The 49004-nt window shown below is 73.2% G+C and carries 55 protein-coding genes and 2 pseudogenes (1 of these 57 running past the window's edge); 9 read left to right on the top strand and 48 right to left on the bottom strand.

All coding sequences use genetic code 11. From position 1 onward, the window contains the following. Positions 1-65 precede the first annotated feature (65 nt). The 33 genes and pseudogenes from ACFVHB_RS10485 to ACFVHB_RS10325 all read right to left on the bottom strand — a co-directional run bounded on the left by ACFVHB_RS10485 (position 66) and on the right by ACFVHB_RS10325 (position 29665). Positions 66-1115 (bottom strand): LacI family DNA-binding transcriptional regulator, encoded by a 1050-nt coding sequence (locus ACFVHB_RS10485; protein ID WP_380318235.1) that lies wholly within the window; start codon positions 1113-1115, stop codon positions 66-68. Between the two features lie 352 nt (positions 1116-1467). Then, positions 1468-1836, bottom strand: a complete 369-nt coding sequence (locus tag ACFVHB_RS10480; RefSeq protein WP_380318232.1) for a hypothetical protein — start codon at positions 1834-1836, stop codon at positions 1468-1470. After that, positions 1833-2519 (bottom strand): hypothetical protein, encoded by a 687-nt coding sequence (locus ACFVHB_RS10475; protein WP_380318230.1) that lies wholly within the window; start codon positions 2517-2519, stop codon positions 1833-1835. The genes ACFVHB_RS10480 and ACFVHB_RS10475 overlap by 4 nt, the downstream gene beginning before the upstream one ends. Before the next feature lie 64 nt (positions 2520-2583). Continuing rightward, positions 2584-2952, bottom strand: a complete 369-nt coding sequence (locus ACFVHB_RS10470) for a DUF317 domain-containing protein (RefSeq protein ID WP_380318227.1) — start codon at positions 2950-2952, stop codon at positions 2584-2586. A 295-nt stretch (positions 2953-3247) separates the two neighbouring features. After that, on the bottom strand, positions 3248-5050 hold the full coding sequence (locus ACFVHB_RS10465; RefSeq protein WP_380318224.1) for a hypothetical protein: 1803 nt from the start codon (positions 5048-5050) through the stop codon (positions 3248-3250). Further along, positions 5047-6192, bottom strand: coding sequence for an AAA family ATPase (locus ACFVHB_RS10460; RefSeq protein ID WP_380318258.1), 1146 nt, complete (start codon positions 6190-6192; stop codon positions 5047-5049). The genes ACFVHB_RS10465 and ACFVHB_RS10460 overlap by 4 nt, the downstream gene beginning before the upstream one ends. 265 nt (positions 6193-6457) lie before the next feature. Further along, the gene (locus tag ACFVHB_RS10455) at positions 6458-8125 is read right to left on the bottom strand and encodes a DUF317 domain-containing protein (protein ID WP_380318222.1); all 1668 of its coding nucleotides are present in this window, start codon (positions 8123-8125) and stop codon (positions 6458-6460) included. A 543-nt stretch (positions 8126-8668) separates the two neighbouring features. Further along, on the bottom strand, positions 8669-9142 hold the full coding sequence (locus tag ACFVHB_RS10450; protein ID WP_380318220.1) for a hypothetical protein: 474 nt from the start codon (positions 9140-9142) through the stop codon (positions 8669-8671). A gap of 123 nt (positions 9143-9265) precedes the next feature. Further along, positions 9266-9886: a hypothetical protein gene (locus ACFVHB_RS10445; protein WP_380318217.1), complete on the bottom strand. Its 621-nt coding sequence runs from the start codon at positions 9884-9886 to the stop codon at positions 9266-9268. Positions 9887-10277: 391 nt separating this feature from the next. Beyond that, positions 10278-11189: a hypothetical protein gene (locus tag ACFVHB_RS10440; protein ID WP_380318214.1), complete on the bottom strand. Its 912-nt coding sequence runs from the start codon at positions 11187-11189 to the stop codon at positions 10278-10280. After that, entirely contained in the window at positions 11083-11529 is a 447-nt protein-coding gene (locus ACFVHB_RS10435; protein ID WP_380318211.1) for a hypothetical protein, read from the bottom strand. The genes ACFVHB_RS10440 and ACFVHB_RS10435 overlap by 107 nt, the downstream gene beginning before the upstream one ends. A gap of 74 nt (positions 11530-11603) precedes the next feature. Continuing rightward, positions 11604-12320 (bottom strand): HAD family hydrolase, encoded by a 717-nt coding sequence (locus tag ACFVHB_RS10430; RefSeq protein ID WP_380318208.1) that lies wholly within the window; start codon positions 12318-12320, stop codon positions 11604-11606. Positions 12321-12335: 15 nt separating this feature from the next. Continuing rightward, positions 12336-13439 (bottom strand): MFS transporter, encoded by a 1104-nt coding sequence (locus ACFVHB_RS10425; RefSeq protein WP_380318205.1) that lies wholly within the window; start codon positions 13437-13439, stop codon positions 12336-12338. Positions 13440-13649: 210 nt separating this feature from the next. After that, positions 13650-14531, bottom strand: coding sequence for a winged helix-turn-helix transcriptional regulator (locus tag ACFVHB_RS10420; protein ID WP_380318202.1), 882 nt, complete (start codon positions 14529-14531; stop codon positions 13650-13652). 45 nt (positions 14532-14576) lie between these two features. Next, complete coding sequence (locus ACFVHB_RS10415) at positions 14577-15077, bottom strand: hypothetical protein (protein WP_380318199.1); 501 nt, start codon at positions 15075-15077, stop codon at positions 14577-14579. Next, on the bottom strand, positions 15074-15811 hold the full coding sequence (locus ACFVHB_RS10410) for a hypothetical protein (protein WP_380318196.1): 738 nt from the start codon (positions 15809-15811) through the stop codon (positions 15074-15076). The genes ACFVHB_RS10415 and ACFVHB_RS10410 overlap by 4 nt, the downstream gene beginning before the upstream one ends. Before the next feature lie 18 nt (positions 15812-15829). After that, the gene (locus ACFVHB_RS10405; RefSeq protein WP_380318193.1) at positions 15830-16402 is read right to left on the bottom strand and encodes a DUF4913 domain-containing protein; all 573 of its coding nucleotides are present in this window, start codon (positions 16400-16402) and stop codon (positions 15830-15832) included. Between the two features lie 96 nt (positions 16403-16498). Next, entirely contained in the window at positions 16499-16657 is a 159-nt protein-coding gene (locus ACFVHB_RS10400) for a hypothetical protein (protein WP_380318190.1), read from the bottom strand. 567 nt (positions 16658-17224) lie between these two features. Further along, positions 17225-17548, bottom strand: a pseudogene (locus ACFVHB_RS10395) (DNA cytosine methyltransferase); the annotation flags it as partial. A gap of 207 nt (positions 17549-17755) precedes the next feature. After that, positions 17756-18250 (bottom strand): hypothetical protein, encoded by a 495-nt coding sequence (locus ACFVHB_RS10390; protein WP_380318187.1) that lies wholly within the window; start codon positions 18248-18250, stop codon positions 17756-17758. Between the two features lie 156 nt (positions 18251-18406). Next, positions 18407-18892, bottom strand: coding sequence for a hypothetical protein (locus ACFVHB_RS10385; protein WP_380318186.1), 486 nt, complete (start codon positions 18890-18892; stop codon positions 18407-18409). Positions 18893-19115: 223 nt separating this feature from the next. Beyond that, complete coding sequence (locus ACFVHB_RS10380) at positions 19116-19769, bottom strand: hypothetical protein (protein ID WP_380318184.1); 654 nt, start codon at positions 19767-19769, stop codon at positions 19116-19118. Continuing rightward, the gene (locus ACFVHB_RS10375) at positions 19766-20056 is read right to left on the bottom strand and encodes a hypothetical protein (protein ID WP_380318181.1); all 291 of its coding nucleotides are present in this window, start codon (positions 20054-20056) and stop codon (positions 19766-19768) included. Before ACFVHB_RS10375 ends, ACFVHB_RS10380 begins: the two co-directional genes overlap by 4 nt. A 912-nt stretch (positions 20057-20968) precedes the next feature. After that, positions 20969-22129 carry a DnaB-like helicase N-terminal domain-containing protein gene (locus ACFVHB_RS10370; protein ID WP_380318178.1) on the bottom strand — a complete coding sequence of 387 codons (1161 nt, stop codon included), beginning with the start codon at positions 22127-22129 and terminating at the stop codon, positions 20969-20971. 267 nt (positions 22130-22396) lie between these two features. After that, positions 22397-23299 (bottom strand): hypothetical protein, encoded by a 903-nt coding sequence (locus tag ACFVHB_RS10365; RefSeq protein ID WP_380318175.1) that lies wholly within the window; start codon positions 23297-23299, stop codon positions 22397-22399. Further along, the gene (locus tag ACFVHB_RS10360; protein WP_380318255.1) at positions 23296-25062 is read right to left on the bottom strand and encodes a type IV secretory system conjugative DNA transfer family protein; all 1767 of its coding nucleotides are present in this window, start codon (positions 25060-25062) and stop codon (positions 23296-23298) included. The genes ACFVHB_RS10365 and ACFVHB_RS10360 overlap by 4 nt, the downstream gene beginning before the upstream one ends. Before the next feature lie 142 nt (positions 25063-25204). Next, entirely contained in the window at positions 25205-25978 is a 774-nt protein-coding gene (locus ACFVHB_RS10355; protein WP_380318172.1) for a hypothetical protein, read from the bottom strand. Beyond that, positions 25956-26759 carry a DUF317 domain-containing protein gene (locus ACFVHB_RS10350; protein ID WP_380318169.1) on the bottom strand — a complete coding sequence of 268 codons (804 nt, stop codon included), beginning with the start codon at positions 26757-26759 and terminating at the stop codon, positions 25956-25958. The genes ACFVHB_RS10355 and ACFVHB_RS10350 overlap by 23 nt, the downstream gene beginning before the upstream one ends. Positions 26760-26778: 19 nt before the next feature. Next, positions 26779-27234 carry a hypothetical protein gene (locus ACFVHB_RS10345; protein WP_380318166.1) on the bottom strand — a complete coding sequence of 152 codons (456 nt, stop codon included), beginning with the start codon at positions 27232-27234 and terminating at the stop codon, positions 26779-26781. Between the two features lie 12 nt (positions 27235-27246). Further along, positions 27247-27837 carry a hypothetical protein gene (locus tag ACFVHB_RS10340; protein ID WP_380318163.1) on the bottom strand — a complete coding sequence of 197 codons (591 nt, stop codon included), beginning with the start codon at positions 27835-27837 and terminating at the stop codon, positions 27247-27249. Between the two features lie 153 nt (positions 27838-27990). Then, positions 27991-28248 (bottom strand): hypothetical protein, encoded by a 258-nt coding sequence (locus ACFVHB_RS10335; protein ID WP_380318160.1) that lies wholly within the window; start codon positions 28246-28248, stop codon positions 27991-27993. Positions 28249-28533: 285 nt separating this feature from the next. Next, complete coding sequence (locus ACFVHB_RS10330) at positions 28534-28953, bottom strand: hypothetical protein (protein ID WP_380318157.1); 420 nt, start codon at positions 28951-28953, stop codon at positions 28534-28536. Between the two features lie 4 nt (positions 28954-28957). Next, a complete protein-coding gene (locus ACFVHB_RS10325; RefSeq protein ID WP_380318154.1) occupies positions 28958-29665 on the bottom strand; it encodes a hypothetical protein in 708 nt (235 codons plus the stop codon). A 15-nt stretch (positions 29666-29680) separates the two neighbouring features. Here ACFVHB_RS10325 and ACFVHB_RS10320 point away from each other — a divergent pair, with 15 nt between their 5' ends. Next, on the top strand, positions 29681-30061 hold the full coding sequence (locus ACFVHB_RS10320; RefSeq protein WP_380318151.1) for a hypothetical protein: 381 nt from the start codon (positions 29681-29683) through the stop codon (positions 30059-30061). Between the two features lie 104 nt (positions 30062-30165). Here ACFVHB_RS10320 and ACFVHB_RS10315 read toward each other — a convergent pair whose 3' ends face one another. The 8 genes from ACFVHB_RS10315 to ACFVHB_RS10280 form a co-directional block, all read right to left on the bottom strand. Continuing rightward, positions 30166-30579 carry a hypothetical protein gene (locus ACFVHB_RS10315; RefSeq protein ID WP_380318148.1) on the bottom strand — a complete coding sequence of 138 codons (414 nt, stop codon included), beginning with the start codon at positions 30577-30579 and terminating at the stop codon, positions 30166-30168. Positions 30580-30604: 25 nt separating this feature from the next. Next, entirely contained in the window at positions 30605-31366 is a 762-nt protein-coding gene (locus tag ACFVHB_RS10310; RefSeq protein ID WP_380318145.1) for a hypothetical protein, read from the bottom strand. Positions 31367-31377: 11 nt separating this feature from the next. Further along, positions 31378-31791: a hypothetical protein gene (locus tag ACFVHB_RS10305; RefSeq protein WP_380318142.1), complete on the bottom strand. Its 414-nt coding sequence runs from the start codon at positions 31789-31791 to the stop codon at positions 31378-31380. Between the two features lie 48 nt (positions 31792-31839). Then, a complete protein-coding gene (locus ACFVHB_RS10300) occupies positions 31840-32484 on the bottom strand; it encodes a hypothetical protein (RefSeq protein WP_380318140.1) in 645 nt (214 codons plus the stop codon). Positions 32485-32869: 385 nt separating this feature from the next. Then, positions 32870-34378: an ATP-binding protein gene (locus ACFVHB_RS10295; RefSeq protein ID WP_380318252.1), complete on the bottom strand. Its 1509-nt coding sequence runs from the start codon at positions 34376-34378 to the stop codon at positions 32870-32872. Between the two features lie 16 nt (positions 34379-34394). Further along, positions 34395-34838, bottom strand: a complete 444-nt coding sequence (locus ACFVHB_RS10290; RefSeq protein WP_380318137.1) for a DUF6238 family protein — start codon at positions 34836-34838, stop codon at positions 34395-34397. Between the two features lie 12 nt (positions 34839-34850). Then, complete coding sequence (locus tag ACFVHB_RS10285) at positions 34851-36308, bottom strand: SCO6880 family protein (protein WP_380318250.1); 1458 nt, start codon at positions 36306-36308, stop codon at positions 34851-34853. Between the two features lie 65 nt (positions 36309-36373). Further along, on the bottom strand, positions 36374-37480 hold the full coding sequence (locus ACFVHB_RS10280; protein WP_380318134.1) for a type IV secretion system protein: 1107 nt from the start codon (positions 37478-37480) through the stop codon (positions 36374-36376). Here ACFVHB_RS10280 and ACFVHB_RS10275 point away from each other — a divergent pair. Further along, a complete protein-coding gene (locus ACFVHB_RS10275) occupies positions 37443-37619 on the top strand; it encodes a hypothetical protein (RefSeq protein WP_380318131.1) in 177 nt (58 codons plus the stop codon). The two genes, ACFVHB_RS10280 and ACFVHB_RS10275, sit on opposite strands and share 38 nt — an antisense overlap. Positions 37620-37857: 238 nt before the next feature. Here ACFVHB_RS10275 and ACFVHB_RS10270 read toward each other — a convergent pair whose 3' ends face one another. From ACFVHB_RS10270 to ACFVHB_RS10260, 3 genes are all read right to left on the bottom strand, one after another. Next, positions 37858-38556 carry a hypothetical protein gene (locus ACFVHB_RS10270; RefSeq protein WP_380318128.1) on the bottom strand — a complete coding sequence of 233 codons (699 nt, stop codon included), beginning with the start codon at positions 38554-38556 and terminating at the stop codon, positions 37858-37860. Next, on the bottom strand, positions 38556-38879 hold the full coding sequence (locus ACFVHB_RS10265; RefSeq protein WP_033820884.1) for a DUF6112 family protein: 324 nt from the start codon (positions 38877-38879) through the stop codon (positions 38556-38558). Before ACFVHB_RS10265 ends, ACFVHB_RS10270 begins: the two co-directional genes overlap by 1 nt. Positions 38880-38977: 98 nt before the next feature. Beyond that, on the bottom strand, positions 38978-39709 hold the full coding sequence (locus ACFVHB_RS10260) for a C40 family peptidase (protein WP_380318126.1): 732 nt from the start codon (positions 39707-39709) through the stop codon (positions 38978-38980). A gap of 18 nt (positions 39710-39727) precedes the next feature. On the opposite strand from ACFVHB_RS10260, the pseudogene ACFVHB_RS10255 reads away from it, so the two are divergent. From ACFVHB_RS10255 to ACFVHB_RS10245, 3 genes and pseudogenes are all read left to right on the top strand, one after another. Then, a pseudogene (locus tag ACFVHB_RS10255) lies at positions 39728-39831 on the top strand. Positions 39832-40855: 1024 nt separating this feature from the next. Continuing rightward, positions 40856-41629: a DNA-methyltransferase gene (locus tag ACFVHB_RS10250; protein ID WP_380318123.1), complete on the top strand. Its 774-nt coding sequence runs from the start codon at positions 40856-40858 to the stop codon at positions 41627-41629. A gap of 88 nt (positions 41630-41717) precedes the next feature. Further along, a complete protein-coding gene (locus tag ACFVHB_RS10245) occupies positions 41718-42680 on the top strand; it encodes a DUF317 domain-containing protein (RefSeq protein WP_380318120.1) in 963 nt (320 codons plus the stop codon). Here ACFVHB_RS10245 and ACFVHB_RS10240 read toward each other — a convergent pair. Next, on the bottom strand, positions 42605-42859 hold the full coding sequence (locus tag ACFVHB_RS10240; protein WP_380318118.1) for a DUF1918 domain-containing protein: 255 nt from the start codon (positions 42857-42859) through the stop codon (positions 42605-42607). The two genes, ACFVHB_RS10245 and ACFVHB_RS10240, sit on opposite strands and share 76 nt — an antisense overlap. Positions 42860-42916: 57 nt before the next feature. Further along, positions 42917-44341, bottom strand: coding sequence for an MBL fold metallo-hydrolase RNA specificity domain-containing protein (locus ACFVHB_RS10235; RefSeq protein WP_380318115.1), 1425 nt, complete (start codon positions 44339-44341; stop codon positions 42917-42919). A gap of 162 nt (positions 44342-44503) precedes the next feature. Between ACFVHB_RS10235 and ACFVHB_RS10230 the strand changes: the two genes are divergently transcribed. Next, positions 44504-45199 carry a CBS domain-containing protein gene (locus ACFVHB_RS10230; protein WP_380318113.1) on the top strand — a complete coding sequence of 232 codons (696 nt, stop codon included), beginning with the start codon at positions 44504-44506 and terminating at the stop codon, positions 45197-45199. A 195-nt stretch (positions 45200-45394) separates the two neighbouring features. Next, a complete protein-coding gene (locus tag ACFVHB_RS10225) occupies positions 45395-46000 on the top strand; it encodes a CBS domain-containing protein (protein ID WP_380318110.1) in 606 nt (201 codons plus the stop codon). A gap of 40 nt (positions 46001-46040) precedes the next feature. Here ACFVHB_RS10225 and ACFVHB_RS10220 read toward each other — a convergent pair whose 3' ends face one another. Beyond that, positions 46041-47381 carry a nicotinate phosphoribosyltransferase gene (locus ACFVHB_RS10220; protein ID WP_380318107.1) on the bottom strand — a complete coding sequence of 447 codons (1341 nt, stop codon included), beginning with the start codon at positions 47379-47381 and terminating at the stop codon, positions 46041-46043. Positions 47382-47599: 218 nt separating this feature from the next. Between ACFVHB_RS10220 and ACFVHB_RS10215 the strand changes: the two genes are divergently transcribed. Beyond that, complete coding sequence (locus ACFVHB_RS10215) at positions 47600-47740, top strand: hypothetical protein (protein ID WP_380318104.1); 141 nt, start codon at positions 47600-47602, stop codon at positions 47738-47740. Positions 47741-47781: 41 nt separating this feature from the next. Here the strand turns inward: ACFVHB_RS10215 and ACFVHB_RS10210 are convergent, their stop codons facing one another. Next, on the bottom strand, positions 47782-48234 hold the full coding sequence (locus ACFVHB_RS10210; protein WP_380318102.1) for a universal stress protein: 453 nt from the start codon (positions 48232-48234) through the stop codon (positions 47782-47784). A gap of 281 nt (positions 48235-48515) precedes the next feature. On the opposite strand from ACFVHB_RS10210, the gene ftsH reads away from it, so the two are divergent. Then, positions 48516-49004, top strand: partial view of an ATP-dependent zinc metalloprotease FtsH gene (gene ftsH / locus ACFVHB_RS10205; protein WP_380318099.1) — the start only. Its footprint extends 1437 nt past the window's final position; 489 of the gene's 1926 nt are visible here — the first part of the coding sequence; its start codon is at positions 48516-48518; its stop codon lies beyond the right edge, outside the window.

Genomic DNA, 49004 nt, shown 5'->3' with positions numbered 1-49004 from the left:
GCCGGCACCCAGCCGGCCGGCCACGGGAGCCCGCCCGGGCGGGAGCGGTCCGAGCACCCCCCGGCTCAGGACGACTCCCGGACCACCAGCTCCGTCGGCAGCACCAGGCGGGAGCGCTCCCCGCCCTCCCCGGCGATCTGCTGCAGCAGGACGCGGGCCATCGTGCGGCCCATCTCCTCGATCGGCTGGCGGACGCTGGTCAGCGGCGGGTCCAGGTGACGCGCCACCGGCGAGTCGTCCACGCCGACCAGGGCGATGACGCCGGGGACGTCGAGGCCGCGGGCGCGCAGGGCGGCGCGCGCACCGGCCGCCATGACGTCGGAGGCGGCGAAGACGGCATCGAGGTCCGGGCAGCGGTCCAGGAGTTCGACCATCGCCCGACGGCCGCCCTCCTCGGTGAAGTCGCCGACGGCGGTGAGCAGTTCGTCGTAGGGCAGGCCGGCGGCGGCGAGCCCCCGGCGGTAGCCGGCCAGCCGGCCGCGGGCGGCGTCCATGTCGAGCGGGCCGGTGATGGTCGCGATCCGGCGGCGGCCCCGCCCGGCCAGGTGCTCGACCGCCGAACGCCCCGCGCCGACGTTGTCGGAGTCGACGTAGGCCACCGGCTCGTGCTCCGACCGCCGGCCGTTGAGCACCGCGGGCAGGCCCAGGCCGCGCACCAGGTCGGGCAGCGGGTCGTCGCGGTGGACCGAGACCAGCAGCACGCCGTCCACCCGCTGGGCGGCCAGGTACTGCTCGAAGCGCTGCCGCTCCTGCTCGGTGCGGATCAGCGTGAGCAACAACTGCTTGTCCGCCTCGCCGAGTTCGACGCTGACACCACGGATGATGTCCAGGAAGTAGGGCTCGGCGAAGAGCCGGGCCTCGGCCTCGGGGACGACCAGGGCGACGGCGTCCGTCCGGCTGCCGGCCAGCGCCCGGGCCGCCCGGTTGGGGACGTACCCGAGCTCGGCGATGGCCCGGTCGACCGCCTCCTTCGCCCGCTCGCTGACCCGGGGCGAGCCGTTGATCACCCGGGACACCGTGCCGCGGCCGACTCCGGCCCGCGCCGCGACCTCCTCCAGCGTGGGTCTGCCGGTCTGTCGTCCGCTCACTGGCCCTGTTCCTCCCGTCGCCGCCATCGGTCTCCCGCCTGTCGCCGGGGCCTCCCGTATGTAACCGCGCGAGCGGGCCGTTCCGTCAAGCCGGTCGGTCCGGCCGAAGAACGTGGAAGCGCTCCACCCTAGATCGCGAGCGGAGATCCCGCCAGGTTCGCGTTCAGGAAATGGCGTCAACTTCCCACACATGAGCGGCTGCAAGGGAATTCCGCTTCATCTCTTGACACCGGCCCGGGAAACGCAGGACCCTTCCGGTCGTGGGGGGGGGGGGGGGGCCGCCCCGGGCCCCGGTCTGGGTTCCACCGCGTGACCCTCCGCGGGGGCCCCCCGCATACCCCCCCCGGCCCCGCCCCGTCGTCGTTGCCCCGCAGGGCTCTCACCTAGCGGTCGAGCAGGCGGAAGCCGCCGTGCTCGTGAGCACCTGGCCGGAGTTCAGCAGCCGGGTGAGGCTGAGCCGCACGACGGCGACTCGCCGCCCGAGGCTGGCCGCAAGCTCGTCGACGGGAGCCGGGCCGGAGGCGAGGCCGGTGAGCACCGAGCGGTCGGCGTCGGCGTCGAGCAGTCTGCTCACACGGTAGAGGGCGAGGGCGGATACGCCGCACGCGGTCAGTTCGACGGCGGCCCAGGCGCCGTCGTGCCGCAGGCCCGCCGCGACGGCGATGGCACCGGAGAGGGCGGTGAGCGTGATGAACACGACCGCCACGTGGCGCAGGCCGCGGCGGGAGATGTTCGGGTTGGTGGTCACGGAGCCTCCTGGGGAAGTGGAGCGTAGCGGGACTGGGAGAAGAAGGAGCAGTCGGTGCGGGGCGGGCGGATCCGGCAGGCCCGGCACGGGCGGTCCGGTGCACCGGGGACGATGTGGTGGTGGCAGACGGTCCGGCTTCCGCCGTCGGCGCGCACCAGGTGGGCGACGACGAGTTCGGCGAGCTGATCGGCGGTGCTCCACCCGCAGCGGCCGCCGGGATGCTGTCGGCCGGGGGCTCCGTCGATGCCGCCGACGGCCAGCAGGTAGCGGTCGGATGGGGCGAGGTAGGCGGGCACGTGGTAGCGGGTCCGCTCGCCCGCACTGTTGGTGGGGCCATAGGCGGTGCCGAACGCGCGGGCGATGCCGACGCGGTCGCCGCGCAGATCGAGGGTCTCGGGTTCCAACGGGCCTCCGTGGTCGCGGTGCTCGACGCGAGGATCGCGCCGATAACTGGGCCGCCGGGGCCGGGCCACGGCGGCATGCGAGGGAGGTGCCGGTCGGCGGTGCGGGGGGCGCTGCCGGGGAATCCGGCCGGACGGCTCGACAACGGCCGGGACACGTACGAGCAGGACCCGCGCGACGATCAGCTGGAGAGCCATCAGGAGCAGGCCGATGCGGGTGGCGGCCTGCTCTCGGACCAGCAGGGCGTGGAAGGTGAGGCCCACGGCGGCGGCGCTGATCAAGTATTCGGCGAAAGTGAGGCGGCGACGGGCGGACAAGCGGGGAGTGCGGGAATGGCGAGCCCTTTCAAGAGGCCGGCGAGGCGATGGTGGACGGGCGGGGGGTGGAGCGGTTGACCAGTGCGGTGAGGAGGTCGATGACCAGCTCGGCGGGGGTGTGCCGGTTGAACGTGGCCCGCCAGCCGGGCTGCCGGGATGTGCCGTGCAGCGCGATGATCCAGGTGTCGACGTGCCGGTTGTCCGGCTGGTAGCCGACGTAGACCTGGGTGCACGGCGACGCGGCGTGCAGGCCGCCCTCGGCGTCGATCACCCACGACCAGCCGTGCTCGTAGAGGAAGGCGCTGATGGCGTTCGGGTTGCCCTCGCCGAGCGGCCAGGTGCGGTGCGGGATGGCGTCGCCGGGCCAGGGACCACGGACGGCGGGGGCGGAGATCACGACGGACAGAGGGGGCCTCCTTCGGGCAGGCGCTGCGAGGTCGTCCATGTTGACTTGGACTGCCCCGATTTGCGTAGTCCGTTCGAGGGTTCGTCTGCCGCAGGCGAACGCGCCTGTGCCCGGACCGAGTTGGTCCGGGCACAGGCGCGTTCTGTCGGCAGGGGCGGCGTGGCGGAGGGTCGCCGGCCTGGTTGGGGAAGGGGATCGCGGGGTGGTTGCCCTCCGTCCGGAGCGGGAGACCGGCGAACCGGGTGGCGAGGTCTGCCGCACCAGGCCCAACGCCTCAATCGGCGTCTCAGCGTGTTTTGCGGATGGCGTCGGTGGCGGCCTTGGCGATGGCGGCGGGGGCGCTGGAGGGCCGGGGCAGGTGGAGCAGGGTGGTCCCCGGCAGGTGGAGGGATTCCTTGCTGAGGGTGAGCTGGAGTACGGCGCAGCCGGCGGCGGTGAGGCGCTTGATGCGGGTGACAGCGTTTGCGGTTTCGTAGCCGGTGTACTTGGCGTCGGTGACGATCACGAGGAGGCGGCCGGCGCCGGGGCGGCTGAGGTCGAGGCCGTGGTCGAGGGCATCGAGGGCGTCGCCGAGGTTGTGGCTGGTGCCGCGGGCGTCGAACGTCGTCACGCGCTCTGGTGCCCGGTGGGTGGGCCGGGTCAATGCGGTCAGATTCGTGTCGTAGGCGATGGTGGCGGTGCGGGAGTCGGGGCCTGTCATGGCCGCTGCGCGGGCCACGATCCATGCAGCGGACGCGACGGGCCCGCAGGCGGCCGACATGGAGCCGGAGACGTCGACGGCGATGCCCGCCCGCAGCGGTGGGGTGGGTGAGTGGCGGCGGCGGGTGTGGGTGAACGGCTCCGCGGTGGGTATCGAACCCGCGGCGCGTTGGGCGTCGCGGGCGAGGGCCTGGCGCATGTTGAGGCGGCCGGGCGGGGTGGGGCTGGTGGTCCGCTCCTCGGTGCGCTCGCGGTAGGCGGCGGCGCGGAGCGCGCGGCTCAGGCTCGCGGCAGCGGTCTGCTCGGCGGCGGTGGGCCGGCGGGTTCCGGTGACGGGGTTGCTGTAGGGCGCCGGTGTGCCATCGGGGTCGACGGTGGTGCCGCGGGGATTGAAGACGGACCGAGCGGTGGCGGCGGCCTTGCGGCCATGGTCGGCCTGCTGGGCGCGGTCCTTGGCCTGCGCCCTGGACCGGGCGGCCACGGCGTTGTTCGCGACGGCCTGTGCCGCGAGGTCGGCGGCGTCGTTGGCGGCCATGCGGTCCATGACGACCACCACGGCGCCGGACAGCAGATCGGTGAGGTCCTCCGGCGGGGCAGGCAGGGACGGTGCAGCGGCGTCCAGAGCCTCGCACCACTCCCGAGCGTGCGCGAGCATGGTCGCGGCGTCGTGGTCGGCGCACTGATGGGCCGCGGCCCAGATGCCGGTGAGGGTGGCCAGCAGGTCGGCGCCCAAGACGTGTTCGCACAGATCAGCAACGGCCCGGGTCTCGCCGGCGTCCAGGATGCCGACGTCACGGCGGCCGAGGATCAGGGCCGCCACGCCGGCGGCGTGCTCGATGCCCTGGACACTCGGGTTGGCGATGTCGGGCATGACCAGGGTCCGCGCGCTGGTGCGCAGGTACGTGCGGTCCATCGGCCGCCTGGTCAGGTGGGCGCCTTCGGCACGGCTCTCCTCCAGCAGGAGCGCGGCCTCGACGACGCGGGGGTCCGCGCCGGCCGGCTGCTCCCATACGGAGTGGGCGGCATGAGCGGCCTCGTGGACGAACACCCCCCAAGCGGCGGGATACCTCTCCTCGTCGCCCACGATCCGCGGATGGACTTCGTGGGCCTGGAGAGGGGCGAACAGCTCGGCGTCGAACTCGACCTCCCCCAGGCCGGGGAAATAAGCGGCCGGTGCGCCGCTGCGGGTGCCGGGGCGGCAGGTGACGAGCAGGTCCTGGCGGCCGGACAGGGCGACCAGCCGGTCGCCGAGCTCGGCTCCCACGCGCAGCCACGCGGCCGGGGAGGACCGGGGCTGTGCGGGCGGGGCGCCGTCGTCGTCCCAGCGCGCGAGGTCGGCGTCGTCATCGGGCGCGGTGGCGGAGGACTGGACGTGGTGGTGGGCGCTCATCGTGAGGGCCCCCGGTGCGCGGAGCCGGTGCTGCCCGGGTGCTGCCGGGCGGCCGTCGCGGCGGAGAGCTGCGCGCCCAGAGTGAGGGGAGCGACCTGCTTGACGCCAGTGGCCTTGGCGACGGCGGCGGCGACGGCGTCGCGGTCCTCGATGGGCGCGATGCCGACCAGGTTCGCGAGCGCCGCCTTGGTGCCGAGGACGGCCTCCGCCTTCTGGTAACTGAGCAGCTCCCGCAGCTGCGGTGCCCAGCCCAGCTCTCCGAGTTCGACCTGCTTGGCGAGGTTTCGGGCGACCCGGACCACCCGGGCATCGATCCGCAGCGCCAAGGCCAGGTCATAATCCGTGCCAACCTGGATCTGCACGCTGAACCGGGACGACAGCGCCTCCGTCAGAACGGCGCCGTGCACGCCCGGATTGTGGCCCGCCACCACGTAGAAGCCCGGCTCGGCCTTGATGGTCTCGCCCTTGTGGGCCTTGACCTGGACCTGGCGGCGCCCGTCCATCGCCGGGTAGAGCGCGGCCAGCACCTTCGGCGAGATCAGGGTGGCGTCGTCGATCAGCAGGGCGCGGCCCTCGGTCATGGCGGTGACCAGCGGACCGTACTGGAAGACATAGGCTCCCGCGTCGTCCTGCGTGTACTCGCCGATCAGGTCGCCGACCGTGGTGTCGCCGTCGCCGGCGACGGTGAGCAGCTCGGGGAACGCGGCCTCGACCAGACTCGTCTTGCCGGTGCCCGGGGGACCGTAGAGCAGCACCGGTACGTCGGCATCGCGTAGACGAGCCAGCGCCTCGACGTCGGGCAGGTCGGCCAGCTCCCGGGGGTGGTAGAGCTGGCCACCCGCGCGGCGGATCGGGCCGGTCTGCTTGGGCGTGTTCGCTGCGGGAGCGGTCGAGCGGGCCGTGGCCGCCTGGGCGCGGGGAGAGTGGGTGCCCGGTGGACTGATCACCGCGACTGCCGCGGCTGCGGCGGTCTTCCCGTTCGCGCGGACCTGCGGCTGTCCGGTGCCGAGCTGGTCGGCCTCGCCACGCCGCACCAGGGTGAGGGCGGCGTTGCGGACAGCACCGTGGGAGTGGCCCAGCCGCCGGGCCATGTCCCCGATGGTGAGCGTGTCCGCCGGCTGGTCGACCAGCAACTGGGCCACCTTGGCTCGTAGTTCGCCGCCCTTGGTGCGTGGTGAAGTGGTGGGCGGTCCTGGGATGGTCAAAGCGAAGATCCTCCAACGGGTTCGCGTGCGGAGTTGGCAATGTGTTGGACAGGCGGGCCGCTCTCGGAGCGGACCACGGCCCGTGCCGACGTCGGCGACCGGCCCGGCAAGGGGGTACACCGGGACCGTCCGCTCACGCAGGCAGGAAGCACCGGTGTTCGGGGGCACGCCCCCGAGCGCCTTGAGCGGGTGCGGTCGGTGATCAGCGGGCGAGCCTCTTCGTGGGAGTTGGGGCGGTGGTGGCCGGGGAGCTGGGTGCAGCCGACGCCGGCGCGCTGCCGGAGAGGGCGGCGGCCCGCCGCTCCGACGGGGTGGCCCGGCCTTCGGCGGTGATCTGGGTGACGATGGCGACCTTCCGGTCGGTCGCGTCGAGGTGGAGGCCGGTGGTGCTGCGCAGCAGGGGTTCCGGGGAGGCGAGGTCGCGGCAGAGGGCGGCGGCGAGGCGGGAGGGGGTGTTCGCGCTGATCTCCGCTATCCAGTGGCCGAGCACCCGGTGGCACGTGATGCGGGCAGCGGGTTGGCCGCGCAGGTCGTGGAGAGCCGTCGGGACGTCGCAGTGGGCGGCGACGTAGCCGTCGGGCGAGTGGAAGGTGACGGAGCCGCGGGGCTCGACAGCGCTCTTCCATCCGGCCTCGGCCAAGGGCAGGAAGCCGAGGCCGAGGACGCCGTCTTGGAAGGGATTCCGCGAGTCCGATCCGGCCTCGTCCAGCACGGCGAGTGCCTCGTCGACGACGCCTGCGATCAGCTCGGGCGGGACCAGATCGCCGCTGGTGATGCGCCAGGCGACGCTTGCCCCCCGGTGCTGGGCGCCCCAGATCCGCCAGGCGGCGCTCCGTCGTGTCCGGTCGTTGATGCCGTCGGGCCAGGCGACGCCGAGCCTGCCGCACGGGCTGGTCATCGACGTATTGCCCAACGTCCAGCCCAGGGAGGCGAGATGCGCCTGGATCTGCTCGGCACCGCCCCGGCCGGGGCCGGCGTAGTGGCGGGGGGTCACGGTGACCAGGGCCGGTTCGGGGCCGGTTCCGTGCGGCGGTTCGACGGTGGTCGGGGCAGGGGTGGTCGGCAGTGGGTTCTCCAGGTCGGTCGGGAGGGCCGGGGCCGCCAGCAGAGGGCGCCACCGCGGCAAGGTGGCGGAGGCAGCGGGTTCGATCGTGACCCGGGCCAGGTGGTGGGCGGGGATCTCGCTGCGGCGGCGCAGCGCCACATCGGAGGCCAGCATCGCCCCAGCCGTACGCAGGACCGCCTCGGGAGCCCACGGCGAGGTGATGACGTCCCATGCCAGCTCGGAGCTGGTGTTGCTCATGCGGAAGGCGAGGGCGCGCTCGGGGAGCTCCGGATGGTGCAGCAGGGCGGTGGCGCCGGCGGGCGATTGGATGCGCGTGCGCCAGGGCCCCTGCTTGACCGTCCATCCGGCGCCGGAGAGGATCCGCGCGATGTCATCACCGGCCCTCCGGTCGGCCAGGACGGACGCCGGGTCGCTGTCGAGCCGGCCGGCGGCGTCCAGGACGAGGCCGTGGGTGAGTTCGTAGGGCGTCCTGGGGCTGAACCACGCGCACCAGAGTTCCGTGGCGTCCGGCTCCCCGCGGTCGTAAGCGGCGAGCTTCCAGTAGTTCTGGAGGATGAGGCGGCCGAGGGGGAAGTCGCCGTGCTCCAGGGCCATGCGGCGGCAGGGGCTGACGAGCAGGGGTTCCTCGGGGGTGCTGTCCGGATCGTGCTGCCACCCGTACGCGGTGATGAGGTGGTCGCCCAGGTCGCAAGGTGGAGTCCCGGTGCCGGCGAGTTCCAATGGGCGGACGGCGACCAGATCGGCGTGGTTATGGTCGGTGGTGCTCAGGGGGGTCTCCAGCAGCGCAGGGGCACCAGCGATCACGGTGAGGCTGCTGGTGGGTTCGAAGACGGTCCGGGTGCCCCTGCCGGTGACGCGGGGGACAGCCGTCGGAGGGACAGGGACGGGAGGATCACCGGGACTGTGGCGGTGCGGTCGGTCCGCCCGCGGAACTTGCTTGGGCCGGTTCGCCCGTGCCCCGGGCCCCCGGCTGGGCCGGGGTGGCGCGGGCGGCCTCGGCGCGGGAGGTCTTGTCGCCGGTGGGAGTGGGCGTGCCAGACAGGGGCGTACCGTCGGTGCTCACCGGTTGGCCGGCGGTTCCGTCGCTGGGCAGGCGCAGTCAGGAGCCTCCTCGAAGCCGGCCCGGAGCAGGATCCGCCGGGCGGCGGCGTTGTATCCGGTGGTGGTGATCTCGCCGGTGTTGGTGTGCCGGATCGGCGCGAACGGTTGGGCGGTGCGCTCTGCTGGCGTCGCCGCCTCGTGGACGGGCGAGGGCCCATTGACGTTGGCGACGGAGTCGAGAGGATGCGAGGTCAGGATTTCTCCGTGTTGTTCGGTTCGGGGGTTGGAGGGCTTGGGCGGCCGGTGTCAGCCGTGTTCCGGGGCGTGGGACTCGGCGGCGCGGGGTCTGGGGGTCTCACCGCTGCGGGGGGCTTGGGGGTCGGGGAGCGGAGCCCGGGCGGCCCGCCGGCACCGTGGTGCCCGCAGCGGCGCGAACGACGCCCACCACACCCACTCGGTGTCCGGTGCCTCGCGCGCCGTGAGCATCCAGTTGTCGGCCAGCAGGTGGTTGCCGGACAGGAAGGTTCCGTGCTGCAGGCGCAGCCGTCGGCAGGGGCTCTCCAACTGCGGGTTCTCGCCGTCGGCAGCGATACGCCACTGGTACTCGGAGGTGAGGTGGTGCAGGAGGTCGAACGGTGCGGTGCCGGGGCCGGCGAGTTCCAGCGGGCTGACGGCGACCAGGGCGTCGGGGTCGGGGGCGGTGGTGCTCAGGGGTCTCCAGGAGCGCAGGGGCGAGGTTTCAGGACGGGCGGCGCCGCGAGGCCGGCGCGGATGCGGCACTGACGGTGCGTGGCCGACTGGCGGACTGCGGCGTGGCGGGCACCGGCCGGGCACCTGCGCTCCTGGCCCGGGCGGCGCCGGAGCGCCCGGTGCGCGGCAGCTGTTCGGTGAGGGGCTGGGTGGTCAGCAGGTTCCGGTGCCGGGTCGGCAGCTGGTCTGCCCGGGGACGGCCGGGCCTAGGAGGGCAAGGGTCGCGGCGGTCAGCAGCAGCTCGGGGGCCATCGTGGTGAACCGGACGGTCCAGGTGCCGGTGTCGGCGGCGCCGGTCAGCATCACCTCGCTGCCGGGCGCCTCCAGCGGGAAGGAGAGGGCGGCGCGTCGGTCCGGGGCGGAGACTAGCTCGTATCCATCCCGGTGGTGTCCGGACCAGCCGGCCGCGAGCAGTGCCGCGCGGGCGTGGTGGCCGACGAGGCGGCCGGTGCCCGTGAGGAGGCCTGGGGTGTGGCGGGTGCCGGTGGCAGCCTCGTCGAGCAGGGCCCGGGCGATCTCCGCTGGCACCTGGTGGCAGAAGCCGACCGACCAGCCGATCCCGGTCAGGGACAGAGGGGCCGGGCCCGATCCGTTGGAGAGCGCGATGCCGTTGGTGTCGCTCACGAGGACCACGTGGGCGGGCGCGGTGTAGGGGCGGAACCAGCCGTGCTCGGCGGTGAGGAGGGACGGCAGGTCGGTGTCGCCGGGCCCGGCGAGGTGGACGGGCCGGACGGCGAGGAGCGGGTTGGTGGGTGCAATGGAAGCAGTGGGCACGAATCTCGTTCGGTCAGGGGGCCGGGACTCGGCCTCGGCCCGAAATCGGGGTGGCCGGGCGCAGGGACCCAGCGGAGTAGACGACCACCGGCGGGGAGCCTGCCGACAGGATCGTCCGGGCAGTGGCCGCGCGGACCCGGCGGTGCCCGTCGTCGGCCGGCGGACCGGGGTAGACCCCACGTTCCTCGGCCAGCAGCAGCGCGTAGTCGAGACGGGGCAGGAGCCGGCGGCGGACCGTCTCGGCCGCCCGGGCCGGTGACCCGCTTACGGTGACGCCGAACGGCGTCAGGTCCTCCACCGTCCCCGGGTCCGTGCCGGGCGGGACCAGGGGCGCGATCAGATAGCGGCCCTGACGGAGCGGACGCGGGACCACGACCAACTCCCGGGGGCGTCAGCGGCGCTGCGGTCGGGCGGGGCGGCCCTCGGCCGTAGCGGGTACCGGTGCGGAGTTCGGGGCCGAGAGGGTAACCGCGACCGAGCTCTGGGCCACGGCGCCGGCGGCGCGGGCGCTGGGCGCCGCGGTCAGCGGCGGCAGCGGATCGTCCGGGTCTCCCACCCGCTCGACCCACGTCTGCGCGGCGTCGACCGTGGCGAAGCCGCCCTGGCGCAGGGTGTAGCAGCCGGCCTCCAGGTCGACCTCCTCAAGGAGCACGCGGACGGGCAGCCAGCCAGGCTCGGGAGCGGTGTCCCGGGCGATGATCCAGGTCTTGTAGAAGTCCGGCTGGTCGTACGTGTAGTCCACGACGACCTCAAAGCGGGCCCCGGAGCAGGCCAGGAACTCCTCCAGCTCCCGGGTTTCCGCGTCGCCCTCCGGCTGGCCTTCGACGGCGGGGACGATGAGGGCTGGGTCCGCGCCGCGGGCGGCGAGCCAGTTCTGGGCGAGAGCGGCGATGGCGTGGCGGCTGTAGTCGAAGCGGTAGCTGCCCGCGCTGAGGTCGCGTTGGACGTGGACGGCGGCGTACTGCGCGGATCCGGGGATGTCCCAGGTCATGGTGCCGTCGTGGAGGAGGAAGTAGCTGTCCGTCAGCAGCTCGGTGTGCGGGTTCACGTCGTGCTGGACGGCCAGCAGGGTGAGCATGTCGAGGTCGAGCGAGAGCCGCTCGTGCGCCGACTCGTCCTGGGCGGTGACGGGGTCGAGGGCGTCGACGTCGAAGCCAGCCGTGCCGAGAGTTGTGGTGATGGGGCAGTCCTTGTGATCAACGCCGCAGGCCGGGACGGTACCCGGCGGCGGGCGGGGCAGTTGGAGCGATACGGGGCGGGGTGGGTTCTTCGCCTGCCGCCCGTGCCGGGCCGGCGAGCGCACCGGCCCGGCGGTGCGGTTCGGAGGGGGCCGGGGGCACGGCGGGGGCCAGGTGCTGTCCATACCAGTCGGAGAGGGTGTCGTGGACCTCGGCGAGCCGGCTGCCGGCCGCCGTCGCCTGCAGAGTGCCGTCCGGCAGGCGCTCCAGCAGTTCCTGCTGCACGAGAGCGGAGAGCTGGTCGGGCAGCTGGGCGCGGGCCGCAGCCGTCATCGGACGGGCGAGGTCCTCCTCGGCGCTCGGCCCGGCGCGCAGCCGGTCCGGAACCGGCACGGTGAGCGGCGGTGCGCCGATGCGAAGCCCGGGCAGGTCGCGGGGTTGCTCGACCTGTAGCGCGGACCACACGAGCCGGTTGTCGAGGTCGGTGTTGCCGGGTACCCGGGGCCTCCACGGGGCGATGGGGCGTCCACTGTCCGCGCTCACGCCGCGGCCAGTTGCCGGGTGGTGATGATGGCGATGCCGGTGGCGACGGCGTCCCGGATCGTGTCCACCAGCGGGACGCCGGCGGTGGCCAGCCGCGCCGCGCCGTGCAGTCCCGCGGTGTGCAGCACCGGGACGGCGCCGACGGCGTGCGCGGCGGCGGCGTCGTCGACGCTGTCCCCGATCACCAGGGTTCGGGCCGGGTCAACCCCCGGCTCGAGGGCCCGGAGGTGCTCGATCATGGCAGGCGCCTTGCTCGCCACCGCTGCCCCGGGGCGACCGTCGACCCGCTCCAGCAGGCCGGTGATGCCCGCCTTGGCCACCTCGCCGACGAGCCGCTCGTGCGGGGCCAGCGACAGCAGGCTCTGCCGCACGCCCCGGGCGCGCAGGCCCATCATCAGCTGCCGGGCGCCCTGCTGGAGCCGGACCGGCCGGCGGGCGAGTTCGGCGAGGAAGGCGTCATCGGCGGCGTGCCACTCCTCGTCGCCCAGCTGGCGGCCGAGCAGGTCGGCGTAGAAGTCGCGGATGGGCATCCGGTGCAGCGCCTGGTAGGTCTCCACGCTGATCGGCTCACCGCCCAGACCGGGCAGGGTCGCGTTCAGGGCCGCGACGTGATCGTCCAGGTCGGCCCGAAGTGTCCCGTTCCAGTCCCAGACGATGGTGATCGGCGCGGGCTTGGCCTTGGTGGTGCGGTTGGGCAAGAAGTCCAGCTCCAAGAAGAAAGGGGTAGATCAGGGAAGCGAGAGCGGGCGGCGTCCCGCAACGAGTGCGGCAGCGGCCAGCGCGGCGCCGAGCAAGGGGACGGCGGCCGTGGCGGTGTGGCCGTACGCGGAGAACTGGCCGGCGACGGCGGTGCCCGCGGCCTGGCCGAGACCGATCACCGCGATCAGCCAGGCGGCGGCTTCGGTAGCGGTGCCGCGGGGAGCCAGGGCGTCGCAGGCAACGAAGGCACAGGCCAGCCACGGGGCGAGGAACATCCCCGGCAGGACACTCGCCGTGATCATCAGCCACGGCGGTGCGGGCAGCAGCAGGACGGCAAAGGCGGCGGCGTACGCGCCACCGACCACGGGCAGGGCCCGGCCGGGTGGCCACGGCCGCTTGAGCTTGGCCCACGCCGTGCCGCCGAGGAGACTGCCCAGCGACAGCGCGGCCGGCAGTACACCGGCGAGCCACCCTTCGTGGTGCCGGTCGGCGTAGGACAGGGCCAGGACGGTGAAGGAGCCAAGCGTCACCCCGAAGAACACCGAGGCTGCGAGCAGCACGAGCAGGCCGGTGGAGTGCAGCGGCCCGAGCCAGTGGACCGCGCGTGCCGTGGACCGGAAGCGGGCCGGAGGGCGGGCGGCGACGGCCAGGGTGCCCGCGCTGCCGGCCACTGCGCAGGCGACCAGCGCCAGGTCCGGCGAGGCGAGCAGGCACACGGCGGTGGTCAGCAGCGGTCCGGCGACGAACACCACCTCCTGGGAGGCGGAGTCGAGGGCGAAGACCTTGTGGTGGTGACGCGGTTCGACTAACCGGGTCCACATCGCCCGCAAGCCAGCCTCCAACGGAGGGGTGGCCGCACCCGCGACGGCCGACAGCACGCCGGCGACCAGTGGCTGCGCGGCGCAGTCCACGACGGCCAGCGCGGTGAACGCGCCACCCGAGATCGCCGCGGCGGGGAGGGCGACGGTGGCCAGGGTGGAGCGGTCGACCACCCGGCCGAGCAGCGGCTGGCCGACCGCCCCGGCCAGTGCGTACAACGCGGCCAGGACGGCGCCGACTGCGGTGGAGGCGTGATCGGCACGGGCGGCCAGGAGGACGGCGATCGGGGCCATCGCCGCCGGCAGACGGCCCACCAGAGTGCCCGCCAGCAGCGGCGCGACGTGCGGGGTCCGCAGGATCGACCTCCCATCCGTCCGGCTGGAATCTGCCGGGAGCGTCGGCCGGGGGGCGTCGGCATCCGGCGTTGGGCCGGTGGCCGGGGTGGGTGTACTGCTCGTAGGGACGGAGGGCGGGGAAGGCGTGATCATGGACCTCGGGTGGGATCGCGGGTCGGGCGGGGTTGGTCAGCGGCGGTGCGCCGAGGCGGCAACGAGCAGCGGGGCGGGCGGCTGCGGAACCGGGGCGTGCGAGAAGGAGATGTGAAGGGTGATGCTGCGCAGGTCGGCAGCCCCCGCCCGAGCGTTCACCGGCCGTTCGGCGCTCTGCGGCGAGGAGAACAGGTCGTCCTGCGCGGGGCTCTGCACGACGACGGCCCTGGTGCCGGCGGCGGCCAACGCCGTGCCGGGCCTGGCCGGGGCGGCCGGGGCGTGGGTGCCGGAGGCCCAGGCCGACAGGTCGCCGTACACCCGGCCGATCGCGAGTCCCGCCTCGGTGGCGCTCCACCGGTAGGTGCCGCGGGTGCCGCTGCGGGCCACGAGGCCGCGCTCCTCCAGGGCGAGCAGCCGCTGGTAGGCCGCGGCCTTGTCGCGGGCGTTCAGGGAGGTGACCAGCTGCGGGTAGGGCATCGGTGCGCTGCCCGCCAGTTCGCTCAGCAGGGGGACGGTGTGGGAGCTGGCCAGCAGGCCCAGCGTCTCCTCGATCATCTCGGGCGCCTGCTCGGACTCCACATCCGGACGGGGGTAGCGCTGGGCCCAGGCGAGGGCGGAGGCGTGCACGGGCGCCAGCGCCTGACCCTTGGGAGACAGCGCGAGGTCGAACCGGGACGCGCCGCCGGTCGGGGTCCGTGTGATGACGTCGGCCCCGGCGAGTGCACGGAGGACGGAGTACGCGCTGCTCACCGGGATGACCGGGTCGGCCGCCAGGAGGTCGCCGCTGTTCGCCATGCCCTGCCGCAGCGCGTGGACGATGCGGGTGGCCCACCGGATGGAGAGGACCTCGGCGGCCCGCTGGACGGCGCTGGTGGAGGACTGCGACGTGGCGGGCGTGGTGGCGGTGGCGGTCGACACTGGTTGATCTCCGATTCAGGCGTGCGGTTGGGCAGTTGGGCGATGTCAGCGCTGGCGAGTGGCCGGGGAGAGGACCACGGCCGGCGACACCCCGGCCGGTGCGGGGGGCGAGGTGGCGGCGGACTGGGCCGGGGTGGTCCGGGTGGAGGAGGCGAGGGCGGCCTGGAAGCGGGCCGGCATCCCGCGCCGTACCTCCTGGCTGGCGGCCTGCCGCAGGCGGTGGGCCGCGGTCTCGTAGACCGCGACCTGCCGACGCTCGCCGACGGCGACCAGGTGGATGCCCTGCAGGTGGCGCGGGTTGTGGAGTGCGCGGCGCTCGACGTAGACGAGCCGGTAGTCCAGCGCGTCATCCAGGTACAGCTTCCTGGCGCCCCGCAGGTCGCGTTCGCCCTGCTCTTCGAGGAGGGGGCCGCGGATCTCGGCCCGCACCAGCCGGCCGAGGTAGCCCAAGGCGAGCATCCGCACGTGCTGCGGTACGGACAGCAGGTCGTCCAGGGCCTCGGGGTGGGCGCTGAAACCCGCCAGCGGCCGGGTGGACGTGGTCACCGCACGGCCCTGCGAGCAGTGGTCGCCGCCGCTGCGGTGATGGCGGGCGCGGGTTCCGCAGCGGCCGTCCGGCGCTGGCCGGTTGCTGTGCGGCTCCGCGCGGCGTTGGCCTGCGGGCTGACCACGACGGCCACGTCCCCGTCGGCGACCGGAGGCAGGGGCGTGCGCCGGTTCTCCAGCCACTGCTGGGCCTCCTGCGGCGAACTGAAGGAGCCGTCGCGCAGCGTGTACCCGCGGTCCGGGTCGACGGTCTCCAGATGCAGCAGGAAGGGCCGCTCGGCTCCGGCGGCGCTCCCGTCGCGCAGCATCGCCCAGGTCTCGCCGGGCTCGGCGCCGTGGTCGACGAGTCGGTAGCGCGAGCCGGACTCCAGCAGGCGGGCGGCGGCGGAGGCACTGCGGGCGTCGGCCGGGGCGCCGGGGTGGCCGGACCGATCGAGGAAGGCGTCGCTCTCGGCACCGCGCTGGACGAGCCAGGCCGCGGCGAGGACGAAGGTGGGCAGGGTCGCGGTGGCGAGGGTGAACGTCTTGCCGTCCTCGCCGTAGTGCAGGTGCGCGGCGACCGCGGAGTAGCCGGAGAGGTCCTCGAAGAGGAGGAATTCGTCCGACCTGCCGTCGCGGTCGTGGTTCACCTCGGTCAGCAGCTCGTACGCATCCTCCGCGGCGAGGAACTGCACCTGGGCCTCGGCGGAGGCGGCGTCCGCGGGACGCCAGCCGGGCAGGTTGAAGTCGGGCAAGGGTCTCGGCTCTTTCGGTCAGGTGAGGGGGTGCGCGGCAGGGGTGGTGTCGGTGAGCGAGGGGTGCGGCAGCACGCGGTGGCTGATGTGGCCACCGCTGCTGGTGCAGGCGGCGAACGGACCGTCCGCGCTGCGGAGCTTCATCAGCGCGGGCTCCAGGTGGTCGCGCTGCCACGAACTGGGGCCGGCAGCACCCGACTCGGGGTCGAGGGCGGCCTGCCACGCCAGCCAGAGGGCGTGAAGTCGCGCGACCGCCTCCGGGTGCTCCTTCCACCGGGGGCACCACGGCCTGCCGGCGGTGGTCTCGGGCCCGTAGATCTTGGTCCAGATCTCGTCTACCCACGGGGTCATCAGCTCCAGTTCCTGGTCGTACTGCGGGTCGTCGAAGGCGAGGATGAACAGCGGCTCGCCGCCGGGGACGTCCGGATCGTCGCCGTCCTCGGGGTCGAGGGCGGTGGTCATGCTGGCCAGCTGCTCGGCCTGCAGGTCGAATCCCGCCGCGAGAGCGGACAGCTTCGCGGTCAGCACGTCGATCTGGGCGTTGGTGTAGCCGTCCGGCACGGGCGTCGGGTCGGGCTCGGGGGTGGTCAAAGGGGCGGGTGCCTCTCGTCGGCGGGTGATGACACGAGGATGTGCGCGCGACGGCCCGACGTATCGGGCCGGACTTGGTGTATAAGCACCGCCCGCTCACCGCCGCCCGCACCAGCGGGCGGCGGCAAGTAGGTCGGCTGCTCCGAGCAACTCCAGGGCCCTGCTGGCCTGTTGAGGGATGACGCCGTTGCCCAGCGCGGTCAGCTGGGCGGAGCGGGACAGGCCCGGAACGGCTGTGACGTGCCCTTCGCCCACGCCCATGATCCACTCGACGAAGCGGGGGGCGAGCCGACCCCGCTCGTCGGTCGGCTCGGGAGCGGGTCGGGTGGCGCGCTCCCATCGGGCGATGGCCGGCCCGTACGGGCCCCACCGGTTCAGTCCGAGCCGTCCTGCTCCCAGATCGGCAGCACCACTGCCGACAGCGGCGGGCGAAACCCCACCCTGGCCCTGCGTCCGGGCGTCCCGGTGTCCGACGCCCTCGGTGTCGGCAGCAGCTGTGCCGCCGCCGACGGCAAGGTCAAGTCCCCCTTCGAGCCCCGGAAGTTCGGCCCGCCGTGCGTCCCGTCGGAGGCTTTCGGGGTCGGGAACAGCAAGTGCTCCACCTCGTCGCTCAGGTTCGGCCCGTGTCCACCCCGGCGCCGCTTGTCCGGGTGCTGACTTCCGCCGATCGAGCCCAAATTGCTCGTCGGGGTCTTCAACAGGGTGACCGCATGCCCGAGATCCTCCCGCTTCGCATCCGGCCCCTTCGCATCGCGGGCTTTCGGCGTCGGAAGGCCAGGCGACGAGGAACAGTCGCTCCCTGCGGTGGGGGGCGCCGACGGCGGCTGCGGGTAGCACCGTCCACCGCGCATCCATCCCGAGGTCGGCCAGGTCTCCGAGAACCGCGCCGAGTGCCCGCAGAGCAGGCTCACCTCCGCCGTCTCCCAGATCGCACCAGCCGCATTCCAGGTCGCCATCGGCTGGCGGGGAAGCGGCAGCGCTGAGGATTCCGCGGACGTTTTCAATGATCGCCAACTTCGGCTTGAGGACGTCGATCGCGCGGGCGATGGTCAGCCACAGTCCGGAGCGGGTGCCCTCCATCAGACCGGCCCTGCGGCCGGCGACGCTCAGGTCCTGGCAGGGGAATCCTGCGGTGAGGACGTCGATCGGCTCGACGCTACTCCAGTCAACTGCGGTGATATCGCCGTGATTTGGCGTATCTAGGCCAGTGGTGGGCGAGGATCGAGGCGGCGTTGGGGTTCATCTCGGCATGCCATGCCACGCTGCCGCCGAGGACGGCCTGGGCGCCCAGGTCCAGGCCGCCGTAGCCGGAGCACATGCTGCCGATGCGCGGCCACCCGCCGCCCGGCGCCTTCATCGGCGGGCCCCGCTGCGGGCCGTCGCGGCGCGCACGGCGGGCGGCGAGACCTGCACGGCGGCGCCGGGGCCGGCGGCGTTCTTCGCGGTGACGGGCGTGGCCGGCCGCTGGTACAGGGAGGCGGAGCGGGTGAGGATGATGGCCTCCTCGCCGGTGAGGGTGAGGAAGTCCGGCTCCGGGCCGGCCGGGTCCGCCGCGACCTCCTTGACCTTCCAGACCGCCTCTTCGAGGACTCCCCGGGAGGCCGCCAGGGACTTGAAGTAGGCGGTGCGGTGCGGCCACCGGTCGGACTCGGAGCTGATCCGTTTGAGCGTGACGGCGACCAGGGCGGGCTGGGCGCGCAGGATCGCCTTCGCGGTCAGCAGCCCGGCGTAGGCGTAGGCGAGGCTGCAGCGCCGCCAGGCGATGTCCTCGGGCCTGGTGGACTCGGCGGGTGTGGTGTCGTACTCGTCGACGACGTTGGACAGCAGCCTCTGCTGCACGTCGGCCATGGAGTCCAGGACGGCGCCGAGGCGGTTGGGGAGCGGATCGCGGTGGCAGTAGATGCTGAACAGCTCTTCGCTGAAGTAGTGCAGATCGGCGGCGGTGCCGAGCAGCCACTGGGCCTGGGTCTCGACGGAGGTGGTGGTCAGGGTGGGTCCTTGGGGTCAGCGGCGGGGTGTGGGGGCGCTGCTGCGGGGCAGCGCGGCGATCGGGAGGGGGTCGGTCCGCCGGCCGGGCAGGGCGCGGCGGAGCCGTTGGGTGACGCTGAGCGCGGCGGACCGGCGGGGCTTGGTCGGGACGGCGGAGTCGCCGGCCGAGGCGAGATGGTCGGCGTCGATCCTCAACTGCCCTGCGGTTCGCCGCAGTTCGGTGGAGGCGGCGCCGTAGACGGCGGCGGGGTTGACCGGCTGGGCGTCGGGCAGAGCCCAGACGTCGGCGCTCACGGCGTGCTGGAGCAGGTAGGACAGGTGCCGGGTGGCCTCGGTGACGCGGCCGTGAGCTCGGGCCAGCGACAGCGCGGTGAGCCGGGCGGCCGTCATGGTGGTGGGATGCGCCGGGAACTGGTCGGAGAACTCGGCCGCGGCGACCGCGCTGGTCTGCAGTTCCTGCATCGCGCGCAGGTGCCCGGCGACGTCGCGGGCGTCTGGCACGCCGGCGGCGGAAGCGGCGCGGGCGGTGGGCAGCTTCGCGGCGAGGGCCTCGGCCTGCTGCGCGACGTCGCGCAGGTGCCGCTGGTATGCCTTGACCTCGGAGGTGGGACGGGCGGTGGGCGTGGGGACTCCATCGGTTCGGGAGCTGCCGGGGAGGGCCGGCAGGTTCGGTGCGTCGTCGGATGAGGCCGCAGTCGGAACTCGGGCGGGGCCGACGCGGGTGTCAGGTCCGCCGCAGCGGTACGACCGTCGCCGACGGAGTGCCGGAGCGGGCTGGCGGTGCGGGTGGCGAGGCGGGAGGAGAGAGCAGGACCAGGGCCGACGAGCGGCGAAGCGCCGCGTCCACGCGGCGTTCGGCATCGCCCGCGGCCGGTGGGCGGTGCCCGGCCGGGACGACGGGGCGGCGGCGGGAGGCGAGGGCGGTGACCTCGGGAAGGCCGGAAGCGGTGTCCACGGCTTCACCCAGCGCTTCGGCCGCCGAGCGGACGGTGCCGCGGGCGGTCGCGAGAGAGCTGCGGGCGCTGCTCAGCGCCTCGGGTGTCGGCGCCGGGTCGGCGAGCAGGCTCGCCGCCCGGGCCAGCGCGGCCTGGGCGAGGGTGAGGGCCGTCGTCGTGGCGGTGAAGACGCTGAGCCCGGCGTCGGGGCCCGCGGTGTTCGTCACGCGGAAGAAGCTCTCGTCCAGCGGAACCGCGATCAGCTCGTGCAGGCGCACCATCGGCCAGGCCAGCTCCCTTACCTCGGGCAGCGGCTCGTGCGGGGCCGGCGCGGGGATGGCGTCGGCGAAGGCGGCCAGCTGCGTGGCGAGGTCGCCCAGCGTGTCGAGATCGTCCTGCCGTAGTCCGGCCGGGACGGGCGGCAGTGGAGGGTCGGTGCTCAACGGCGGCTCCTGGTAGGCGAGGTGAGGGGAGGAGCGGGAGCGTGTGCGGAGCCGGCGGGAGTCTCCGCCGGGACGGGCGCGAGCCGGTCGGTGAACGCGCGAACCACCTCGGCTCCCTGGGCCGCGCACCGGTCTGCGGTCTCCAGAGCGATGCCGGTGTGTTCGGCCTGGCGACGGCGCAGTTCCGCGGCGGGGCTGCCCGGTTTGGCCAGGGTGGCGGTCGCGCACTTGATCGAGAGATCGAGGGCGGCGCCCAGGTGCCGGTGGACGGTGGCGGCGCGGCTCATCGCGGCGTCGTAGGCGCAGGCCAGTACAGCCGCGGACGGGTTGTCCGCCGGCGGCTGGCGGCGGTAGTGCTCGGCGTTGTCTCCGCAGTGCCGGATGAACGCAGTCGCCTGGCGGCACTGCTCCAGCAGGGCGTCGCGGTCGGGAAGCCGGGGACGGGCCCGGAGGGGGTCGCGGCGGCGTTGTGCCCGAGGGCGCGCAGCATCCCGGCGACCGCCGCCAGGTCGTTGCGGTAGGCGGACGGGGCGGTGCCGGACACGGCACCGCCGAAGGTCGACGGGCCGGCGGCGGTGGGCGGCCTCACCGGCGTCGCCCTGCGACGGCGGCGTGCTGTCCGGGGAGGGCTGGCAGCGAGGCGACCGTGCGGGCGATCGGACCGGCGGCGGTGCGGGCGGTGGCGGCGACAGCCCTCGGGCCGGACGGCCGACGCCGGAGAAGGGGCCGGCGAGCGAGCGGGCGTCGCGGCGCAGGTCCTCGCAGGCGCCATCGAGGGTGAGGCGGGCGCGCGAGAGCGCGAGATTGAGCTGCTGGGAGCCGCGCTCGCGGACCTCCTCGGCGCGGGGGCCGCCGATGCCGTCGACCTCGTAGAGGCGGCCGGCCATGGCGGTGGCCCGGCCGAGTGCGCCGAGCGCCTCGCCCAGCTGGGCGGTCGCCGCGGTCAGGGATCGGACGACGGCCCGGTCGGCGCTCTGGGCGTGAGGGTGGTGCAGGGCGGCGGTGACGTCCAGCAGGTCGTCCTGGCCGTCGCGGATAGCCCGGGTGTGCGCGGCCAGTTCCTCAAGGCCCGGCAGCCCTTCTTCGCGGTAGGCGCGAGGGAGTTGGTGCTTGAGGTACTCGATGGTGTCGGCTGCCGTGCGGAGTCGGTGTACGGACTGGGGGCGGGGTGCGGTGGTGGGCAGGGGGGTCTCCGTGGATCAGCGGCGGGGGCGGGCGGCGGGCTCGCCCGCACGGTCGGCGGGACGCGCAGGCGGGGTGGCCGGCGGGGCGGGACTGCGGCTCAGGGCAGCGCCCTTGCGCCGGGCGGTGCCGAGAACGAGCGGCCCTCCGCGCTCCGCGGGGGTGGCGGTCGCGGCGCGCAGTCGGCCCTGAACGCGGTCGGCGGGGGCCAGAGCCCGGACCGCCGAGCCGAGCAGCGGACCGGCGGCGATGGAGGCGTCCAGCGCCATCACCCGGACGATGCCGGCCGAGGTGGCGGTGGCCCGCAGTAGGGCGGCGCGCAGGACGTGCTCCGCCCAGTAATCCGGGTCGCCGGGCATCCCGTCCGAGCAGATCTCCCGGACCCCGGCCACGGAGATCACGCCGGCGGCAAGCGCCCCGCGCCGTTGCACTTCCCACAGCACCGTCAGTTCGTCCAGCGGCTCGCGCCGGTGCGCGATCGCGGCCATGGCCAGGTAGACGGCGCGGTGGCCGGGGTCGACGAAGTCCTCGCCGATGAGCCAGGAAGCTACTGCGGGGATCCGCCCGGGCGTGCTGAGGAAGCTGGAGAGCAGCGCCCGTTCGTGCTGCCGGGCGGCCTCGATCGTCTTGGAGGCGTTCCCCGGCGGCGGCGGGGTGGGCAGCGGGCGGCGGGAGCGCTGGTCGATCGTGCCCCAGGCGTCGCCGAGCCGTTGGATGACGGCGTGCAGGGCGCCGGTCAGCTCGACGGTGGCCTCGACCGACTCGCTTTCGGCGGCGGCGAGCAGCCGGTGGGCGTGTTCCTCGAGCGCCCTCCGGACGGCGGTCTCCAGCACCATCCGGCCGTAGCTGGCGGCGTGCTCGGACCGGGGGCAGGTGGAGGCAAGGGTGTGGCCGTAGCTGGCGGTGACGCCGGGGACCTCGCAGGTGGCGGTGGCGATGGCGGTCAGCGCCCAGTCCTGCTTCTGGTCGTCCCCGGCATCCGGGGCGAGGGCCGGGTGGCCGGCGGCGTGCTGGGCGAGCAGGATCGCGAAGAACCCCTCGTGGGCCGGACGGTAGAAGTGCCGGGGCTCCAGCCACCCGGCCAGCAGCCCGACCTGGGACGGATCGAGCAGGCACGCGCCGAGCACCGCCTGCTCGGCCTCCAGCTGCGGGCTCATGTCACGGCTGACCGGTGTCACCGCGGCGCCACCTCCTCGCGGAGAGGGGCGGGGAGCATCAGGTCGCGCAGCCGGTCCAGGTCCTCTACGAGGGCCTCGTCGCGGATCCGGAGGCGGCCGGAGCCCACTGCCAGGTACCAGCAACCGTCCGCGCGGCTGATCGGCAGGAAGGCCAGGTCGTGGCGGATGATGTCAACTCCGTTGCACAGAAGGGTGGTCGAGGTGGTCAGCGGGAGTGCCGTGCAGGTGCGCGGACGCGCTGACGGGCGCCGGCCTGGTGAGAGCAGGTCACGCGACCGCCTCGCCGCGGCAGCTGAACGGGGAGCAGCCGCCCTCGGGTCCGTCCTCCAGCTCGTCCTCATCCAGGCCCAACTGCGTCTGCAGGGACCGGAGTTCGGCCCGGGTGAGCTTGTCGACCGGCGCCTGGTCGAGGGGCAAGCGCGAGCGGTGCAGGTACGCCTGCCCGAGCAGCGGCCGTCCATCGGCGTTGGCGCGGGCATTGCCGGCCCGGATCGCTGCGTCGAACTCCACGACGTCCGCCCACTCCTCGGGAGAGGTGTCGCGAATTTCCCGCCACTGGGCATTTCCGTGAAATGGGCAACCCAGGCAACTCGACTTCGGAGTGGCGCCCCATCCGTGCTCGGCAAGCAGCTTGAGGCAGTCCGCGCGGGACATGCCGAGCTCGATCAGCGGGAAGGTGTGGCGGGTGTACCGGACGTCGGAGTCCTTGGCCCGGTAGAATTCATCGGTACTGATGCCGATCCACTGCTCGGCGTACACGCCGTTCGGAACCCGGGCGGGATGCGGGTACCCCAGGATCTGCCGAACCTGCCGCTTTATCGGCTTAATTTTATACTCGCCAGTACATTGCCGCCGAGTCATTCCCGGACTGCCGTCCTGGTTGAGAATATAGAGCGGCATCGACGCGAACCTGTGAGCGGGGTCGAGGGCGTCCTTTCGGATGTTTCCGGATGACACTCGCAGAATCGGGATATTGGCCGGCCGGGCGATCTTCTGCTCCACCTCGTCCAGGTGCCGGTAAACCTTCGACGGCTCCCAGCCGGTGTCCGAGAAAACGGCGTAGTCCAGTTTCGGAAGCTCGCCCAACGCCGACAGGAGGAGTAGCGTTGTGGATTGTACGCCAGCGCCGAGCGACAGAATTCGAGTGGCCGGTTCGGTGGTGTAAATCATTCGGCACCACCGGCCTTGGCCATCGCCCGCTCGGTGATCAGAGCGGTCTGTCGGGAGCTGGCCGCACCGACCTCGGCGGCGCCCGGCTCCTTGTACCAGGGGCGCAGGGTCAGCAGCGCGGGTCGCAGGCCGGTCGCAAAAAGGAGCGCCGACCCCTTTTTCAGGGCGCGGATCTGGTCGGGCGGAAGAATGCGCTCCTGGCGCATGCTGACCGAAGTGGACCGGCCGGATTCCGACGTGGAGTGCGAAACCGTCTCCACATCGTGGTCGCCGACCAGGCGAGACAGTTTGTCGGCGAAATCTGCGTCGTCGATTCCGCTTCCCACGAGTTTGATGGTGGCCGCGCTCCACATGGCGTCCATGCCCGCCTCGCCCCACACTTTCTGGCCCTGGCGGTAGGACTGGAGAATGGTGATCGGAATGACGCCACGAGACCCAAGGTGGGAATACAGGTCGGGCAGGTCGCCGATTTTGCACACATTCGCGGCCTCGTCCAGAATGGCGAGGAGCGGCGGGTCGAGACGGCCTCCGGCGCGCTCGGCCTCGATGACCGCAGTGCGCATCACCGAATCCGCCGCAGCCGCGATCAGAGCAGAGGCGCTGCCACCGCCGTCCTTGGACAGCAGGAACAGGGAGTCCTTGCGGGTGACGAACTCCTCCGGCTTGAACTGGGGCAGGTCCGGATTCGGCGTGACCCACTTGGAGATCTGCGGGTCGAGAAGGCAGGCCGCGTATTGTCGGGCGGTCTCGAAAATTCCGTCGCGGGTTTCGACGGCGCCGGAGACGGTGCCCTGGAGCTGGTCCGCGATGGCGGTCATCTGGTGCGTGCGCAGCAGGTCGACCGGGGTGCGGTCGGACGGCACGGCGAGCCACTTGAGGACGTCCGTGATCGGCCGGTGGTCGCAGCCCGCGGCCAAGAACAATGCACACAAAGTGTTCTGGGCGGCGGTGGACCAGAAGTCGCCCTGGCTCGACTCGTCGACGGCCGCAGCGACGAAGTGGCCGGCGAGCCGTCGCGCGCCCGGCAGGTCCTTGGCGTCGGCCAAGATGTCCCACCACATCGCCTGCGGGGTGTGGGCGATCTGCTGCGGATCCATCGTCCACACCCGGCCGACCTCGGAGCGGGCCTCCAGGCACGCCGTATAGGCGTCGCGGGCCGCCTTGTTCGAGGTGAGCAGGACGGGGCCGGGGGCACGCAGGATCGCCGGTACGGCGATGGAGGTCGTCTTGCCTGAGCGCGGCGCCATGATGGCGACGCAGACGTCCTCCCAGTTGGAGCGGACCTCGGGGCCGGTGGGGGCGAGGTCGCCGAGCAGGATGCCGGTGTCGTCGGGGTTGATCTCGCGCGGCTTGGCCTTGGAGAGGCTTGGGCGCAGGTCACGCGCCTTGGCCGTGATCTCGGTGGGCAGCAGCGGTGCCAGTTCGCTGCGGCCAGCGAGGCCGGTCGGCTTGCGGCGGTGCTTGGACCACAGCAGCAGGCCGGCGGCGGCGAGCGCGATCGACAGCAGCGCCGGGGCGACGCGGGTGCTGATCAGCAGCAGGAGCGGACTGAGGTGCGGGAAGGCCCGGTCGGGGTGGAGTGCGGCGTCGACCGGCTGGAACGGGGCCCACAGGGCGTGGTCGGTGGTCGCGGCGGTGGCGGCGTTGCCGCCGAGCCAGGCGAAGGTGCCGAAGACGGCGACGGCGACGCCCGCGCCGATGAGCGCGTAGAGAAGGGCATTCGAACCAGGGCTGGCAGAAGGGGATTTGGGCGAGGCGGGCAGGAGCGGGTTCCTTGACAGGGGTTTCGGCCTGCCGGGCAGGGGCGCACGACGGCAGGGGCCCAGAGCGGGCGGGGAGCGGGCGGCGATCACGGCGGGACTACGGCCCGGGACGTGGGTGATCGGCCCGTTGGCCGGCGGGTGGTCAGCGGGAGGCGGAAGCCTTGGCCGACGTAGGTGTGCGGGAGAGGACCGGTGCGGGGGCGGCACCAGCGAGGGCGGCGGGACGCGCGGGCGGTGCCGTGCGGGTGCGGGCGGCAGCGGCGCGAGGCGCGGCAGAGGCCGGCAACTGCTCGTCGGTCTCGTCCGGTCGTGCCAGTTGGGCTTCGGCGACGCGGTAGCCCGCGGTGGTGAGCTGGGTACTCGCGTCCTGCAGGGCGGTGGCCATGGCGGAGCTGGGCAGCAGATCCTGGTCGGTGAGGGTCTCCAGCCGCTGGGAGGCGGTGTCCAGCAGCGCGGTGAGCCGCTCCAGCAGACCGGTCTCGGGGTCCATCACGGCGAGCGCCACCGTGGTGATGTCCTCCGCTGTGGTGGCTCGGTGGACCTGGGCGGTCGCCTGCACCAGTCGGGACTGCAGGTAGGCCAAGTCTCGTCCGCCGAAGGTGTTCTCGATCCTGCGGATCGGGAGCGGGGGCACCACGCGGGTGGCGTATCCGGCGTCGGTGAGGAGCTGCTCGGCGAGGCGGATGCGCTGGTTGACGTCGCTGTGGCCGGCGTCTTCGGCGGTGAAGATCGCACTGAGGCCGTCGTTGGAGAAGCCGGCACGAGCGAGGAGGGCCCGGCTGGCCAGGTCGGTGGCCTGGGCCCATGCGGTGCCGGTGGTGGTGGAGCCTTCCCGCACGGGGAAGCGGGCGAAGACGATCTCGGTGGGGTCGGGCAGGGGAAGTCCTTCCTGATCAGCGCCGCGGGGGGTGGCCATGGCCGGAGTGGCGGGCGTTGAACATGGCGCCCGCGTACTCGACGGCGGTGAACCGGCGGGTGGGATCGGCAGGACGGGCGGGCCGAGTGGCCAGCTTCGGCAGCGCGGCGGCGGACAGGGCGCCGCGGCGGCGGACCACGGGGGTGGGATCGGCGATGGCGGAGGCCAGGATCGCCAGGTACCGCACGGGTGTTGAGTGGCCGAGGACGATCGTCCACTGGTCGCTCCAGTCGGGCCCGAAGGAGGCGTGCGCCATCCAGGCGCCCACGCCCTCGCCGCACCGGTCGCCGGTCGAGGTGGGTGAGTGGGTGAAGCTGGTGGTGCCGTCCGGCGACGCGAGGTGGACGAAGTGCGGGTCGTCCTTGAGCTGCCAGCCGGCCTTCAACAGCGGGCGCCAGGCGGTCGTCGGCGAGGCGGTCGGCTCGGCGACCATCTCCTCCGGCATCGTGTACCAGTCGGCGGCGATGGCCTGGACGAACGCGCCGACGATCTCCCCTGGCGTGTCCTTGGTGAACGTGGCTTGCCAGTAAGGCACTTGATCCGCCGGATGCTTGCGGACGCTGACCCGGTAGAGGTGGAAGACCCGGTGCGGTTCCATGGCGATCTCGATCCGCCGGCACGGGCTGGTGGCGACGACCTGGGCGAGAGATTCGTCGAATCGGTACGGCCACTCGTGGAGGTGGAGCAGCGGCGCCAGGATCGGCAGAGGCCCGGGGCCGGCGAGGTGGCGGGGGCGGACGAGCGCCTCGTCCTGGGCCCCGGCCGGGGTGGACGTGGTCAACGGTGGGCTCCTCGGAGCGTCAGCGGTGGGGAGGTTCGACGATGCGGGAGTGCGGCGGCACGGCGACGGCTGGGGCGAAGTGGACCGACGCCGTCGTGCCGGCGGCTCGCAGTGCCGGGGACTGGGCGGTGGCGGCCCGGCTGCGGGTGGTCTCGTCCGCGGCCTCGGCGATGGCGTCGGCGGTGGCAGCCGTGCGGAAGGCCGCGGCGGAGATGGCGGTGGCCTCCGTGAGCAGCGGCTCCCACAGGGGCGGCCGGTCGCCGTACTGCTGCGCGACCTGGCGGCCGATCTCCGTGACGGCGTCGGAGAGTTGCTGCACTGCGCCGGGCATCAGGGTGAGGCCCAGCAGCACCTCGGCGGCCTCGTGGGCCGTCAGCGAGGGGGCGATCTCGACGCTCTCGGCGAAGGCGCGGCCGGCACGGGCGATGGCCTGGTTGGCGGCATCGAGGGGCCCGGTGGTGCGGGCGTCGGTCAACGGTCCTGCTTTCTACGGGCGCCGCCCGGATCGAGCCGCGGCGGTGACGACGGGAGAGGGGGTGGGGAGAAGACCTGTCCGGCGGCCGGGTATGCCGGCCGCTGCCGCGCGGGGACGGGTGAGGCCGGTGCTGCGGCTCTCGGCGAGCTGGCAGACGGCCAGGGCGAGGGAGCGGTCGCGGCCGGTGTCCACGATGGTGCCGTCCGGTCGAGCGAGCGGCGCGACGAGGCGGGCCTCGTGGTCGCCGACGCGCAGCAGCGCCCACCGGCACGCCGCCGAGGCGTCCTCGGAGGCGATGCCGGTGGCGGCCAGGATGCGCCGGGCGGTCTCCTGGAAGCGGTGATCCGCGGGGCCTGCGGCGTCGGGGTCGGTGCGCAGGGTGCACTGCCACACCAACCTGGTGCGCAGTGCCTCGGCGGGCCCGGCCGGCGGCGGCAGGTGCGCGGCCAGCTCCGTGGCGAACGCAATCTGGTCGGCCGGGACCTCCCCGGCGGGACGCCAGGCGTCGATGAGACGCAGGCGGTTCTGCTGCTGGGCGGCGGCGGCCGTGGCGGAGGCGAGCAGGTCGCGGGTGGAGGCGTACCGGGCGATCGTGGGGTACACGTCACCGTCCCGGCGCCGGCGCGACCGTCCGGCCGACAGAGGCGAGCACCGGCTCCGCGGCCGGGCTGCTGCCCGGACGGGCGGCGGCCTGTTCGGCGCGCAGGACCTGCACGACGAGGGAGGAGGCTGCCGCGATCCGTAACGGGCTGGCGCTCAGTTCGGGTTCTCCGTGACGCGGTCCGCGCTGGTGGCGGCGGCGGCCAGCTCGGGCAGGTCGGCCGGCTCGGCCTCCCGCTGGTCGATCCACCAGCTGGCCTTGTCCAGCGTGCGCAGCTGCTCCTCGACGGCCAGCCACGCCTCCTCGGGAAGCGCGCCCTCGACCACCAGGGCCTGGTAGGCGGTGGTCACCAGCTGGTGCCGGCAGCGCTCGCCCCAGGCGATGGCCCGCTGGGGGCCCTCCAGCGGCGGCATGCCGAACTGGCCGGCCCACGCGGTGGCGGCTTCCTGCTCCTCGGCGCGGCGAGCGGCGATCCACGCCTCGCGTTCAGCGGTGTCCTCCTTGCGCTCGGCGAGCCAGCAGTCGCGGCAGGAGCGGGTGGCGAGCCAGCGGGCGTAGGAGGCGCGCTTGTCGGCGGCGCGGGAGGACAGGTCATGATCAACGGTGTGGCCGCAGTCGTGTTCGACAGACCACCGGCTTCGGACAGCTATGTCGGGTCTCCTGTGAACTCGGTTTGATGGGAGAGGAATTGGGTCAGATCAGCGGGCTCGCCGGGAGTGGAAGGCAGGGGGCACCGGGGAAGTCGTCCCTGCTGTAGCCGGGCCAGGGCGCGGGGCGCGCGTGGACTGGAGCCGGGCGATGGTCGCGCGGGGGATTGGCTCGGTCCCGTTCCGGTCGTGCAGCGCCTTGACGGTGCGGTCGACCTGACTCCCGAGGAGACGGGCGGCGCGGACGGCGGGCCCAAGTGCAGCAGGCTGGTCCAGTGAATCCGCCGCCAGTTGCAGGACTTCCTCGAGCTCGCGGATCACAGGACCGAGGTGGCCGAGGAGGTCGGCCACCTCGACCTCCTCGGTGGGCTCCGGCAGCAGCTGGCCCAGACGGCGCACCGCCCACGAGCCGATGAGGCTCGCGTCGTGATCGCCAGGCTGGGCGCGGTTCAGGGCATCGGTGTAGGACATCGGCTCATCGGGAGTTCGGGCGTCCGGCGGCCCACGCGATCCGCGGGTCGACGGTCGGCGCGGACGCGGCGGTGATCGCGGCAGCGGTGGCGTGCAGGGCGGCGGAGGAGCGGAGCCGGCCGCTGGTGGCGAGTGCGGCGCAGGCACGGGGGCTGGCGGGGCCGCTCGTGCGGGTGGCCGGTGCGGCGGCGGGGCGGGCCGCGACGGCGGCGAGGTCCCTGCCCGCGCCGGCGAGCACGGTGGTGGCCTCGCCGACCACGGCCTCGACCCGCGCCAGGTCGACGCTGCCCGGGTTCGTGCGGACCTGGTCCTCGATCGCCCGCAGCCGGGAGGCGATCTCGGCACTCAGCGCGGCCCGGTCGTGCAGCAGGGCGTCCGCGCGCTGGTCGTCCCGGCTCGGCCCGGTCGGCGGGTGGACGACCGTGTTGAACGGGTCCGGCGCCGTCGGGGTGACGGGCCCGAGGACGGGCGCCTTGAACACGCGGGTCTCGAACGGGTCGTCGTTCTGCGCGACCTGGGCCGGCGGCGCGGCGGCCGGGGGTGGGGTGCGGTTCATCTCCGCGATCAGCCGGGTGGCGAACGGGTCGGTGGACTCGTACGGGCCGGTGAGCGGTTCGAAAGCCAGGTCGGAGGCGACCCGCAGCCCCTGGCCGCGCAGCGCGGCGACGGCGGTGGAGGCCCGCTTGTCGCCCTCGAACTCGGGCTCGTCCATGACGTAGAGGCCCGGGTGCCCGCCGGTGCGGGTGAAGCCGGCCTCGGCGAGCGCGTAGGCGGCGGTCTGGTTGCTGTGCGGGTTGGTGGCGACGATGCCCAGCTTCGGGTGGCGTCCGACGTGGACGTCGAAGCTGCGGGGCGGAGCCGGGGCGCTGGCCTGGACGACGGCGTCGGGGCCGGCGGCGCGGGCGGCCGGGCTGTCGAGGGCGGGATTCGTCGCGTCGTTGTAGTCGAAGGCGGCGTCCGCACTGACCTTGACCCCTGCTCGGCGCAGGGCGGCGGTGGTCTGGCGGGCGTGCAGGAAGATGTTCTGCTCGCTGCGGTCGAGGGCGTGCCGTCCGTCGGCCAGCTGCCGGAAACCCGCGCGGGCGAGCAGCGTGTGGGCGGTCGGTGAGGCATCGGGGCCGACCTCGGCGACGACGCCGTACTGCGGGTCGCGAGTGATGGAGACGTGCTCGGGGGTGATGCGCTGCTCCTCGGGGCAGATGGTGGACGCGGTCAGCGGCGGGCGGCCGGTGCCGGCGGTGGGGACGTGGGCACAGCGGGTCGGGGCTGATCGGATACGGCGGAGCCGGGCGCCGCGGTCGCGGCGCGGGCGGCGGCGGCACGTGCTGCCGCCGCCGGGGAGATGGCGACTGCGGCGCCTTCGAAGCCGGGCAGCGACGTTGGCCGGGAGGTGACTGGAACGCCCATCTCCCGTAGGTCGGCTGCGAGTTGGTCTGCCGTCCTGGACTGCGCGATCGGGTCGCGCTCGGCCAGGGAGTAGCGCTCCGGGGCGTCCGGGAGGCCGAGGCGGAACCCGGCGGCGGCCAGGGCGTTGAGGACGGCCGGGTCGCGACTGGCGGTGGTGGCGGTGATCCCGGCGGAGGCCAGGCGGCGGAAACTGACGCCGACGGGCTGCTGGTGGGGCAAGCGGTGTTCTCCAGGAAGGGCTCGGTCAGCGGGAGGCGGAGCGACGGGGGGCTGGTCCGGGAGGCAGCGGCGCAATGGTGGGGGCGACTGCCATCCGTGCCCGCCGTGATGGACGGGCGGCCTGGGCGCGGGTGGCCGGCGGGTGGGTGGTGTCCCGTAGCTGCGTCGCCCGGAAGTCGCGGCGAGCCTGTGGCCCGTACCAACTGGCGTAGTGGTCCGTAATGTTGAGGTGTTGCGGGTCGTGGCGCAGGATCATGTAGGCGTGGGAGTCGGCGCCTTCCGGAGTGCGGGCCAGCCACCACCCGACGCCGTCGTCCCAGTCGTGCATGGCCTCCACGACCACGGCGCCGGACACCACCTCGTGGGCGAGTTCCCGGTCGGCGGGGATCAGGCGGTAGGCGGCCAGGTCGGCGGAGACGATTGCCTGGGCTGTCTCCGCGACGCGGCCGACGTCGGGGAACGGGCCCTCGTCCTGTAGCCACCGGTAGTGCTGGACCACATCGCCGTTGCGCTGCTCGGGGCGGTGCCAGTTGGCGACCGGTACCCGGGCTGCGACCAGTCGGTCGACGAGCCGCCCCGCCCTGCGGATCTGCTCGTTCGGGTCGACGCTCCGGCGCTGGTGCCAGCAGTCCAGCGCATCACCCCGCCTGGAGAATCCGGCCTGGTAGATCGCTTCGCGGGCGGGCTGGGGCACCTGGCCGTTCAACACGACGAACTCGCCGTGGTCGTAGTCCCAGCCGAACGCCACCAGCCCGCCGGTGGTGCCGGGATCCGTCGTCGTGGGCATCAGGCTCCCGATCAGCGGCGCCGTGCCGAGGTCGGAGAAGCCGTCACCGGAACCGGCGCCGGGCCGGTGGCCGGGGCGGCCTCGGCCGCCTTCCGCTTCACCTCCTCCTCGCGAGCCTGGAGCAGCCGCACCAGGTCGGCCTCCAGCGCATCGCGTTCCTCGGCCGCCTCCTCCAACTTCTCGAACTGCGCATCCAGCTCGTCGAGGACGGCGTCGTCCACGCGCCGCTGGGCGGTGGCGACGTTGACCAGCCGCACGCGCTGGAAGGACACCGCGGTCTCGGCGGCCACCAGCGCGCGGTGCGTGTCGAGCACCCGCGCGGTCTTCGCGTCGGCCTGCGCCTGGTTGGCGATCAGGGCGGTGATGCTCTGGCCGAGGGCGGCCTCCAGGCGGGCGTCCTGGCGGGTGAGCGTCATGGTCGACATGCGTCTCCAAGAGGTAGGAATAGAAGCAGAGTTGGCGAACTGGGAAGGTCAGAAGGGGGGCTCCAGGCCCGGCCCGGCGAGTCCGGCACTGATCACCGGGCGAGGCGGTCCCACGGGAAGTGCGCCCGGGCGGCCGAGCACCACGGGGGAAGTCCGGCGGGCGGCGGCGGCCCGCGGGGCATCGGGCACCGGAGCCTCGGCCGCGTACCCGTAGGAGGTCCACTCCGCGCGTGCGGCGGCGAGGCTGGGGTGGCGGCTGGGGCCGTAGTGGCCGCTGTCCGGCTCGGTGTAGAACACCGCCGCCTCGCCGGCGCCGGGATAGTCGACCAGCAGCTCGATCGAACCCTCCGGCGCCTGGTGGTGCGCGTGGATCACCAGGTGGCCAGCGGCGACGTCCTCGCTCACCAGGTGCACCCAGACGGTGCGGTCGCCGATCGTCCGCGCCGGGCCTGGGGGTGACGACGTCCCCAGTGGCGACGGGGCCTTGGCGCGCAGGCGCTGCTCGTCCGCGCTGTACACCCGGGTGATCCCGTAGTCGGCGGCGGCCAGCAGGCGCCGGGCGTCGCGGATCTGCCGCTCGGCGGTGGAGGCGCTCGTGTCCCGGCGGATGCGGTGCAGCCGCAGGGCGTCGTCGCGGACGAACCCGGCCTGCTCCAGCCAGTACGCGCTGCGCCGGTCGGGAGGGTCGGCCACGATGGTCTGCCGGTCGGGCAGGTGGGCGATGGTGACGTGAGGGATGACGACTCCTGGGCGGTCAGCGGTGGAGGGTGCGGCCGGACCGGGCGGGAGCGGCTGGGATTGGGCCGCTGGGCTCGGCGCCGACGGGCGGAGCGGTGCGCGAGCCCCGGGAGACAGTGGCCTGGCCCCGCTGCTCGCGGGTGAGGCCAGCCGAGCGCCGGTAGTCGGCTCGCTCGGGGGCCGGAGGGGTGGCCGTAGGTGCTGGCCCTCCTGGGAAGGAACCCGGAGCGTTGCAGGATTCCGCCCGCGCCGAGGCTGGCCTGTGCGACGATGGCATTGCCGGGCTCGTTCACATCGGGGTCGATCACCACGCGGAGCAGCCGCAGGCGGTCGGGCGTGATCATGCCGCTTCCGGGGCCGCGTGCATCCGGGCGTCGGTGTCGAACAGGGCCAACTCCGCACGGTGCAGCAGATGTTGGACAACGAACGAACGCCCTGCCACCTTCCACAGGCCGCGGCCCTTGCCGAGGGCGGCGATGGCGGCAGTCTCGACGCCGCTGAGGCCGAGCAGTCCGGCGGTGGCGGCCAGCTGGTCGCTCTCCTGCCGGTAGATCACGCGGGTCGCGCAGTCGGTGAGCAGGCCCTCGGCGAGTGCCCGGGTCCGGGAGCCGGCATCGCCGGCCGACAGCAGGTCGCTAAGGCGGTGGATGATCAGCATGTTCGCGATGCCCAGTCCGCGGCTCAGCTTCCACTGGCTCTGCATGCGCTCCAGCAGCGCCGCGTGCCGCATGACGCGCCACGCCTCGTCGTAGATCACCCACCTGCGACCGCCGTTGGGGTCGCTCAGCGCCGCCTCCATCCACGCGGACGCGCAGGTCATCGCCAGCGTCAGCGCCGTGTCGTCGCCCGAGGAGCCGAGCCGCGAGAGGTCGATCGTCAGCATCGGGCTCTTCGGGTCGAACTCCGCGGTCGACGGCGCGTCGAACATCCCGGCCAGGTCGCCGTTGACCAATCGGCGTAGGGCATGGGCGAGGTCCTGGGCGGCGGCGCCGACCCGCCGGGTCGGGTCGCCGAGGGCGGCGTCCAGGACGGCGGCCTGCCCGAGGACGGCAGCGACGTCGCCCAGCAGCGGGACCTGGCCCGTGCGCGTGGACCGGTCGACCACCGCGTCCAGGGCGATGTCCATCGCCGTGTACTCCATCGGCGCCAGGTCGCGCCGCAGCACGGTGCGGGCGAGCGAGCCGAGCAGCAGCAGTCGCCGCTTGCGGACCTCGCCCGCCCAGTCCGCCAGGTCGACGCCCGCCGGAGGGGCCGGCGCGTCCAGCGGGTTGAGCCGCCCGGGGAGCCCAGGCCCCAGCGCGATGGTGGTCCCGCCGATTGCCTCGGCGACGGACGTCCACTCGCCCTTTGGGTCGCACGGCACGTAGACGCGGTAGTCAAATGCCGTGCTGCGCAAGGCAATTGACTTCGCCAGTGCCGACTTTCCCTGGCCGATCACGCCTGCGACCAGCGTGTTCGGGTTTGTGAAGTTTTCAACTTTCCCGTAGAGGGCGAAGGGGTCGAAGACGAAGCTGGCCTCGGCGTGGACGTCGCGGCCGATCAGGACGCCGGCGGATCCGAGACCGCCCTCGGCGAGGAAGGGGTACGCCGCGCTTGCGGTGGCGGTGGTCATGCGGTGCGCGGGAAGTCGCAGTCGGCCGCCGCGCAGGGAGGCGGGGCCGGGGCGTCCGGCTGCGGGGTAGGCGGGGAGGAGTTCGGCGTTCTCCTCGCGGCGGTTCTTCGGGCGCTGGGGGTGGTCGGCCTGGCGGGCGGTGCGGCGGGCGGCGGCGAGGTCGCGCTTGGCCTGGCGGCGGGCGGCGCGGTCCGAGCGGGTCGGGGTAAACAGGGGGGTGGCACTGGCGGAGCGCAGAGGAACGTTTCTCCTGTCAGATGCGAGGGGCTGTGGTGGGGGTGCCGCGCAGCTCGGAGGGGGTGGCGATCACCCGGACGCGGCCCGAGGTGGTGCTGTGGCGCTGGCAGATCACCATGTCCGGGGCGCCCTCCGGCAGCCGCAGCGCGCACGCCTCGCGGGTGGGGCGGCGCCCGTCGGCGCGCGGGGCGCGGTGGTAGGCGTCGTGGAGGGCATCGCAGGTCTGCCACAGTCGGATACGGGCGGCGTGGAGGTGGCCGGCCTCGGCCGGGGCGAGCGGCCGGGTGGTGCCGGTGTGGGTGTCGAGCAGCGCGAACAGGGCGACGCAGTGGGCGTGGAGGGCGTCCAACTCGCCTCGGGAGACGGGTTCTTGCTCCGGGATGGCGGTGTGGTGGTGGACGTCGACGCCTGCGGTCGCGAAGCGCAGGAGGCGGTGGTCGCCGGTGGGCGGGTGGTGCACGGCCGCCTCCCGTCAGGTTCGGGCGAGCGGCAGGGCGGCCTGCGCGAACGCCTCGGCCTGCTGCCAGCGCAGGAGCCGCGGGTCCAGGCCGGTGCCGGCGGCGGCGGTCTCGATCGAGGCGCAGGCGCGGCGCAGTTCCTCCGGGTTGTCGGCGCTGACGACCACCAGGCCGGTCAGGTCGACGTCGGCGTGGCCGGAGATCAGCTCGCGCTCGTGCTGCTTGGCGTCGGCGTACTCCATCGAGTCGGCCTCGGAGTCGACCTGCCCCTTGCGCACGCGCTCGGCGGCGTCGGCGATGATGCTCGACTTGGTGCGCTGCACCGCCTTGAGCGCGGCATCCAGTGCCTGCGGGCCGTAGGTGAGGGAGAGGGTGCGGCGGGCGCCGCCGGCGAAGACCAGCGGGTGGAGGAACCCGTGGGTGACCTCGCTTCGGGGCCACTGCTCGATCCAGTACACCGCGTGGCAGGCGGTGTCGGTGGTGAGGCGGCCGGGTTCCTCGACGACCACGACGGGGCCGGCGGCGGCCGGGTCGGCGACGGCCTCGCCGGTCTCCGACCACTGCTCCAGGTTGGCGAGCGCCTTCGGGTCGTAGGCCGAGCGGATCACGGCGGCGATCTCGCCGGTGCTGAGCCAGCCGCGGGGGTTGAGCCCGGCGTTGCGCAGCGACTGCTCGAAGCCAGGCGTCAGCTGGGACAGGACGCTGAACGCACCGGACAGGCCGCCGCCAGCCTCGCCGATCAGGCGGCGGGCGCCCTTGAGGTCGAGGCTGATGGCGATGTACGCCTCGTGCGGGGCCGCGGTCGGACCCGCGGCGGCGAGGAGGTCCTCGTAGACGGGGCCGGCGACCTTGGCGTCGGGCCGGCCGTTCTCGGCCCAGTAGCGGGCGAGGGCGTCGCCGCTGTCGGGGACGGTGCGCTCGATCACCTGGACGGTGGTGATGTAGCCGGTGCGGGCGAGCGAGGCCAGGCACCGGCCCCAGGCGTTGACGTTGCCGGCCTGGGTGGAGGGGTCGAGCAGGGCGAACGCGCGGGAGCTGACGCGGATGACGGCGGTGAGGGTGTTCTTCTGCGGGTTGTGGATCGCGCCGAGCGTGCCGCCGGGGGCGGTGACGGCGCGCAGGCTGGCGTCGGTGCCGGGCAGGTGGAGCAGGCCGTCGCGGCGGGGCCGGGTGGCGGGCCGGGCGAGCCAGACGAGCTGGCCCTTGGCGCGGCGCAGGTAGTACCGGATGAGGATCGGGGCCCAATCTGCCACGGAGCGGCTGTGGAAGCGGACGATGACGAGGGCGGCGGCCAGGGCCCAGAGCGGGGTGGCGAGTGCGGCTCCGGCGAGTCCGGTGGCGACCATGGTGGCCAGGAGCATCGCGCCGGCGGTGCCGACGACGGTGAGCTGGGCGGCGGTCAGCCCGAGCAGGACTCCACGTCGGGATCGGCTGGGGAAGCGGACGGTCGGTGTGGGAAGGTCGGCCGACAGGGGCGACTCCTTCGGTCAGGGCGGGGGCACCGGCCGGGGCGGGCGGTGGCCCCGGCCGGTGCTGGTCAGGAGGTCGGCGGCGTGGAGGAGCCGACGGGGCTGCTCGGTGCTGTGGACGGGCCGGTGGCGGCCACCGACGGGGTGGCGGGGCTGGCGGCGGACGCTGGCGGGGCGGCAGGAGCCTGGGCAGCGGCGCCGCGTGCGGCGCTGAGGACGACCTGCGGCGCGGCGGACCCGCCCGAGGCCGCAGCGGCAACTGCACTCGCGGGCTTGGCGGTTGGCCCCTCGCTCGCGCCGCCGGCGGCGGACTGGCCGGAGGCCGGGGCCCGGGAGATCAGCGGCTGGCCCTGGTCGCCGCCCGACTGGGCACGGCGGGTGATCAGCGCCTTTCCGACCGCGTCGCCGCCGCCTCCGGAGGAGGTGCCGGGGAAGCGGAACGTGCTCTGCGACGGAGACGACGAGCCCTCGCCGGAGCCCGAGTTGCCAGCGCTGCCGCCGACCGGGGCGTCCTGGCCGGGCACCTGCGCCGGGCCCTGCGGGGCGGCTCCGCCCGCTCCGCCAGCACCCGCGGTCGCGGCCATCCGGGCGCCCTTCTGGGCGGTCGCGGCACCGACCTGCAGGCCGGTGGCGGTGCTGCGGTGCAGGTCGTGGGCCTGTCCGCCGTCGCCTGCCCAGTGGACGAACTTGTAGATCGCCATGGGGCTGAGCAGCACCAGCGCCATGACGACGAGGCCGGCGATGATGTCCGACAGCGCCTGGATGCCGTCCTTGGTGTCGGTCTGGCCGAGCGCGGAGACGCCGACGAGCATGATGATCGTCATGATCAACTTACTGAACGCCACCGTGGCGGTGGCCTCGATCCACTTCCGGCGCCAGTCGCGGGTCGGCTCCCAGGCGCCGCCGGCCGCCGCGAAGGGTGCGAGCACGACGAGCACGAGGATCGTGACCTTGCGCAGGACCATCGCGCCCCAGTAGAGGATCGCCCCGGCCGCGCAGCCGAGCGCCACCAGCGCCGGGATCGCCCAGCCGAGCGGCGTCGTGACGGTGATCATCGACACCTTCACCAGCCGCCTGACCGCGTCGTCCATGCTCGAGTTGGCGATCTGGAACAGCCCCCGGCTGAGGGCGTCGACGATGACCAGCGAGACGCCGGTGAAGGTGATCGCCGTCATCGCGAACAGGGTCGCCGAGACGGTTCCGGTGACAGCCTGGCCGAGCGCCTGGCCATCCCGCCTCCACGCGGCGCGGATCAGCTGGAAGATGAAGGTCATCACCAACATCACCAGCGCGATCGGCAGGATCGTCGCGTAGTTGGTGCGGAACCACTCCGCACCCAGGTCGACCGAGGTCGTCTTGTCGACGGCACGGGAGGCGAGGTCGACCGCGCTCTTGGCGAGATCGCCGGCGGACTTAGCGACCCAGTTGCCGATGGAGTCGGTGACAGAATCGCTGACACCACCGACGATGACATCGCAGAGCAGGCCGGATCCGGGTAGATCACAGAAACCGATGGGCGATCAACTCCTACGTTGGGGACCGGTGGTGTAGGTCAGGGGTAGACGGTGGTGGCGATGGAGGCCAGCGCGCAGTCGCGGCCCGGCCGGCACTGGACGGCCAGGGTGATGGCGCGGTCCTCGGCGCCCCGGCCGCCGTCGAGCCAGCTGACGGTCTGCTTGCCGGTGACGGTGACGGCGTAGATGTAGGCGACGGTCAGCTGCGTCGGGTCCTTGCCGATCGCCTGCTGCCACGTGGCGGGCAGGTGCGCCTCGGCGGCCTCGCCGACGGCGTGCTGGCCGTTGTCGCGCATCCGGCTCCACAGGGTCGGGTCCGGCAGCTGGGCGGCGAGAGCGTCCGGGTCGGCGTACTTGGTCTCGTCGGTCAGCCAGCCGCGGAGCCCGGCCAGCTGCTGAGGCTGGGTCGCCGTGCGGGTGTCATAGCTCCACAGCGCGGTGGCGAACGCCTTCGCGTACGCGATCGGGTCGCTGGTGTGCGGCGGAGCGGCCACGACGGACACGCCCGGTATCGCCCCGACCGAGGGGGTGGGACTCGGTCCGTGCGGCGAGGCGGTCGAAGTCGATGAAGCAGAAGGGCTGGAGGGGGAGTTGGCGGCGCTCGGGGTGCGGTGGCCGCCGCCCGCCAGCCGGGCGGTGAGCCCGGCCAGCAGGGCGACGACCACGAGCACGCCCAGGCCGATCAGCAGCCGGCGCAGCAGGGTGGACTGGCCGGTGAACGGCGAGGACTTCGGCATCAGTGGACGCTGGTCCCAACCGTGCTGAAGAAGCTGACGATCCCGTTCGCGGCGCCCAGCAGGAGGGCACAGCCGGCCGCGACGAGGGCGCCTTGCTTACCCTTCTGCTCGCTGCCGTGCGAGCCGGTGTGGTGGCCCCAGGCCCAGACGATGCCACTGACGCAGAGCGCACCGACGACCGCGATGATCGCGAAGAGGTTGATCGAGCCGACGGTGGACTTCAGGACGGACAGGCCGGGCAGGCCGCCCTCGGACGGCGAGATGCCGGGATCGTAGGCCAGCTGCTGGGCCTTCGTTGCGGCGTCGGCGAGGTAGGTGAGCAATCACACTCCACGGCTAGAGGGGCAGGAAGATGCGCGGGCGGGCCGCGCGGGAGAGTGGAGAAGTGCGCGAAGTGCGCTGAGAAGGAAGGCAGTTGCCGTCAGGGGGCGATGCGGCGGACGGCGATGATGTCCGCCTTCCACGACGCGAGCGTGGCGATCTTGACCACGTCGCCCGTCTTGGGGGCGTGCACCACGAGGCCCTGGCCAATCGCCATGCCCACGTGCTCCGGGCCGTCCGGGCCGGGCCGGGTGTACAGCAGGTCGCCCGGGCGGATGGCGTCGACGCTCACGCCGGTGCCGTTGTGGACCTGCTCGTAGGTCCGGCGTTCGATGGAGATGCCGCCGGCCTTGTACGCCTGCTGCGTCAGGGACGAGCAGTCGCACCGGCCCATGGGGTCCTGGCCGTGCGCATCGGTGCAGGTGCCGCCCCACTGGTAGGGCGTGCCCAGCTGACCGAGGGCGAACTTGATGGCGTTCTGCACGGCAGGCGGGACATCGGTCGGGATCTGGTACCCGGCCGGCAGGACACCGGGCGGGATGACGCCCCAGTTGGTTCCGTCGTCGCCTCCGGTGCCGCAGCCGCTCGGTGTGGCCGGTGCGGACGGACTGGGCGACGGGGTCGGGCCCGGCGAAGGAGTGGGCGCTGGAGTCGAACTCCCCGACAACACCTGGGATATGGCCTGCTGGAGAGCGGTCGCCAGCGGCTCCCACTTGGCGTAGGCATCCGGGAATCCGGACCGCTGCACCTTCTGCGCCGCCACGGTGAGCGGCAGCTGCTCCCAGCCGGGAACCTCCAGCAGCGCCTTGTAGAACTTGGTCGAGGCGTACACCGGGTCCTGGATCTGCTCGGCCGTGCCCCAGCCCTGCGACGGGCGCTGCTGGAAGAGGCCGAGCGAATCCCTGTCCCCGTAGGACAAGTTGCGCAGGTTCGACTCCTGCAGCGCGGTCGCCAGGGCGATGACCCGCCCGCGGGCGGACACGTTCATCGAGATGCCCGTCGCCGTGATCGTCTTCGCGAAGGGGATCTGCACGGCCGGGTTATCCAGCCCGGCGACCGGGCCGACCTGCCCGGTCGCGCCGTCCAGGATCTTCTTGACCTGGGCGGCGACCGCCGCGCTGTCCACAGGTTGTGGACCGGGGCCGGGTGTGCAGGTGTCGGACTTGGTGGAGTCGTTGGCGCTGACCGCCAGGGCGGGGAAGGCGATGGCGAACGGCGCCAGGAGGAGGCCGGCGAGACCGCCGCCGACCCACTTCTGCCAGCTCATCGCGCCCCCCGATCGTCACCTCCGGCCGGGACGGAGTGAGGGTCCGGCGGGCGGGGATTGGGCATCCGCATCCGTGCGGTGAGGGCGAGCAAGGCGGGGGCTCCTGTCGGATCGTGTGGCCGGGTGCGGGGTGGGGCCCGCTCCACCCGGGTGCGGGCGAGCGGGCCGGCGAGAGCGGCAGCAAGCCGCGCTCGTAATCTCGAAAAAGGCATGGGTGTCCCCTGGAATGGGTGGGGTGGAATTCGCTTGCGGTGGCCGAAGGTATCGAATCGAGGGCTCGCAACCTAAAACGGCGTGGGCCCTGCGGTCCGGGATAACCCGTCGGCAGGCCCGGAGGACGCTAATGCCTTCTCGACTCGCGACCAAAAACGGGCTGCTGGTCGTCGGTCAGGCATAAGCCGGTGTTCCTCCGGGGTGCCCCACCGTAGAACCAGACTGGCTCGGAACCTAAAACGGGATATCCGGGCCGGTCGATCTCCGGGGGTGTGGCAGACGATAGGTGCAGTGCGGCTCGCAACCTAAAACGATCTTCGTGAAGGTGGTCGGGAGTGCGTTTTAGGTTGCGAGCCGCACCTGGGCTAGGTTCCTGACGCAGCCGCAGCCCGAGCGTTCCGGAGCCGCCTCGCCGGCCTCCCGACACCAGCCGAAAGGCCAGGTCCTCCAGGGTTCCGGCTGCCTTCCCCTTCCCCGACCAGGAGGTCAGTCCGCCCCTTGCCCTACGAAATCCACCAGGGCGACGCCCTCACCCGGCTCGCCGCGATCCCTTCGAACTCCATCGACGCCGTCATCACCGATCCGCCCTACAATTCGGGCGGACGCACCGCCCAGGAGCGGACCGGGCGAACGGCCCGCGCGAAGTACACCTCGGCCGATGCCGCCCACTCCCTCGCCGATTTCCCCGGCGAGAACAAGGACCAGAGGAGTTACACCTACTGGCTTTCCCAGCTCCTGGCCGAGTCCTACCGTGCGACCAAGAACGGCGGCGTCGCCCTCGTTTTCACCGATTGGCGCCAGCTGGCCGCTACGAGCGACGCGCTGCAGGCCGGCGGCTGGATCTGGCGTGGCGCACTCGCCTGGTACAAGCCCGCCGCCCGACCGCAAAAGGGCCGTTTCACGCAGCATTGTGAATTCGTGCTGTGGGGCAGCAAGGGCCCCATCGACGGCGACGCCCACCCGGTTTACCTGCCCGGCCTGTACACCGCCTCCCAGCCGCGGGCGGGCCGCGTCCACATCACCCAGAAGCCCGTCAGCGTGATGCGGGAGCTGGTCAAGATCTGCCGCCCGGGCGGCACGGTGCTCGACGTCTGCGCGGGCAGCGGCAGCACTGGGGTCGCCGCCCTGCTGGAAGGCCGGAACTTCGTCGGCGTCGAGGTCACCCCGCACTACGCCGGCATCGCCGAGCAGCGCCTCGCGGAGACCGAGCGGCAGATCGCCGAGGGCACGACCGACCCCGAGGCCGCGGACGAGGAGCAGGCCGAAGCCTGATCACCGACAGCCGGGCCGCCCCCACCGGGGCGGCCCGGCCCCGCCCGAGCCCGAAGGAGACTCCCTGAGCCCCGCCCCCGACCTCGAAGTGGTGGTCACACCAGGCCACTTGGCCGGACCGGGCGACGCCGAGGCTGCCCTCGCCCCGGTCCTCGAAACATCCCCCACCCGGGGCCGCTACAGCCCGGGGCAGGACACCACCGTCGCCCCGCATGAGTCCCTCCTCGCCGCGATCGAACTCGACCACGACACCACCACCGGGCCCCGCTGGACCGTCGCCGCGTACGCCTCGCCCGTCGGCGAACGGACCTGGAGTGCCACCTTCTGCACCCGCACACCGGTCGAGGTCGTGACCGCGGTATCCGAGCGCCTGGCCCACGCCCTGACCGCGACCTCCGAAGCGGTGCGCGGCGAACTGCTGTGGGGGCGCCGATCGCTGGACAACGACATCGCGGCCGACCTGGAAGCCGCCGACGAGACGTGGCAGCGGGAGACCGCCCCCGTCCCCGGCGTCTACAGCTACACCCGCCCCGACGACACCGCCGGCATCGCCGTCAACCACAACATCGGCGACATCCGCGGGCTCGGTCCGACCGTCACCGTCTGGGGCGGCCCCCGCGGATACCCCAGCGAACGCTGGCACGCCGCCTTCACCGGCCACACCCCCAACGCCCTCATCAGCGCCGCGCTCGACGAGGTGGTCAACCCTCTGCCGGCGCTCCGCCAGCGCCTCCGCCCCGCCCCCGGACGCCGACCACGACGAGCTGGGCCTCTCGGCTGGCGTCGATCAGTGCCGGGCGGATCGGGGAATGTACGAGGCGCCGTGGGGCGTGCGGGCCGCGCCAACCGGGACGCGGCTGCGCGGAGCCGCGCCCCGACGGGTGTCAACGGGCGAGGGCGTTGGGCCCGTACGTCGTCTGCGGGTTCGCTTCACCCTCGTCAAGCCTGCGGATGGGGGCGCACCGTGCGGACCTGTCAGTCCGCGAAGAGGTGCGGGGCTTCCTGCCGGACTGGGGCCGATGGGTTCTCCTCGGTGTCCTGGTGCCGGTAGTGGTGGACCCGGGCGTCGGGGCCGGGGAAGAACTCCGACACGCGGCCCGTGTCCGACCAGCGCACGTCGTACGGCGGGCTGCCGTCCGTGTGGTGCAGCGCCACGACCTCACCGTCGCGACGCGCGACACCGGGGCGAGTGCCTTCGACGATGATCCGGTCTCCGACTGAGGCCTTCATCTCACAATCCCTTCCTCCCGGGGCTCTTGTCCCGGAGCGGTGGCCCAGTACGATCGCTCAGCGGACGAGGACACGTTCCCCGGAGCGGGGGACGACGGCCGTCCAGCCGAGTTCGCGGTCGATCCGGTCGCGCAGGGACTGCGCGCCGTCCGGCTCGCCGTGGACCAGGTAGGTGGCGCTGGGCGGTGGGGCGTGGCGCAGCCAGTCGATGATCTCGGCGGCGTCGGCGTGGGCCGAAAAGGCGGGCACGTTGACCACCTCGGCCCGTACGGGGATGTAGCTGCCGTACATCTTCAGCACGCGGGCGCCGTCGACGAGGTCGCGGGCGCGGGTGCCTTCGGCGGCGAAGCCGACGACGATGACGGTGTTGCGCGGGTCGGGCAGTAGTCGCCGCAGGTGGTGGACGACGCGGCCGCCGGTGGCCATGCCGGAGGCCGAGACCAGGATGGACGGGACGCTGGAGTGCTCCAGGGCCAGGGACTCCTGGAGGGAGTGGATCAGCTGGAACGGTTCGGGGTCGAGGGCCGAGGTGCCTTCGTCGAGGATTTCGGGGCGCAGTTGGCCGGAGTGGCGGGCGAAGGCCTCGTGGTAGATCTGCAGGGCGGCCAGGGCCATCGGGCTGTCGACGTAGACGGGCGCGCCGGCGGGTAGCCGTCCGGCCCGGCGCAGCTCGGCGAGCTGGTGCAGGACGACCTCGGTGCGGTCGACGGCGAAGGACGGGATGACAACGGTGCCGCCGCGGGCGAGGGTGCGGTTGATCGCGGCCGCGAACCATTCGCGGGCGGCGGTCTCCTCGTGGTGGCGGTTGCCGTAGGTGGACTCCATCAGCAGGACGTCCGCGCCGCTGAACGGTTCAGGCGGGCGCAGTAGCGGGTGGACGGGGCGGCCGAGGTCGCCGCTGGCGGCGAGGGTGTGGCCGTCCTCCATGGTCAGGTGGGCCCAGGCGGAGCCGAGGATGTGGCCGCCGTGGTGCAGCCGGAGCACCATGCCGCCGGTGATCTCGACGTCGGAGTCCAGCCGGACGGGGTCGAACATCCGCAGGGTCTTCTCGACGTCGTCCTCGTCGTAGAGCGGTTGGGCGGGGCGGTGCTTGGACCAGCCGTGCTCGTTGGCGTGGTCGGCGTCCTCGCGGAGCAGGTGGGCGCTGTCGCGCAGGATCAGTTCGGCGAGGCGGGCGGTGTCGGGAGTGGTCAGTACCGGCCCGCGGAAGCCGTCCCGGACGAGTTTGGGCAGGTAGCCGCAGTGGTCCAGGTGGGCGTGGGTGAGGACCACCGCGTCGATGTCGGCCGGGTCGAGCGGGAGTGGGCGGCGGTTGAGCCGGCGCAGTTCGGCGAGGCCCTGGAACATGCCGCAGTCGACCATGACCCGGGCGCGGTCGGTCTCGACCAGGAACTTGCTGCCGGTGACGGTGCCGACACCGCCGAGGAAAGTCAGCAGGCCCGGGCGGGGCTGCGGATGAGGCGAGGTGGCGTCCGTCGTCATGGCGACCTCCGAAGGGAATGGTCACTTCCCATCATGGCGAGTGGCGGCTCGGCCGTCGCGGGCTGCATCGGCCCTGGCGGCAGGACCGAACGGCCCTGTGCGGTCCCGCTCCGGCAGGCGGACAGTGGAAGTACGGAGACCGGACGTGGAGGAGTGAGGATCATGCAGCATCGCAGCGTCCACGACGTGATGACCCAGGAGGTCGTCACTGCGAGACCCGACACGCCCTTCAAGGAGATCGCGGCGCTGTTCCACCGCAACGACATCACCGCCATCCCGGTCGTCGACGACCAGGAGCGCCCGATCGGCATGGTCTCCGAGGCCGACCTGCTCCGCAAGGAGGCCGTCCTGCCCGACCCGGAGGGCCGCACCCCGGGCCGCTGGCTGGACGCCGCCGACCGAGCTCGTGCCGAGGCCGAGACCGCCGGCGGGCTCATGACCAGTCCGGCCGTCACCGCCCGCGCCTCCTGGTCCGTTCCGGAGGCCGCCCGGGCCATGGACAGGCACAAGGTCAAGCGGCTCCCCGTGGTCGACGAGGTCGGCAGGCTGGTCGGCATCGTCAGCCGCCGCGACCTGCTGCAGGTCTTCCTGCGCCACGACGCCGCCATCCGCGAGGAGATCGTCCACGACGTGCTCGGCCAGACGTTGTGGCTGGCACCGGGTGACGTCCAGGTCGTCGTGCACGACGGCGTGGTCACCCTGACCGGACGGCTGCCGCGCCGCAGTCTCGTTCCGATCGCCGAGCAGCTGTGCCGTGCCGTGGACGGTGTGGTCGCGGTGCACCAGACCCTCGACTGGAGCGAGGACGACACCGATGTCCACCTCGAACACCCGCGCGCCTACCACGCCGACCGCTGAGTTCGACCTGAACGAGCAGGTCCTGGGCGCGCGGTGCGCGGCTCTGGCCCGACGGCACGGGACCGCGCCCTGGTCCACCTGACCGCCTCCGCCACCTGATCCGCGTCGGAAGCCTCGGCGGCCCGGTTTCGTGGGCGTGCGCTCCGCGAGCGCAGTCGGGTCACCGAAGGCCCCGATGCACCCCCTTTGGAGCACATGATGGCGAGTCAGTGGAACACCGTCGGCGAGGTGATGACCCACGCGGTGGTCGCGGTCGGCCGCGACGCGACATTCCGCGAGATCCTGGAGACCCTTCAGCAGTGGAAAGTCAGCGCCGTCCCGGTGCTGGCCGGCGACGGCAGGGTTGTAGGCGTGGTGTCCGAGGCGGACCTGCTGGCGGCCGAGGACCGCGAGAAGGGCAACACCGAGGGGCTGACCGCCGCCGGCCTGATGTCGGCGCCCGTCGTCTCCGTCCATGCCGCCAGTCCGACCGCCGAGGCCGCCCGGGCCATGGCTCGCGGTAACTTCAAGCGGCTACCGGTGGTCGACGCCGAGGACTGCCTGATCGGCATCGTCAGCCGCAGCGACCTGCTGAAGATCCACCTGCGTACTGACGAGGACCTCGCCGACCAGGTGAGGTTCGAACTCCTCGCCGTGCTGAAGCCCGAACAGGCTTCGGCCGTCGACGTCCGAGCGAAGGAGGGACGGATCACGCTGAGCGGGACGCTGCCCGACGCTTCGGCACTGCCGGTGCTGGAGCGGTTGGTGCGTGCCGTCCCCGGCGTGGTGGACGCCGAGGTCAGGCTCGTCGCGTCCGACTGACAGGTCACCGGCGTCGCCCCTGCGGACGTGGTCTGCCCGCTCAGGGGCCGGGAACCGTTCGTTGCCGTGCCTCGATCGATCGGCGGGCCTCGTCGGTCAACGACCGCAGCCGTTCGGAGACGGCGGGCGCCGAGGCATGCGGGTCGACGATGCGGCGGGCGGCGTCCGGGAGTTCAGCGAGGTCGGCCTCGAACCTGGCGCGGGCTTCGGTGAGTGACCGGGCGGGGCCGGTGCGGCGGCCGTCCGTCATCACGGTCTCCAGCAGTGGCCGGGTACCGGCCGGGGCGGGCTCGTCGGCCAGCGCGATGGTGTCGGCGAATCCGGGCGCGCGATGGACCTGCTTCGCCCCGGGTGCGGTGACCTTGCCGGTGGAGAGCTTCATCATCGGCCGGCCGTCGTAGGCGACCAGTTTGTAGGCCGCGTCCAGGTAGGGGGCATCCGCCGCGACCCCGACCAGGGTGCCGACGGCGAACCGATCGATCGGCGCACCGGTGCGCACCAGCTCGTCCACCGCGTACTCGTCCAGGCCGCCGCTCGCGGTGATCTCCACCTCTGGCAGACCGGCCTCGTCGAGGATCCGGCGGGCCGAGACGGCGAGCGCGCCGAGATCTCCGCTGTCGAGGCGCACCGCGCAGCCCTCGTGCAGCCCGAGCTCGTGCAGTACCCGGGCGGCCACCGCCACGCCGGCCTCGGTGGCGTAGGTGTCCACCAGGAAGGTCACCGGGCCGGGGTGGGCGCGGGCGAAGGCCCGGAACGCCGCGGCCTCGTCGTCGAACGCCTCGATGTACGAGTGCGCCATCGTGCCCACGGCCCGCAGGCCGTACCGGCGCGCGGCGGCCACGTTGCTGGTCCCGGCGAAGCCGACCAGCGCGCCGAGGCGAGCCGCTTGCTCGGCCGCCGCTACGCCGTGGGTGCGGCGCAGCGAAAAGTCCACCAGCGGCCGACCGGCCGCAGCGAGGACGCACCGTGCGGCCTTGGATGCCACCGCCGTCTGGTGGCACACCTGGTTGAGCAGGAACGACTCCACCAGCTGCGCCTCGGGCAGTGGCGCGGTCACTTCCAGGAGGGGCTCGCCGGCGAGCACGATCCGTCCCTCGGGTACGGCCCGCACCCCGCCGGTGAAGCGCAGTCCGAGCAGTGGCTCAAGGTCCCGGTACGGCCGTCCGAGGGCAGCGGCGAAGGCAGCGACGTCCTCCTCGTCCACCCGCAGTCCGGAGAGGAAGTCCAGCACCGGCTCCAAGCCCGCCGCCACCAGGAAGCCGCGGCCGGGCGGGAGCCTCCGCACGAAGAGGTCGAACGTCGCCGGGGCGGTCATCCGCTCCCACAGGTACGAGTGTGCCATCGTCACCTCGTACAGATCGGTGACCTGGGCCGTCGACATCGCCTCAGCCTCCGGATGCCAGGGACGTGGGCTGCGGCGTGATCGCGCCAACGGGTCCGAGCCTGGTACGGGCGATTCGGCCGTCATCGTGACCGCGGCGATCGTCTGTGTGCTCCGATCTCATGAAGCGGACGTCTCCGGGCCGGCGCTTCCCTGCCCGCAGTCGGCCGTGGATGATGGGAGTCCTGTTTCGGGTACGAGGTGAAGGTCGGTGGACCATGAGTGACCACGTCCATGTGCGCCTGCGCCAGGGGATTGCGTTGAACGACGACGGTGACCTGGTGGAGCAGTTCGCCTGCCGCTGCGGTGAGGAGTGGACGAGGACGCACCCGGTCGAGGGCGGTCGGCCGGACCGGTGATCCACCGCGCTGCCCGGCTCACGGGAGTCCGGTGGCGCCCGTCAGATTGCGGAGCCACGGACCACCACGACCGGGCACGGGGCGTGCTGCACGCAGTACTGCCCGACGGAGCCCAACAGGGCACCTTCGAAGCCGCCGAGCCCGCGGTGCCCGACGACCAGCAGGGACGCTCGCTCCTTGGCAGCGGCCAGCAGGACCCAGGCAGGGGTGCCCTCCCCGACCCTGAGCCGGATGTCCACCGGCGGCTGGGAACCCACCGTCTTCTCGACGTTCTCGGCCAGGACCTTCCGCGCCAGGTTCTCCAGCTGTGCTTCCTCGCCGACCTGTACCGCGCTGCCCCACCCGGAGAACGGCGGCTCCCAGGCCATGACCGCCTCCACCACGGTGTGCGTGAGTCCAGCCTGCTGCACGGCCCAGCGCAGAGCTCGTTTGGACTGCTCCGAGCCGTCCACCCCGACGACGATCTTTCCCTCGAGGGCCGGTTCCTGAGCCATGGCTTCGTCCTTCCGATCAGGCCGACGACGAACTCCGAAGGCAGTCGCTCGACAGGTGCGTACGGCGCCCGGTTGTTCGGACCGGGCACGCCCGGCCTGTGACGGCGTCGCCGAGCAACGCCCGCTCTCCTGCAGGATCGGCCCCCTGCGGCGGATTCGCACGCGGACCGGGCGGGCCCGCCCGGACGTCTGAGCCAGGTGGACCGATGGGCCCTGCCCGTCGTGGTCGCCGCGGAGCACGATGGGGCGTGGAGGGTCGAATGCACCAGATGATCGCACCGATGCGTTTTGCCACCCGGCATCCGACGGGTCGGGCCCGGCCCGGGCCGCCGCGCGAGCCGCCGAAGCCCGCACCCGCCCCTCCGCCGCCCTGGCGCCGTTGGCTGCTGCCCGCGGCGGTCGCGATCATGCTGCTGCTCATCCTGCTGTCCCGCAGCCCGTCGGGGACCGGCACCAGCTACAGCTACAGCGACTTCGCCGGAAAGCTGGGTGCGGGTCAGGTCCAGACGGTCGAGATCACCGACAAGGGAGCGATCACCGGCTCCCTCAAGGACGGAACCAAGTTCACCACCCAGATCCCGACCGCCCTGGACAGCAGTGCACTCACCGCCCAGCTGCAGTCCCAGCACGTGGAGATCACCGCCAAGCAGAGCAGCAACGGCAGCTCGTTCCTGTCAACTCTGCTGATCTTCCTGCCGCTGATCCTCATCGGCGGGCTGTTCCTCTGGTCCGGCCGGATGGCGAGCCGGGCCATGACCGGCGGACTGAGC

This window comes from Kitasatospora sp. NPDC127111, assembly GCF_042677465.1.
Taxonomy (GTDB): domain Bacteria; phylum Actinomycetota; class Actinomycetes; order Streptomycetales; family Streptomycetaceae; genus Kitasatospora.
The sequence above is the reverse complement of the archived record's forward strand: the minus strand, read 5'-3'. Positions and strand labels throughout refer to the sequence as shown.

Coding starts and splice junctions, on each gene's coding strand:
- ACFVHB_RS10220 (WP_380318107.1), bottom strand. CDS start 47,381: ATGTCGACGGCCCAGGTCACCGATCTGTACGAGGTGACGATGGCACAC.
- ACFVHB_RS10210 (WP_380318102.1), bottom strand. CDS start 48,234: ATGGCTCAGGAACCGGCCCTCGAGGGAAAGATCGTCGTCGGGGTGGAC.
- ACFVHB_RS10485 (WP_380318235.1), bottom strand. CDS start 1,115: ATGGCGGCGACGGGAGGAACAGGGCCAGTGAGCGGACGACAGACCGGC.
- ACFVHB_RS10275 (WP_380318131.1), top strand. CDS start 37,443: ATGACCAGCGAGACGCCGGTGAAGGTGATCGCCGTCATCGCGAACAGG.
- ACFVHB_RS10280 (WP_380318134.1), bottom strand. CDS start 37,480: ATGACGGCGATCACCTTCACCGGCGTCTCGCTGGTCATCGTCGACGCC.
- ACFVHB_RS10325 (WP_380318154.1), bottom strand. CDS start 29,665: ATGGACGAGCCCGAGTTCGAGGGCGACAAGCGGGCCTCCACCGCCGTC.
- ACFVHB_RS10215 (WP_380318104.1), top strand. CDS start 47,600: ATGAGTGACCACGTCCATGTGCGCCTGCGCCAGGGGATTGCGTTGAAC.
- ACFVHB_RS10335 (WP_380318160.1), bottom strand. CDS start 28,248: ATGCCGCCGCTGGAGGGCCCCCAGCGGGCCATCGCCTGGGGCGAGCGC.
- ACFVHB_RS10230 (WP_380318113.1), top strand. CDS start 44,504: ATGCAGCATCGCAGCGTCCACGACGTGATGACCCAGGAGGTCGTCACT.
- ACFVHB_RS10310 (WP_380318145.1), bottom strand. CDS start 31,366: ATGCCCACGACGACGGATCCCGGCACCACCGGCGGGCTGGTGGCGTTC.
- ACFVHB_RS10270 (WP_380318128.1), bottom strand. CDS start 38,556: ATGCCGAAGTCCTCGCCGTTCACCGGCCAGTCCACCCTGCTGCGCCGG.
- ACFVHB_RS10240 (WP_380318118.1), bottom strand. CDS start 42,859: ATGAAGGCCTCAGTCGGAGACCGGATCATCGTCGAAGGCACTCGCCCC.
- ACFVHB_RS10355 (WP_380318172.1), bottom strand. CDS start 25,978: ATGGCCACCCCCCGCGGCGCTGATCAGGAAGGACTTCCCCTGCCCGAC.
- ACFVHB_RS10330 (WP_380318157.1), bottom strand. CDS start 28,953: ATGTCCTACACCGATGCCCTGAACCGCGCCCAGCCTGGCGATCACGAC.
- ACFVHB_RS10375 (WP_380318181.1), bottom strand. CDS start 20,056: ATGAGCCGCGCCGCCACCGTCCACCGGCACCTGGGCGCCGCCCTCGAT.
- ACFVHB_RS10235 (WP_380318115.1), bottom strand. CDS start 44,341: ATGACGACGGACGCCACCTCGCCTCATCCGCAGCCCCGCCCGGGCCTG.
- ACFVHB_RS10305 (WP_380318142.1), bottom strand. CDS start 31,791: ATGTCGACCATGACGCTCACCCGCCAGGACGCCCGCCTGGAGGCCGCC.
- ACFVHB_RS10225 (WP_380318110.1), top strand. CDS start 45,395: ATGATGGCGAGTCAGTGGAACACCGTCGGCGAGGTGATGACCCACGCG.
- ACFVHB_RS10390 (WP_380318187.1), bottom strand. CDS start 18,250: ATGGCCGACGTGCAGCAGAGGCTGCTGTCCAACGTCGTCGACGAGTAC.
- ACFVHB_RS10465 (WP_380318224.1), bottom strand. CDS start 5,050: ATGAGCGCCCACCACCACGTCCAGTCCTCCGCCACCGCGCCCGATGAC.
- ACFVHB_RS10365 (WP_380318175.1), bottom strand. CDS start 23,299: ATGATTTACACCACCGAACCGGCCACTCGAATTCTGTCGCTCGGCGCT.